The 56,284-nt window shown below is 47.4% G+C and carries 63 protein-coding genes and 2 tRNA genes (1 of these 65 only partly in view); 25 read left to right on the forward strand and 40 right to left on the reverse strand.

The genetic code is table 11. From position 1 onward, the window contains the following. Window positions 1-87: 87 nt before the first annotated feature. The gene (locus B3850_RS04820) at window positions 88-1,926 is read right to left on the reverse strand and encodes a methyl-accepting chemotaxis protein (RefSeq protein WP_286911457.1); all 1,839 of its coding nucleotides are present in this window, start codon (window positions 1,924-1,926) and stop codon (window positions 88-90) included. A gap of 205 nt (window positions 1,927-2,131) precedes the next feature. Between B3850_RS04820 and B3850_RS04825 the strand changes: the two genes are divergently transcribed. From B3850_RS04825 to B3850_RS04835, 3 genes are all read left to right on the forward strand, one after another. Further along, complete coding sequence (locus tag B3850_RS04825) at window positions 2,132-3,412, forward strand: acetyl-CoA hydrolase/transferase family protein (protein WP_129497373.1); 1,281 nt, start codon at window positions 2,132-2,134, stop codon at window positions 3,410-3,412. Between the two features lie 81 nt (window positions 3,413-3,493). Beyond that, a complete protein-coding gene (locus B3850_RS04830; RefSeq protein ID WP_286911458.1) occupies window positions 3,494-4,183 on the forward strand; it encodes an aspartate/glutamate racemase family protein in 690 nt (229 codons plus the stop codon). Between the two features lie 95 nt (window positions 4,184-4,278). Next, a complete protein-coding gene (locus tag B3850_RS04835) occupies window positions 4,279-4,500 on the forward strand; it encodes a TM2 domain-containing protein (RefSeq protein WP_126751698.1) in 222 nt (73 codons plus the stop codon). Window positions 4,501-4,544: 44 nt separating this feature from the next. Here the strand turns inward: B3850_RS04835 and B3850_RS04840 are convergent, their stop codons facing one another. After that, window positions 4,545-5,438, reverse strand: a complete 894-nt coding sequence (locus tag B3850_RS04840) for a LysR substrate-binding domain-containing protein (protein ID WP_286911459.1) — start codon at window positions 5,436-5,438, stop codon at window positions 4,545-4,547. A 102-nt stretch (window positions 5,439-5,540) separates the two neighbouring features. On the opposite strand from B3850_RS04840, the gene B3850_RS04845 reads away from it, so the two are divergent. Further along, window positions 5,541-6,404: a DMT family transporter gene (locus B3850_RS04845; protein WP_286873446.1), complete on the forward strand. Its 864-nt coding sequence runs from the start codon at window positions 5,541-5,543 to the stop codon at window positions 6,402-6,404. Here B3850_RS04845 and B3850_RS04850 read toward each other — a convergent pair. The 4 genes from B3850_RS04850 to B3850_RS04865 form a co-directional block, all read right to left on the reverse strand. Next, window positions 6,401-6,934, reverse strand: coding sequence for a DUF2919 family protein (locus B3850_RS04850; RefSeq protein ID WP_286873443.1), 534 nt, complete (start codon window positions 6,932-6,934; stop codon window positions 6,401-6,403). The genes B3850_RS04845 and B3850_RS04850 overlap by 4 nt on opposite strands. Beyond that, window positions 6,864-7,082 (reverse strand): DUF2061 domain-containing protein, encoded by a 219-nt coding sequence (locus B3850_RS04855; RefSeq protein ID WP_100691741.1) that lies wholly within the window; start codon window positions 7,080-7,082, stop codon window positions 6,864-6,866. Before B3850_RS04855 ends, B3850_RS04850 begins: the two co-directional genes overlap by 71 nt. Window positions 7,083-7,190: 108 nt before the next feature. Beyond that, a complete protein-coding gene (uvrB, locus tag B3850_RS04860; RefSeq protein WP_058578769.1) occupies window positions 7,191-9,224 on the reverse strand; it encodes an excinuclease ABC subunit UvrB in 2,034 nt (677 codons plus the stop codon). After that, entirely contained in the window at window positions 9,217-10,575 is a 1,359-nt protein-coding gene (locus tag B3850_RS04865; protein WP_286911460.1) for an MATE family efflux transporter, read from the reverse strand. Before B3850_RS04865 ends, uvrB begins: the two co-directional genes overlap by 8 nt. Before the next feature lie 135 nt (window positions 10,576-10,710). On the opposite strand from B3850_RS04865, the gene B3850_RS04870 reads away from it, so the two are divergent. The 3 genes from B3850_RS04870 (at window position 10,711) to B3850_RS04880 (ending at window position 12,796) form a co-directional block, all read left to right on the forward strand. After that, window positions 10,711-11,898 carry a pyridoxal phosphate-dependent aminotransferase gene (locus tag B3850_RS04870; protein WP_286873439.1) on the forward strand — a complete coding sequence of 396 codons (1,188 nt, stop codon included), beginning with the start codon at window positions 10,711-10,713 and terminating at the stop codon, window positions 11,896-11,898. Between the two features lie 718 nt (window positions 11,899-12,616). Beyond that, window positions 12,617-12,693, forward strand: a tRNA-Asn gene (locus B3850_RS04875). A 26-nt stretch (window positions 12,694-12,719) separates the two neighbouring features. Further along, window positions 12,720-12,796 (forward strand) — tRNA-Asn (locus B3850_RS04880). 13 nt (window positions 12,797-12,809) lie between these two features. Here B3850_RS04880 and B3850_RS04885 read toward each other — a convergent pair. Further along, on the reverse strand, window positions 12,810-13,826 hold the full coding sequence (locus tag B3850_RS04885) for a glycosyltransferase family protein (protein WP_286873436.1): 1,017 nt from the start codon (window positions 13,824-13,826) through the stop codon (window positions 12,810-12,812). Next, the gene (locus B3850_RS04890) at window positions 13,823-14,332 is read right to left on the reverse strand and encodes a phosphatase PAP2 family protein (protein ID WP_286873434.1); all 510 of its coding nucleotides are present in this window, start codon (window positions 14,330-14,332) and stop codon (window positions 13,823-13,825) included. Before B3850_RS04890 ends, B3850_RS04885 begins: the two co-directional genes overlap by 4 nt. A 192-nt stretch (window positions 14,333-14,524) precedes the next feature. Here B3850_RS04890 and rsxA point away from each other — a divergent pair, with 192 nt between their 5' ends. The 7 genes from rsxA to nth are packed head-to-tail and all read left to right on the forward strand — an operon-like array spanning window position 14,525 to window position 20,346. Beyond that, the gene (gene rsxA, locus B3850_RS04895) at window positions 14,525-15,106 is read left to right on the forward strand and encodes an electron transport complex subunit RsxA (protein WP_053952646.1); all 582 of its coding nucleotides are present in this window, start codon (window positions 14,525-14,527) and stop codon (window positions 15,104-15,106) included. Further along, window positions 15,107-15,688, forward strand: a complete 582-nt coding sequence (gene rsxB, locus B3850_RS04900; RefSeq protein WP_058578764.1) for an electron transport complex subunit RsxB — start codon at window positions 15,107-15,109, stop codon at window positions 15,686-15,688. It abuts the gene before it with no gap. After that, on the forward strand, window positions 15,685-17,325 hold the full coding sequence (gene rsxC, locus B3850_RS04905) for an electron transport complex subunit RsxC (RefSeq protein ID WP_286911462.1): 1,641 nt from the start codon (window positions 15,685-15,687) through the stop codon (window positions 17,323-17,325). The genes rsxB and rsxC overlap by 4 nt, the downstream gene beginning before the upstream one ends. Next, on the forward strand, window positions 17,322-18,380 hold the full coding sequence (gene rsxD / locus B3850_RS04910; RefSeq protein WP_286873423.1) for an electron transport complex subunit RsxD: 1,059 nt from the start codon (window positions 17,322-17,324) through the stop codon (window positions 18,378-18,380). Before rsxC ends, rsxD begins: the two co-directional genes overlap by 4 nt. Beyond that, window positions 18,377-19,018 carry an electron transport complex subunit RsxG gene (gene rsxG, locus B3850_RS04915; RefSeq protein ID WP_053952559.1) on the forward strand — a complete coding sequence of 214 codons (642 nt, stop codon included), beginning with the start codon at window positions 18,377-18,379 and terminating at the stop codon, window positions 19,016-19,018. Before rsxD ends, rsxG begins: the two co-directional genes overlap by 4 nt. After that, on the forward strand, window positions 19,015-19,701 hold the full coding sequence (locus B3850_RS04920; RefSeq protein ID WP_286873418.1) for an electron transport complex subunit E: 687 nt from the start codon (window positions 19,015-19,017) through the stop codon (window positions 19,699-19,701). Before rsxG ends, B3850_RS04920 begins: the two co-directional genes overlap by 4 nt. A 9-nt stretch (window positions 19,702-19,710) precedes the next feature. Further along, the gene (nth, locus tag B3850_RS04925; protein ID WP_286911464.1) at window positions 19,711-20,346 is read left to right on the forward strand and encodes an endonuclease III; all 636 of its coding nucleotides are present in this window, start codon (window positions 19,711-19,713) and stop codon (window positions 20,344-20,346) included. A 4-nt stretch (window positions 20,347-20,350) separates the two neighbouring features. Here the strand turns inward: nth and B3850_RS04930 are convergent, their stop codons facing one another. After that, the gene (locus B3850_RS04930) at window positions 20,351-21,247 is read right to left on the reverse strand and encodes a flagellar protein MotY (RefSeq protein WP_286911465.1); all 897 of its coding nucleotides are present in this window, start codon (window positions 21,245-21,247) and stop codon (window positions 20,351-20,353) included. Window positions 21,248-21,387: 140 nt separating this feature from the next. On the opposite strand from B3850_RS04930, the gene rnt reads away from it, so the two are divergent. Continuing rightward, window positions 21,388-22,026 carry a ribonuclease T gene (gene rnt / locus B3850_RS04935; RefSeq protein ID WP_286873406.1) on the forward strand — a complete coding sequence of 213 codons (639 nt, stop codon included), beginning with the start codon at window positions 21,388-21,390 and terminating at the stop codon, window positions 22,024-22,026. 67 nt (window positions 22,027-22,093) lie between these two features. Here rnt and B3850_RS04940 read toward each other — a convergent pair whose 3' ends face one another. Together B3850_RS04940 and B3850_RS04945 are read right to left on the reverse strand one after the other, a co-directional pair. After that, the gene (locus tag B3850_RS04940) at window positions 22,094-22,699 is read right to left on the reverse strand and encodes a peroxiredoxin (protein ID WP_286873403.1); all 606 of its coding nucleotides are present in this window, start codon (window positions 22,697-22,699) and stop codon (window positions 22,094-22,096) included. Window positions 22,700-22,823: 124 nt separating this feature from the next. Beyond that, the gene (locus B3850_RS04945) at window positions 22,824-23,162 is read right to left on the reverse strand and encodes a Grx4 family monothiol glutaredoxin (protein ID WP_053952565.1); all 339 of its coding nucleotides are present in this window, start codon (window positions 23,160-23,162) and stop codon (window positions 22,824-22,826) included. Window positions 23,163-23,372: 210 nt separating this feature from the next. On the opposite strand from B3850_RS04945, the gene B3850_RS04950 reads away from it, so the two are divergent. After that, the gene (locus B3850_RS04950) at window positions 23,373-23,954 is read left to right on the forward strand and encodes a superoxide dismutase (RefSeq protein WP_053952566.1); all 582 of its coding nucleotides are present in this window, start codon (window positions 23,373-23,375) and stop codon (window positions 23,952-23,954) included. Window positions 23,955-24,013: 59 nt separating this feature from the next. Here the strand turns inward: B3850_RS04950 and B3850_RS04955 are convergent, their stop codons facing one another. After that, a complete protein-coding gene (locus B3850_RS04955) occupies window positions 24,014-24,463 on the reverse strand; it encodes a TM2 domain-containing protein (protein WP_053952567.1) in 450 nt (149 codons plus the stop codon). Window positions 24,464-24,575: 112 nt separating this feature from the next. Continuing rightward, on the reverse strand, window positions 24,576-25,286 hold the full coding sequence (gene fadR, locus B3850_RS04960) for a fatty acid metabolism transcriptional regulator FadR (protein ID WP_053952568.1): 711 nt from the start codon (window positions 25,284-25,286) through the stop codon (window positions 24,576-24,578). A 143-nt stretch (window positions 25,287-25,429) separates the two neighbouring features. Between fadR and dsbB the strand changes: the two genes are divergently transcribed. Continuing rightward, complete coding sequence (gene dsbB / locus B3850_RS04965; protein ID WP_286873476.1) at window positions 25,430-25,975, forward strand: disulfide bond formation protein DsbB; 546 nt, start codon at window positions 25,430-25,432, stop codon at window positions 25,973-25,975. A 3-nt stretch (window positions 25,976-25,978) separates the two neighbouring features. On the opposite strand, the gene B3850_RS04970 is transcribed toward dsbB, so the two are convergent. From B3850_RS04970 to B3850_RS05020, 11 genes are all read right to left on the reverse strand, one after another. Then, on the reverse strand, window positions 25,979-26,422 hold the full coding sequence (locus tag B3850_RS04970; protein WP_286873396.1) for a YcgN family cysteine cluster protein: 444 nt from the start codon (window positions 26,420-26,422) through the stop codon (window positions 25,979-25,981). A 15-nt stretch (window positions 26,423-26,437) separates the two neighbouring features. Then, complete coding sequence (locus B3850_RS04975; protein ID WP_286911466.1) at window positions 26,438-27,430, reverse strand: lytic murein transglycosylase; 993 nt, start codon at window positions 27,428-27,430, stop codon at window positions 26,438-26,440. Further along, on the reverse strand, window positions 27,424-27,672 hold the full coding sequence (locus B3850_RS04980; protein WP_053952570.1) for a YcgL domain-containing protein: 249 nt from the start codon (window positions 27,670-27,672) through the stop codon (window positions 27,424-27,426). The genes B3850_RS04975 and B3850_RS04980 overlap by 7 nt, the downstream gene beginning before the upstream one ends. A gap of 14 nt (window positions 27,673-27,686) precedes the next feature. Next, window positions 27,687-28,856: a ribonuclease D gene (rnd, locus tag B3850_RS04985; protein WP_286873388.1), complete on the reverse strand. Its 1,170-nt coding sequence runs from the start codon at window positions 28,854-28,856 to the stop codon at window positions 27,687-27,689. After that, window positions 28,853-30,520 carry a long-chain-fatty-acid--CoA ligase FadD gene (gene fadD / locus B3850_RS04990; RefSeq protein ID WP_286911467.1) on the reverse strand — a complete coding sequence of 556 codons (1,668 nt, stop codon included), beginning with the start codon at window positions 30,518-30,520 and terminating at the stop codon, window positions 28,853-28,855. The genes rnd and fadD overlap by 4 nt, the downstream gene beginning before the upstream one ends. An 89-nt stretch (window positions 30,521-30,609) precedes the next feature. Further along, window positions 30,610-31,479, reverse strand: a complete 870-nt coding sequence (locus B3850_RS04995; RefSeq protein ID WP_286911468.1) for an alpha/beta fold hydrolase — start codon at window positions 31,477-31,479, stop codon at window positions 30,610-30,612. A 5-nt stretch (window positions 31,480-31,484) separates the two neighbouring features. Beyond that, window positions 31,485-32,063 (reverse strand): Slp family lipoprotein, encoded by a 579-nt coding sequence (locus B3850_RS05000; protein ID WP_286911469.1) that lies wholly within the window; start codon window positions 32,061-32,063, stop codon window positions 31,485-31,487. Window positions 32,064-32,076: 13 nt separating this feature from the next. Beyond that, window positions 32,077-32,379 (reverse strand): hypothetical protein, encoded by a 303-nt coding sequence (locus B3850_RS05005; protein WP_286873375.1) that lies wholly within the window; start codon window positions 32,377-32,379, stop codon window positions 32,077-32,079. Between the two features lie 67 nt (window positions 32,380-32,446). Continuing rightward, window positions 32,447-33,130, reverse strand: a complete 684-nt coding sequence (gene tsaB / locus B3850_RS05010) for a tRNA (adenosine(37)-N6)-threonylcarbamoyltransferase complex dimerization subunit type 1 TsaB (protein WP_286873373.1) — start codon at window positions 33,128-33,130, stop codon at window positions 32,447-32,449. Beyond that, complete coding sequence (locus tag B3850_RS05015) at window positions 33,127-35,061, reverse strand: ATP-dependent DNA helicase (protein WP_286911470.1); 1,935 nt, start codon at window positions 35,059-35,061, stop codon at window positions 33,127-33,129. The genes tsaB and B3850_RS05015 overlap by 4 nt, the downstream gene beginning before the upstream one ends. Window positions 35,062-35,112: 51 nt before the next feature. After that, window positions 35,113-35,394, reverse strand: coding sequence for a hypothetical protein (locus B3850_RS05020; protein ID WP_286873365.1), 282 nt, complete (start codon window positions 35,392-35,394; stop codon window positions 35,113-35,115). 341 nt (window positions 35,395-35,735) lie between these two features. Here B3850_RS05020 and hisG point away from each other — a divergent pair, with 341 nt between their 5' ends. Genes hisG through hisIE form a run of 8 tightly spaced genes read left to right on the forward strand, consistent with a single transcriptional unit; the run spans window position 35,736 to window position 42,797 of the window. Continuing rightward, window positions 35,736-36,629, forward strand: a complete 894-nt coding sequence (gene hisG / locus B3850_RS05025) for an ATP phosphoribosyltransferase (RefSeq protein ID WP_286873363.1) — start codon at window positions 35,736-35,738, stop codon at window positions 36,627-36,629. Between the two features lie 2 nt (window positions 36,630-36,631). Beyond that, window positions 36,632-37,942 (forward strand): histidinol dehydrogenase, encoded by a 1,311-nt coding sequence (gene hisD / locus B3850_RS05030; RefSeq protein WP_286873360.1) that lies wholly within the window; start codon window positions 36,632-36,634, stop codon window positions 37,940-37,942. After that, complete coding sequence (hisC, locus tag B3850_RS05035; RefSeq protein ID WP_286873358.1) at window positions 37,942-39,024, forward strand: histidinol-phosphate transaminase; 1,083 nt, start codon at window positions 37,942-37,944, stop codon at window positions 39,022-39,024. Before hisD ends, hisC begins: the two co-directional genes overlap by 1 nt. Then, window positions 39,021-40,097, forward strand: coding sequence for a bifunctional histidinol-phosphatase/imidazoleglycerol-phosphate dehydratase HisB (gene hisB / locus B3850_RS05040; RefSeq protein WP_286873356.1), 1,077 nt, complete (start codon window positions 39,021-39,023; stop codon window positions 40,095-40,097). The genes hisC and hisB overlap by 4 nt, the downstream gene beginning before the upstream one ends. Beyond that, window positions 40,094-40,684, forward strand: coding sequence for an imidazole glycerol phosphate synthase subunit HisH (gene hisH, locus B3850_RS05045; RefSeq protein WP_286911471.1), 591 nt, complete (start codon window positions 40,094-40,096; stop codon window positions 40,682-40,684). The genes hisB and hisH overlap by 4 nt, the downstream gene beginning before the upstream one ends. Beyond that, window positions 40,678-41,415, forward strand: a complete 738-nt coding sequence (gene hisA / locus B3850_RS05050; RefSeq protein ID WP_286873350.1) for a 1-(5-phosphoribosyl)-5-[(5-phosphoribosylamino)methylideneamino]imidazole-4-carboxamide isomerase — start codon at window positions 40,678-40,680, stop codon at window positions 41,413-41,415. The genes hisH and hisA overlap by 7 nt, the downstream gene beginning before the upstream one ends. Then, on the forward strand, window positions 41,397-42,179 hold the full coding sequence (gene hisF, locus B3850_RS05055; protein WP_286911472.1) for an imidazole glycerol phosphate synthase subunit HisF: 783 nt from the start codon (window positions 41,397-41,399) through the stop codon (window positions 42,177-42,179). The genes hisA and hisF overlap by 19 nt, the downstream gene beginning before the upstream one ends. A gap of 9 nt (window positions 42,180-42,188) precedes the next feature. After that, complete coding sequence (gene hisIE / locus B3850_RS05060; RefSeq protein WP_286911473.1) at window positions 42,189-42,797, forward strand: bifunctional phosphoribosyl-AMP cyclohydrolase/phosphoribosyl-ATP diphosphatase HisIE; 609 nt, start codon at window positions 42,189-42,191, stop codon at window positions 42,795-42,797. Window positions 42,798-42,808: 11 nt separating this feature from the next. Here the strand turns inward: hisIE and B3850_RS05065 are convergent, their stop codons facing one another. The 16 genes from B3850_RS05065 to B3850_RS05140 all read right to left on the reverse strand — a co-directional run. Further along, a complete protein-coding gene (locus B3850_RS05065) occupies window positions 42,809-44,194 on the reverse strand; it encodes an MATE family efflux transporter (protein ID WP_286873341.1) in 1,386 nt (461 codons plus the stop codon). 43 nt (window positions 44,195-44,237) lie between these two features. Next, window positions 44,238-45,020 carry an alpha/beta fold hydrolase gene (locus B3850_RS05070; protein ID WP_286911475.1) on the reverse strand — a complete coding sequence of 261 codons (783 nt, stop codon included), beginning with the start codon at window positions 45,018-45,020 and terminating at the stop codon, window positions 44,238-44,240. A 9-nt stretch (window positions 45,021-45,029) separates the two neighbouring features. After that, window positions 45,030-45,431, reverse strand: a complete 402-nt coding sequence (locus B3850_RS05075) for an MAPEG family protein (protein ID WP_286873335.1) — start codon at window positions 45,429-45,431, stop codon at window positions 45,030-45,032. 48 nt (window positions 45,432-45,479) lie between these two features. Further along, window positions 45,480-46,127, reverse strand: coding sequence for an adenylate kinase (adk, locus tag B3850_RS05080; RefSeq protein ID WP_273267142.1), 648 nt, complete (start codon window positions 46,125-46,127; stop codon window positions 45,480-45,482). A gap of 112 nt (window positions 46,128-46,239) precedes the next feature. Beyond that, on the reverse strand, window positions 46,240-48,153 hold the full coding sequence (gene htpG, locus B3850_RS05085; RefSeq protein WP_286873332.1) for a molecular chaperone HtpG: 1,914 nt from the start codon (window positions 48,151-48,153) through the stop codon (window positions 46,240-46,242). Between the two features lie 76 nt (window positions 48,154-48,229). Beyond that, window positions 48,230-48,835 (reverse strand): recombination mediator RecR, encoded by a 606-nt coding sequence (gene recR, locus B3850_RS05090; RefSeq protein WP_273267140.1) that lies wholly within the window; start codon window positions 48,833-48,835, stop codon window positions 48,230-48,232. A gap of 15 nt (window positions 48,836-48,850) precedes the next feature. Continuing rightward, window positions 48,851-49,177 carry a YbaB/EbfC family nucleoid-associated protein gene (locus B3850_RS05095; RefSeq protein ID WP_053952593.1) on the reverse strand — a complete coding sequence of 109 codons (327 nt, stop codon included), beginning with the start codon at window positions 49,175-49,177 and terminating at the stop codon, window positions 48,851-48,853. 29 nt (window positions 49,178-49,206) lie between these two features. Further along, a complete protein-coding gene (gene dnaX, locus B3850_RS05100; protein ID WP_286873325.1) occupies window positions 49,207-51,270 on the reverse strand; it encodes a DNA polymerase III subunit gamma/tau in 2,064 nt (687 codons plus the stop codon). Between the two features lie 21 nt (window positions 51,271-51,291). After that, entirely contained in the window at window positions 51,292-51,825 is a 534-nt protein-coding gene (locus B3850_RS05105; protein WP_286911477.1) for an adenine phosphoribosyltransferase, read from the reverse strand. Between the two features lie 17 nt (window positions 51,826-51,842). After that, a complete protein-coding gene (locus tag B3850_RS05110; protein ID WP_286873320.1) occupies window positions 51,843-52,220 on the reverse strand; it encodes a response regulator in 378 nt (125 codons plus the stop codon). A 39-nt stretch (window positions 52,221-52,259) separates the two neighbouring features. Further along, window positions 52,260-52,382, reverse strand: a complete 123-nt coding sequence (locus tag B3850_RS05115) for a hypothetical protein (RefSeq protein ID WP_286873318.1) — start codon at window positions 52,380-52,382, stop codon at window positions 52,260-52,262. A gap of 133 nt (window positions 52,383-52,515) precedes the next feature. Beyond that, window positions 52,516-53,808 carry a hypothetical protein gene (locus tag B3850_RS05120; protein WP_286911478.1) on the reverse strand — a complete coding sequence of 431 codons (1,293 nt, stop codon included), beginning with the start codon at window positions 53,806-53,808 and terminating at the stop codon, window positions 52,516-52,518. A gap of 3 nt (window positions 53,809-53,811) precedes the next feature. Then, window positions 53,812-54,423, reverse strand: coding sequence for an energy transducer TonB (locus B3850_RS05125; protein ID WP_286873312.1), 612 nt, complete (start codon window positions 54,421-54,423; stop codon window positions 53,812-53,814). A gap of 1 nt (window position 54,424) precedes the next feature. Next, on the reverse strand, window positions 54,425-54,826 hold the full coding sequence (locus tag B3850_RS05130; RefSeq protein WP_053952599.1) for an ExbD/TolR family protein: 402 nt from the start codon (window positions 54,824-54,826) through the stop codon (window positions 54,425-54,427). Window positions 54,827-54,838: 12 nt separating this feature from the next. After that, window positions 54,839-55,363, reverse strand: coding sequence for a MotA/TolQ/ExbB proton channel family protein (locus B3850_RS05135; RefSeq protein ID WP_053952600.1), 525 nt, complete (start codon window positions 55,361-55,363; stop codon window positions 54,839-54,841). Between the two features lie 3 nt (window positions 55,364-55,366). Continuing rightward, a protein-coding gene (locus tag B3850_RS05140) for a MotA/TolQ/ExbB proton channel family protein (protein ID WP_286911479.1) crosses the window boundary here: on the reverse strand, window positions 55,367-56,284 show its 3' portion. It continues 450 nt past the right edge of the window; 918 of the gene's 1,368 nt are visible here — the last part of the coding sequence; the start codon falls outside the window, past its right edge; the stop codon is at window positions 55,367-55,369.

Raw genomic sequence — 56,284 nt, forward strand, 5'->3', positions numbered from 1 at the left:
TATGACCACAGCTATTACTTCATCTCGTCATTTATCGAAGCTCAGCTTCGCTTCCATGCGAAGTATCTGACCGCGTGATACGTCATATCATACGGTGAACTTTATAACCGCCTGGCGCAGCTGCTCAGTTTGTTGACGAACCTGAGTGACTGCGTCAGCATTTGACTGTGCATCATTTACCGCTTCCACGCCAGCGTCGCGTACTCGGGTAATATTTCTTGCCGTTTCATCCACAACCGCAGACTGCTCCTCAACCGCGGTAGCAATAGAGGCCGAGCGGTCGTTAATTTTAACTAGCTCAGTATGAATGCGGTTGAATAGTTCATCGGATTCAGTCGAGTGTTGCGCGCTTTCTTCACCCAGCTCATTACACTCTTGCAGGGTCTTCACAATAACCTGCGTTTGCTGGTTCAGTTGACTAGTAATTGACTCTATCTCACCAATAGACTGCTGCGTGCGGGAGGCCAGTGTACGAACTTCATCTGCCACTACGGCAAAGCCACGCCCCTGCTCTCCAGCCCTTGCCGCTTCAATTGCCGCATTCAGCGCCAACAAATTCGTCTGTTCAGCAATGCCGTTAATCACCGTCACAATTTGTGTAATAGAGCCACTGCGCTCTGCCAAGGTATTCGCTTCGGTTACGCTACTGTTCAATCGTTCTGCCAGGTAACGCACTTTCTCAACACCAGCCTGCACCGAGGTACTACCATGTTTCGCCTGTTCAGACAGACTGTTTACCTGCTCGGCGGTATCTTCTGCGTCATTAGCAATAGTGTGAGCCGTGCTGCCCATCTCATTAATAGCAGCAGCAACCTGATCAACCTCATGCGACTGCATATCCAGGTTTTGTGAGGTATGAGTCACTGTATTAGATACTTGCTGTGTGAGACTATTTACCGTTTCGACAGACTGATTTATTTGTTGGATAACACCACGGAAGTACGTGAGCAACTCATTAAAGCTATCAACTAAATCACCGAGTTCGTCATCACGGAACTTCTCCGAGGACAGCGTTAAGTCATTGCTTCGCTGAACTTTGTGCATATCTTTACGTAATTGATTCAGCGGCTTATTAATAGAACGTATCACCCAGACCAACATAGCAATAACAATGAGTGCGATAACAGCAAATACAACGACAGGTACCCACTTCATGGTTGCCTGACGTGACTGCAGCAAGTCACTTAGCTGTTTATCTAACTGATCAAGCGAGGCTTCCATATTGCTCGCAACATCTCTCACTTCGCCTTTAATTCCTGACTCTTCATCAAGTCCTATCTCTTTTGAGCGCGTTGCATAACGATCAAAATCACGGCGATACGCATCAACCTTTGACGCGAGCTCAGGTGTTGCAGACAACTCCTTTTTCAGTTCATCCAGCAATCCCTCTACCCTGCCGAGATACTTGTCGTCAAAGCGCAACATAAAGTCCTTTTCACTGCGACGAACCTGCAGCAAAGTAACCAAAAGCTCAGTACGTCCGGCGGTATCAATCGCTTCTTCTAACTCATGAGTTGCTGAGCGCAGCGCGCCATAAGCACCACTATTTTCATTTAACCCACGCTGCTCAAATGCGTTGACTAAGCGCTCAAAGTTTTTGCTATAACCTTCTACCTGGCTTTCTAACTGTGCAATAAGTTGAGAGGAAGTTTTATCATCAACCAGAGCGTTAAGCTGCTCAAGCCGATTGTCAGTTTCGGTAGCTTGTTGAGCTAACTTGTCTGCGTAGCTCTTATCCATTCGTAACAGAAAATCTTTTTCCGCACGGCGCAATTGCAGCAAGCTATTGTGTACGGACTCTCGAAGCTCACTCGCACGATGTAAGTCACTCACTTGTGACTGAAATACCATCATCAGAACCAGCAGTAAAATAAAAGCGCCAGTAGCGACCAACCCGACAGAAAGGAGCTTATTACGAATTGACATAGCGAACACCTAACAGTAAAAAATGGCGGAATAATAGACAGTGGTCAACAGTTCCGCAATGATCAATTTTGTTAATGATATGAACCTTTTATTACCATCGCATGACTTGCAAAATAAGTATCACTTACTGGGTAAATACCCTCACACGTAAAGCGGTTATACTTCTGATCTCGCTCAATACTTCTCGCTTAAAAAGGAAGCAGTAATGAAAGTTAATTCAGCTGCAGAGGCGCTCTCTATTATTAACGATGGTGATGTTATTTGGTGTCAGTCAATGGCGGCAACGCCATACAAACTGCTGGAAGGCCTGAAAGAGGTCGCAAAGCAACGAAAAGACCTGACATTACTGCAGCTGCACACAGAATACAGTGAAATACTCTGTGACCCTGAGCTTAAAGGACATCTTCGCCAACGTGCTTTCTTTGTCGGCGCCTCAACCCGGCAGGCCGTTAATCAAGGACTCGCCGACTATGTGCCCATTTTTCTCTCTGAAATTCCCAAGTTATTTCGCTCAGGCGAGCAACCTCTGGATGCGGCTATCGTTCAAGTATCACCGCCGGATAAACACGGTAATTGCAGTTTAGGTATCTCGGTTGAAGCAACCCGGGCCGCACTACAAGTTGCGAAAAAAGTGGTTGCCTGGATAAACCCCAACATGCCACGGACGCACGGCGACGCGCTAGTTTCCTTAAAACGATTTGATCGCTACTTTGAAGAAGCTGCCCCTATTCCATTGCACCAGCAACCAGCACAAAACCCCATTACACAAAAAATTGGAGAGCGTGTTGCGGGTCTTATTGATGACGGTGACTGTTTGCAAATGGGTATTGGCGCAATACCAGATGCAACATTGGCTTGCCTGCATCACCACAAAGACTTAGGCATTCACACCGAAATGTTCTCTGACGGCGTATTACCGCTGGTTGAGCGTGGCGTCATAAATAACAGCCGCAAACGTAAGCACCGTGGCCGCATTGTCACCACTTTTGCCATGGGCTCTCAGGCACTTTATGACTTTGTTGATGACAACCAGGAAGTTTTCTTCCTTGATGTTGAGTACACCAATGACACCTCGGTTATTCGCCAGAATAAACAGGTTATGTCGATAAATAGCGCCCTTCAGGTCGACCTGAGCGGTCAGGTTTGCGCAGACTCTATTGGCACTAAAATATACTCGGGCGTTGGCGGTCAAATGGACTTTGTGCGCGGTGCCAGTTTGTCGGAAGGTGGTCGTTCGGTTATTGCTCTGCCTTCAACGGCCTGTGGCGGAACAGTGTCGCGCATTAGCTCTCTGCTTGCTCCTGGCGCTGGCGTAGTCACAACTCGCGCCCATGTGCATTACATTGTCACCGAACACGGCGTCGCTAACTTACGCGCTAAAAGTATGAGCGAACGAGCGCGCGAGCTGATTCATATTGCCGACCCGAAATTCCGAGAGGAGCTTGCAAAAGCGGCTTATGACGACTGGGGATTGAATATAACCTAGATAAATTCTGTCTAAATCGCGCATTAACTTCACACCTTAGCTACTGTAAGCTACTTTTAATGCACATTAGCGGAGGCGGTGATGAAAACAGTCGGCATTATTGGCGGTATGAGCTGGGAGTCCACCAGTACTTATTATCGGCGTTTAAATCAATTGATTAATGAGCGCTTAGGCGGCCTACACAGCGCTGAGCTCATACTTGCCAGTGTCGACTTTGCGCCTATTGAAGAAATGCAGAGCAGGGGCGACTGGAATACCGCCGCAAGTGCCCTTGTGACTAAAGCCAGACAACTGGACAAGGCCGGGGCCGAATGTATTGTTATCGCAACCAATACAATGCATAAAGTCGCCTCTGAAATTGAGGCCGCCGTTTCCATTCCGCTTATCCATATTGTTGATGCTCTGGCCAACCATCTTAAAAAGAACGGGGTTGAACGTGCAGGGCTTTTAGGCACTCGTTTCACTATGCAACAACCTTTTTATAAAGAGCGCCTTGAGCAGCAAGGTATTCAAGTCCTGATACCCAATGAAAGTGACAGCAAAGCAATAGACAGCATCATTTTTAAAGAACTCTGCCGTGGCAAATTTTCTGCCGAGGCTCGTGAGCAATATCTTTCGATTATTAAAAGTTTAGCTAACATCGGCGCACAAGGCGTTATTTTGGGCTGCACAGAAATCGGCTTGCTCGTACAGCAAGAGCACTCTGAACTGCCACTGTTTGACACCACTGAAGTTCACTGCCAAGCCATAGCTGATTGGATGCTAAATTAAAGACCTTGAATCAAAGAGCCCTTACCTGCATATTATTAAGGTGTTAATTCCTCGTTAATTAACACCTTAGGATATAACAACAATTGGAGCTTTTTATGGATCCTGCAGAAGTCAGTCCGCATAGTCGCGTTGTTTTGGCGATTGTTTGCTTTTTCCTGGGTAGTTTAGGTATTCACCGCTTTGTCGTTGGCAAGGTAGGCACTGGCATTTTAATGCTTCTAACCCTGGGTTTCCTTGGTCTTTGGACGCTTATCGATTTTATCGTTATTCTGGTTGGTGGCTTCCGCGATAAGCAAGGTCGCTTGGTTAAACAATAAGCCATAAAGCCGACATAAAGCGTGCCCCGCGCACGCTTCTCTTCTTACCGGTTTCTGCACAGCGTCACTAACCAGTCGCCCAATGCCTCTAAACCCGGACTTTTTGCGGTTGATGACGGATAAACAAAATAGAAGCTGTCGTCTGTACGAATACTGTGAAAAGGCAATTCAAAGAGACTATTCTTCCGTTCTTCTTCGGTGGTCATAAATTCATTTAAAAGCGCAATGCCCTGACCGTATTTAGCCGCCTCTGCCGCTAACAATAAATGACTGAAGTGATGCACTTTCGCATTTTTAGGGAGTCGTAATGACACCTTTTCGAACCAACGTTGCCAGTCGGTACCCGGCTTTCCGTTTGCGAAAGCAGAAATTGCTGAAAGCAAAGGAAAACGAGCCAACTCAGCAGGGTCAGTAATGCGATGCGCTTCCGCCCAAACCGCTTTTGAACAATAAGGCTTCAATGTTTCATCATACAAATGATAGCGCTGATACCCAGTACCCGGCGGTTGTGTCGTAATGAAACAGTCCGCCCACTGACTGTCAAACTGACCGTCCTGAGTCAGCATTTGCAAGGTTAAATCAATATTTGGATACCGCTCTCTGAAGTCATCAAGTGCAGGGATTAACCACTTAACTGCCAATGAGCCGTGAATGGCCAAACGTACCTGACGCGTGTCATTTTCTTTAACATTGCGCGTTGCGCTTTCAACCAGCTCTAACGCTCCAACCACTTCCTGAAAATAGCTCTGCCCAACCGCGGTAAGCATGACTGTGCGGCCTTTGCGGACAAATAGTGGTTTATCTAGATAAGACTCTAATAATTTAACCTGATGACTGACCGCACTTTGAGAGACATGTAACTGCTCGGCCGCACGAGAAAAGCTCTGCAAGCGGGCCACTTCCACAAAGTAATGTATCGCTCGGAACGGAACACTCATTATCTATATTTCTCATGAATTGATTATTTAATATCATTATATTTTATAAAAGGCTTTTCGTACAATACTCACACTTTCAAACAGTTTAACGGAGGTGTTGGTATGGATCGTTCCCTAATATTAGCGGTATTGTTGTTGGTTCTTGGCAATAACGTGGTCATTCTGTCTGACTCTCTGATTAAGCTGCTTGACGGTTTTGAAGCGCCATTTCAATTTGTGCTGTTCCGTCAGCTCAGCGCAACGCTTCTGTTATTGCCGGTCATTCTTTACTTCCGCAGACCCCTATTGCCTAAAAACCTGCGCTGGCACGCAACCCGAGCGCACATATTTTTAATTGGTACAGTCTTTATGGTGGTATCTTTAACGACGCTGCCGCTGGCAACCGCTAACGCTATTTTCTATGCAGCACCATTAATTACGGTCGTTTTTGCACGCCTGCTATTTAAAGAAAGAGTAACCATTATCTCATTAGTCACAGCGGCGTTAGGCATGGTGGGTGTTATGGTTATCTTGAACCCGACCGGCGCCAATATCTTTGCGTTAGCGGCGCTGGTGGTAGCGACGACGCTGGCTCTTAACAACCTGCTTATTAAGAAGCTACCAACGCAACACGGCATTATTGACACCTTATACCTGACAAACTTGCTGGGTATTCCAACCGCCCTCATACTGGCGCTGATTGAGTTTGCCCCGTTCGACTGGAATGTTCTGCTCATTGCGGTGGGCTCGAGTTTATTCTCAATGATTTATGCAGCAACCTGCGTTTATGCCTACCGCGCAGCGGACAGTAACCAGGTAACCAGCGCGGAATATACAGGGCTACTTGGAGCGGTATTCTTCGGCGTTGTTTTCTTTGCGGAGCAACCCGATATGCGCTTTTACATCGGCTCGATGTTGATTGTGGTGCCATTAACAGTACTAACCACAATGAACTCTCGTTCGAAAACACCGAGTCAGAAAGTCTAACTCTTTTCTGCTGTTGGGTCAGCTGGCTCTCTGTTGGCCAAATGCATACGGTAAAAGCGCCAGCGGCGAGAGTTTAATAAATACCAAATACAAATAAACCAACCAAAGACAATGGCGGCACGTCCAAACGAGAACGCCCCATAGCTCTCGACAAAAAGCCAGCCTATGAGTACCGCATCAACCAGTAAAGAAAGCATCAATAACGGCTGGGCAAATCGCATGACAGCATTTGCCCAGTTGCGGTCATCTTCAGCCGCAAAAGCGGTTGCTAAAAGCACAACTAAAGCGGGTAAGCCCACCAATAACATGACACCAAACTGCTCGGTGTTGGTATAGAAGAGTTTGAGAAGTCGAGTGCGGTCTTCCGTGAAAGTGATGGAAATAATGCCAGCCACATAACCGCGCATTTGAAACAAAATGACAAGCAGGAGCGAGAGCGGAAAGCTCGCTCTGCCCTCTTTATCCAAGTAACGTGCTTTCTCGTACAGTTGTTGTCCGGCGCTTGTCTGTGCGCTGCCAGATTTTTTCATGGAAATAATAACCTACTGTATTTACTAACGGTTCTATCAGCGCCACTGCGCCCCCAAGAACCACGTCACCTGTCATTAACCATACAACGCTAAACGCGATGGTAAAATGCATAATACCAAATGAAACGGTTTTCGCTGCGTCTTTCATAGATTCCTCCCGCATGACCTTTATTTTATTCTGATCGATTGGGAGGTTTATATCTAACAGATAAAACCGATAAAGCTGTTCGCTACCATCAATGCGCTTACGGGCAAATTATACGGCGCGTTTTAGCTGTTCTCGCAACTGTGCAATGTCATCTCGCAACTGACCGGCTTTCTCAAACTCGAGATCCTGCGCTGCTTGATACATTTGCTTCTCTTTGTTCTCAATTTCTTTTAATAACGACTTAGTGTCTTTAATCACCACCGTGCGGGCATCATAGCCTGAGGCGACTTCCGCCAGAGCTTTGTCCGCTTTACTCTTACGAGCAGGCGCACTGCCCTGCCCCAAATCCATGACATCGGTAATTTTCTTATTCAAGCCTTTCGGCGTTATGCCATGCTCTTTGTTAAACGCAATCTGCTTTTCACGGCGGCGCTCGGTCTCTTCAATAGCACGTTGCATAGATCCGGTAATGCGATCGCCATATAAAATGGCCTTACCATTCACGTTACGCGCCGCCCGGCCTATGGTTTGAATTAATGAGCGATCTGAACGCAAGAAACCTTCTTTGTCTGCGTCTAAAATAGCCACCAACGACACTTCCGGCATATCCAAACCTTCACGCAACAAGTTAATGCCGACCAGAACATCAAACTCGCCTAATCGTAAGTCACGAATAATTTCCATGCGCTCAACAGTATCGATATCCGAGTGTAAATAACGAACCTTGATTCCATGCTCATCCAAGTAATCGGATAAATCTTCCGCCATTTTTTTGGTTAAGGTTGTCGCTAATACGCGCTCGCCCTGCTCTGTGCGCAAACGAATTTCCGACATCAAGTCGTCAACCTGCGTCGCGACCGGGCGCACTTCAATGGTTGGATCGATCAAACCAGTCGGTCTAACAACCTGCTCAACCACCTCGTTACTGCTTCGCTCGAGCTCGTATTTACCGGGCGTTGCGGATACGTAGATGGTCTGAGGCGCTATGGCCTCAAACTCGTCAAACTTTAACGGACGGTTATCCAGCGCAGACGGTAACCGGAACCCATATTCCACCAGATTTTCTTTACGTGAACGGTCGCCTTTGTACATAGCGCCAACTTGCGACACTGTTACGTGAGACTCGTCAATAATAAGTAAGGCATTGTCCGGCAGATAATCCATCAATGTCGGGGGTGGCTCGCCCGGCGCGCGCCCGGACAAGTAACGGGAGTAGTTTTCAATGCCCGAGCAGTAACCAAGCTCTAACATCATTTCAATATCGAACTGAGTGCGTTGGTTGATGCGCTGCTCTTCTATCAGCTTATTTTGCTTCAGTAATATATCGCGACGGTCTTTCAGCTCGTCTTTAATTTTATCAATGGCTTTGACCAATACTTCCCGAGGCGTCACATAGTGCGTTTTCGGGTAAATCGTTGCGCGGGCAACGTCTTTTTCTGTGACCTGGCCTGTCAGTGGCTCGAAGAAACTGATTCTATCAACTTCGTTGTCAAACAACTCAACGCGTACCGCCATTTCCTCCGACTCTGCCGGAAAAATATCAATGACCTCACCACGAACGCGATACGTGCCACGCTCAAAAGCGGCGTCGTTACGTTTGTATTGCAGTTGGGCTAAACGACGCAAAATATCGCGCTGGTCAATAATGTCACCGCGACGTAAATGCAGCATCATTTTCATGTACGACTCAGGGTCACCCAAACCGTAAATCGCCGACACCGACGCCACCAGGACAACATCCCGACGTTCCATCAACGCTTTCGTTGCCGACAGACGCATTTGTTCTATATGGTCATTAATGGAAGCATCTTTCTCAATAAAGGTATCGGTCGTCGGCACATAAGCTTCTGGCTGATAATAGTCATAGTAAGAAACAAAATACTCCACCGCGTTGTTCGGGAAGTACTCTTTCATTTCTCCATAAAGCTGTGCGGCAAGCGTCTTGTTATGTGCGAGTATTAAAGTCGGGCGCTGAGAACGTTCAATTACATTGGCCATAGTGAAGGTTTTACCTGAGCCAGTAACCCCCAGTAAGACTTGATGAGCTAAGCCTGCATCCAAATTGTCGAGCAAACTTTCAATGGCTTTCGGCTGGTCGCCGGCTGGCTTGTATTTTGAAACCAACTGAAATGACTTAGCCATGCTCCCTCCTGAGTTCTTTTGAAAACCACACGTAGGCAATGGTCGCCGTTAGCAGGTTTGCCACAACACCGCCAATAAAGAGACCAGTTAAATCCGCCAGTAAGCTGCCTAAGTACGACAAGGGCACAAATAAGATAAATAAGCGGACAATGCTAAGCCATAATGCGTTCATCGGTTTATGCACCGCATTAAAACTAGAGTTTGTCAGAATAATTACGCCCTGTAGTCCATAACCCAACGGCATAATATAAATAAAGAGTTTAATAATGTCGGCCACCGTCTTTTCTTCGGCAAAAGCCATCGCTATCCAATGCGCTGTAACCAACATCAGCAAGTAAATAACAGCCTGAATAATCAGCACCAATTTTAATGCAGTACGATACGCCTGCTGCACACGATCAATTCTGTCGGCACCATAGTTTTGGCTGATTAACGGCGGCAGTGACATCGATAAAGCCAATATAATAACGCTTGCCAATGACTCTAAACGCGACCCAACTCCAAACGCAGCAACGGCAGGGGCGCCATAAGCCGCAACTATGGCGGTCATTACTGACATTGCTAAGGGCGTTAACATATTCGCACCGGCTGCGGGCATACCAATTTTTAAAACCTCTCTTGCGGATTTCACCCAAGCCGCCAAAAAGTTCAGACCGTTGGCTGGCGTAAAAGACACCAGCTTATTTCGACTGAGTAGCCAAAACACCAGTAACACACCACTAAACCATGAAATAACGCTAGCTAAGGCCGCGCCTTCAACACCCATGGCGGGTATAGGTCCCCAGCCGAAGATTAAAATAGGGTCAAAAATAGCATTCGCAAGGCCGCCGGACGCCATTATTAATGAGGGTGTCCGGGTATCTCCTGCCGCCCGTAAAACCGCGTTTCCCACCATTGGTGTCACCAGCATGACACAGCCAAAGAACCACAAGCTCATATATTCACGAATTATAGGCATCAGCCTCGGCTGGGCTTGCAATAGGCTAAAAATAGGTTCCATGAGGACATAACCTATAACCGCTAGTGCAGCAACTAATAAAGCCGATACAGAAAGTGCAGAGAAACCGTCAAAGTGGGCTTCATCGGGTCTGTCAGAGCCGTACTTTCTGGCAATGACAGCGGAAGTGCCTATCCCCAGGCCAATGGCCAGGCTGACGACTGTAAAGGTAACGGGAAAGGTAAAACTAACAGCCGCTAAAGGGTCTGTGCCCAATAAACTGATAAAGAAGGTGTCGACAACATTGAAGCTGATAAGGGTGGCCACACCGAAAATAACAGGCCAGGTCATTTCCCAAAGCTTCTGTCCTACCGGCGCGCTGATAAGACTTCGTGATGCGTCGGCAGCTGCCATTCTATTCCTCCTCAGTTAAGTAGCCCAGTAGTGTAACTCAGACCGCTGTTTGTGGCTACGGAGAATAGACTTTAACCGCCCTAATCCGTATAGTATTGGGCAATTCTCCTCTATCTAAAAAAACAGGATCTGAACGTGGATTATCAACTCTCCGACCGTATTAATTCGATTCAACCATCACCCACATTAGCGGTGACTCAGAAAGCCAATGAGCTTCGTCAACAGGGCAAAGACGTTATTGGTTTGGGTGTGGGAGAACCTGATTTTGATACGCCAGAATTTGTTAAAGACGCCGCCATTCAAGCCATTAAAGAAGGTAAGACAAAATATACCGCGGTCGATGGTATTGTTGAGCTAAAAGATGCCGTTATTAGAAAGTTAGAGCGAGACAATCAGTTAAGCTACCAACGTAACGAAATTATTGTTTCATCGGGTGGTAAGCACAGCATCTATAACTTACTTAGTGCTTGGCTAAACCCAGGCGACGAAGTCGTTATTCCTGCGCCTTACTGGGTATCGTATCCAGATATGACAAAACTGGTAGGTGCCACCCCGGTTATCGTACAAGCCGGTATTGATCAACGTTTTAAAATTACCGCAGAGCAGCTGCGTGGTGCATTAACCGATAAAACTCGCTTAATGTTCATTAATAGTCCGTCAAACCCGGCGGGGACTGCCTACACTGCGGAAGAATTGAAAGCGTTAGCAGACGTATTAAGAGACTATCCGAATGTGCTAATTGCCACAGACGATATGTACGAGCACATTTTATGGTCCGATTCGCCATTTGCTAACCTGCCTATGGTTGCTCCCGATCTAAAAGATCGCACGGTTATTCTTACCGGCGTTTCCAAAGCCTATGCGATGACAGGCTGGCGAATTGGATATGCTGCTGGTCCTGCACCTATTATTGCCGCCATGAAAAAAATGCAGTCGCAAAGCACATCTAACCCGGCCAGTATCAGCCAATATGCTGCCGCTGCGGCTCTCGATGGCGATCAAAGCTGTATAAAGACAATGGTAACGGCATTCAAAGAACGTCACGATTATTTAGTCGACGCCTTAAATGCAATTGATGGCATAAACTGTGTGCCCGGAGATGGTACTTTCTATGCGTTTGCACACATTGAAAAACTGATGGAAAAAGCAGGAACGAAGGACGACGTCTCGTTTTGTGAGAAATTACTCTCTGATGCTAATGTCGCGTTAGTGCCAGGCTCGGCCTTTGGCGCTGAAGGCTATTGCCGTCTGTCTTTTGCAACTGACCTCAACACGCTAAAAGAAGCGGTCAAACGCATTAAATCTTTTGCAGAAAACTTATAAAAAATAGGGTTTTGGTGCTAAACAGCAATGTAAGCGCCAAAACCCTTTTGCTTTTTCCGCCCAGTAATACGTATCTCCTCAATTTCCTACTTCTTTTCGTTTGACGCTTTTATTACAAATTAACAAAATTTACTGCGATCCTTTGCGTGCCTTTTAGTTAAATGACTTACAAGAAGTCAAGAGAAAAAACGCAGAAATTTGATGTTAAACGGGACCAAATTTCAATCAATTTAACCAAGAAATACACAAGTTGCTGATTCTGCAAGCATTGCCTGATGAACAAACCACCAAACTGAACAGTTGTTCACCGAATTTATATAAGCCATTAATTTTAAAGGATATATATTTATCTAGGTAATTTTTAACCATCGCTTAAATTGCGCTCGACACCGCATAAACCGTATTATTTAACAGAGTTAAGCACAGGGTTATCCACAGATTCCGTGGATAAGATCCTGTAGCCGTTATCTACTGGGCAACTCAGTGATCTGTGGATAATCACTTCAGCGATCAACTTATCACTTATGTTATAGCAGAGATTATGACCAAAGCTTGACATTGTTTTCCGTGAGGTATAGACGATATTTTCACAAAAAGTACCCTGTTTTCCTAAATTGTTGAGTTTTTCAGCAGACAGTCATATTTCCCTAAAAAACCTTAATGGAACAGTTGACAGTCTCAGGCAGTAGCTTTAATATTCGCAGCCGTTGAACGTTGTTCCCCAGTAGCTCAGTTGGTTAGAGCGGTGGACTGTTAATCCATGTGTCGTTGGTTCGAATCCAACCTGGGGAGCCAATACAACGTTAACGAAACTTATCTATTCCCCAGTAGCTCAGTTGGTTAGAGCGGTGGACTGTTAATCCATGTGTCGTTGGTTCGAATCCAACCTGGGGAGCCAAGTTCCAAGCCCTTTAAAGCCCCCAAAGTCTTTTACTCAAATCCCGAACTGACTCTTTTGCGCCATCAGCAATCCAATTCGCTAAGTGTTTTGCAACGTTAGGCCATTGCATATAAGCGCTTTGTCGTTCCTGCAGAGCCCGTTCAATAGAGGCACAACTCACATTTTTCATTACTGTTGCAAGCCCCTTACGCTCTAGTATTTCCGCATTTTTCTGTTGTTCAAACTGGCCTGTCAAAGGCTTTATGATCAGTGACTTCCCTTCTCTCAATGCCTCACAACTGGTTTCAAAGCCCGCATTAGAAATTACCGCTGACGCTCTACTAAACTGCTCTGAAAACTGTTTTCTTGACGGTGCGAAGCATTCAATGTGCCCATAGCTGCACCGCGTTAATTTGGGATGAAAGACCGAGAATTCATAATCATCAATAGGGTAAAGCGCGTTAATAATAACTTTAGGATCCTCAAACGGCAGGTAAACGATCACTCGTTGGGCTAAGCCGCCCTTACAGCCATTATCAGGCTCTCTAACAACCGGAGGTATGGCATTACCACACTCTAACCAGTGCATGCCAACAGGCGTTGAACAGGGAGCAAATTGCTTAATCATTTGACGCTGCCAGAGGCTCAGCGTTTTATAAAGCTCGGGCTCCCAGAATGCGTATTGCCGCCCCAAACCAATAGAACGCACTCCAGCTCGTTTAGCTGCCCAGGCACTCACTGGCTCGTAGTCGGTAATGACCAGATCATATTGCGTTACATCTAACGCTTTTACGTCGTTGTAAAACTGTCTCCAGTTATTTGAGGTGAGCGTTTTTCGGCGTTTCAAGGCGCCATTTTCAGTGACAAAAGACAGTCCCTCGCGGCTTTGATAGGCACCAAAAACGTTCATATCAAACAAGCCATAGTTCCTGCGTCCGGAAATCAGATAGTCAACGTGAATCGGCTGCGGACTTAAGTAAGTAGCCAAAGTGTGGCTTCTGGAAAGGTGACCATTTCCGGTGCCCTGAATACCATATAGAACTCTCATAGCATAAGCTCCCAAATAAGTACTGCTAACAATACACCGGCTAATATGTCTGACGGGAAGTGCACACCAACAATAACTCGAGAAGCCCCAATGGCGGACGCCCACAGGTAGCAAACAAAACCAAGTTCGGGAAAGTGGACGTGGGTTATCCCTGCAAATATAAAAGCCGCTGCAGTGTGTCCGGAGGGAAAACTGAACTTGTCAGACGCGACAATCAGCGCTGCCAGCGACAACCCTAAGTCACTGGGGCGTCGGCGTTTGAAGCTGCTTTTTAAGAGCCAGTAAATGGGCAGTTCAATTAGGAAGGCAAGTAATAGATGCTTAAAGTAGGCGGTACCAGAGTCATTCAACAGGACACTCGCTAGTGCAATCGCAAAGTAGGCGTAACCGTCTCCGGAACGGGAAACCCAAACCGCTAACCGCCCGGCAACCGGACGAGCTCGTATCCCTGAGCACAGGCAGTAACAGTAGGTATCAAAACGCTGTAAATAACTGAGCAGTACCATGGCTTTTATACCGTTTTAGCACCAGTTGCAGCCACTTTGCCTACCACTTATGACAGTTTTAATGCGCTAGCATGACAATAAAGTGACAATTTGCCGGATTTCGCCGAGAAACCCTACCCAAAGGCGGTTGTTTATAAGCCTCAAAACACCGATAATATGCGCTCTTTATTTTTCACTGTTGCGGAATGCTCAATGACCGACTATTTGCTGCTATTAATTGGCACAGTATTGGTAAATAACTTTGTGCTCGTTAAGTTTCTTGGCTTGTGCCCATTTATGGGGGTATCCAATAAACTCGACACAGCTATTGGTATGTCCGCAGCAACGACCTTCGTACTGACATTAGCGTCTGTTTGCAGCTATTTAGTGAATGAATACTTACTCGAGCCGTTAGGACTTATGTCGCTGCAAACACTGAGCTTTATTCTGGTTATTGCGGTGGTTGTTCAGTTCACCGAAATGGTCGTGCATAAAACCAGCCCTACCTTATATCGCTTACTGGGCATATTTTTACCGCTAATTACAACCAATTGTGCGGTACTGGGTGTGGCTTTATTGAACATTAATGAGCAGCACAACTTCGTTCAGTCTATTGTTTATGGACTTGGCGCTGCCATTGGTTTCTCGCTGGTTCTTATTCTTTTCTCAGCGTTACGCGAACGTCTGGCTGCCGCCGATGTGCCAGTAACCTTTAAAGGTTCAGCGGTAGCAATGATAACAGCCGGTCTTATGTCTCTTGCCTTTATGGGCTTCAGCGGATTAGTGAGCAGTTAAATGAGTGTATTAGGAGCAGTTATTACACTTGGCATTTTAGCGCTGATATTCGGCGTTATTCTAGGCTTTGCTGCGGTTAAGTTTAAAGTTGAAAGCGACCCTATTGTTGACCAAATCGATGAAATTCTGCCACAAACCCAGTGTGGGCAATGCGGCTATCCAGGCTGTCGTCCTTATGCCGAAGCCATCGCAAACGGTGACGATATCAATAAGTGTCCTCCAGGCGGCGAAGCAACTATCAAGCAATTGGCCGACTTAATGGGTGTTGAGGCAAAACCTTTAGACTCCGCGCACGGTGAAGAAGACGTCAAAAAAGTCGCCGTTATTCGGGAAGACGAATGCATAGGCTGTACTAAATGTATTCAGGCCTGCCCTGTCGACGCTATTTTAGGCGCGGCCAAGCAAATGCACACCGTTATTGAACACGAATGTACCGGTTGCGACTTATGTGTTGAGCCTTGCCCGGTCGACTGCATCGATATGGTCTCTGTCAAAGCAAGCCCTGAAACCTGGCAGTGGGATCTCGATACGGTTAAAGAAAACATCAAAAAGAACAGCATTCCGGTGAAGGTGGTTGAATGAGCCGTCCAGATAACAACACCATTTATGTGTCGAGCAATGTATCGGGGCATTTCCCTGGTGGTATACATCCGCCAGAGAGAAAAGCACCTGCGTGCAACAAACCAATACGCTCGCTACCTTTACCTGACGAATTAATTTTGCCGGTACGTCAGCATATTGGCCCATCGGGCAATATGTTAGTTGAGCCGGGTCAGACGGTTGATAAAGGTCAGCAACTCACCGAGGCCAGTTTGAGTCTGGGGCTGCCACTACACGCCCCGACGTCCGGTGTTATTCACGCTATTGAAGAACGCCCAACGGCACATGCGTCAGGTTTGCCCGAACTAGCCATTGTAATAAGACCCGACGGCGAAGATCGCTGGGGCAATAAGCACGCCATTCCGGATTATCGGGAAGTTGAAGTCTCCCGCTTGCTTGAGTTGATACAACAAGCTGGTATTGCCGGTTTAGGTGGAGCGGGCTTCCCAACTGCGCAAAAGCTGGCCCAGCAAAAGCCTTTACGTCATCTAATTATTAATGGCGTTGAGTGCGAACCTTATATTGCCGCAGACGATGGCTTAATGCAGGAGTACGCTGAAGACATAATCGCGGGTGTGAAAATTCTTCAGTACATTACTCATTGTGACTCCGTGCTGTTCGCCATAGAAAACAATAAGCCTAAGGCTATTGAAGCTATTCGCACCGCCATTGGGGACGACTCGCAAATAGCACTAAAGGTCGTACCAACAAAATACCCTTCCGGCGGCGAGAAGCAACTCATTGAGCTACTGACCGGTGAGCAGGTCCCCAGCGGCAAACTGCCAATGGATATTGGTTTCTTAATGCAAAATGTCGGAACCGCATACGCCATTAAGCGCGCTATTATTCATGGTGAGCCACTACTTGAACGTGTTGTGACAGTCACCGGCGATGCCATAAAAGAAAAGCGTAACCTTTGGGCGCTGTTGGGAACCCCTATTGAACATTTGCTAAAGGAATCTGGGTTTACTCCTGAAAATAAACAACGCGTCATTATGGGTGGCCCTATGATGGGCTTTACGCTACCTAGCATTGATGTTCCGGTCATAAAAACCACCAACTGTATTTTGGCTCCGACAGAAGCAGAGCTGCCGGCACCGGGGCCTGAATTAGCCTGTATACGTTGCGGTGCCTGCGCCGACGCCTGTCCGGCCAGCTTGCAGCCACAGCAACTGCAATTACTGGCTAAAGCCAAAGACTATGACGCGCTGGACGAGCAAAACCTGTTTGACTGCATAGAGTGCGGCGCGTGCGCCTATGTCTGCCCTAGCGAAATTCCCTTAGTGCACTATTATCGGAAAGCGAAAGCAGAGATTCGCAACATTGCTCGTGAAAAAGCTAAAGCGGAACATGCGCGCCAGCGCTTTGAAGCTCGACAAGAGCGTTTAGAGCGTGAGAAGCAGGAGCGCTTAGAGCGCCATAGAAAAGCAGCCGAAGCCCGCAAGAAAGCCCAGGCTGAAAAAGCGGAAACCGCAACGACAGACAACAAAGAAAAAACCGAGTCAGGCGGCAAGTCTGCTGCCGTTGCTGCTGCAATTGCGCGTGCAAAAGCCAAAAAAGCCGCCCAGGCGCAAAAAGCCGATGAAGAAAATAACTCAGCGAAAGGAAATGAGTCATGAGTTTTAAAATAGCGTCGTCACCTCATGGGCACAGCCAACACAGTACCAGCAGCATGATGCGCTGGGTTTGCTACGCGCTGGTGCCCGGTGTGTTGATACAAAGCTATTTCTTCGGCTTCGGTGTTTGGTTTCAAATAATCCTGGCTGTAATTACCGCTTTAATTGCTGAGTCAGCCTGTATTATTGCTCGTGATCGCCCCGCTATGTCGGCCCTGCGAGACAATACAGCCTTGGTCACTGCCATTTTGTTGGCCATTAGTATTCCGCCTTTATCCCCCTGGTGGATCATTGTTATTGGTACGTTGTTTGCCATTGTCGTCGTTAAGCATGTTTACGGTGGCATGGGACAAAACCTGTTTAATCCTGCGATGGCGGGTTACGTTTTATTACTAATATCTTTTCCGGTACAAATGACCAACTGGCTACCACCATCAACAATAGGTGAGCATTCACTCACGCTTTGGCAGACGCTACACACCATACTGTTTGAATATACACCGGCCGGTTACAGCGTCGAACAGCTACGTGCCGGTATTGACGGTGTCACTATGGCAACCCCATTAGATGCCATAAAAACAGGTTTAACACAGGGTTTCACATTGACCGAAGTGTATGCCAAGCCCCAGTTTAGCTTTTTAGCGGGCGCTGGCTGGCAATGGGTTAACCTCGGCTTTCTCATTGGTGGTTTGTTACTCATACAACAGCGTATTATCAGTTGGCACATTCCTGTCGGACTCATCGCGGGATTGTGTGTTCCGGCCTTCTTTGCATATCTGTTCGCCCCCGATCTTATGACAGGGCCTGTGGTTCACGCACTGAGCGGCGCAACAATGCTTGGCGCATTCTTCATTGCGACCGACCCGGTCTCTGCGGCGACCTCGAACCGGGGCCGCTTTGTTTTTGGCGTGTTAATCGGTTTATTAGTGTTTATTATCCGTAGCTGGGGTGGGTATCCCGACGGGGTGGCGTTCGCGGTGCTGCTAGCCAATATGTGTGTTCCTATTATTGATCGTTATACAAGACCAACCGTTTATGGTCACGGAGAGCGCAAATGACCATTAATAGTATGCAGAAAAACGGCCTTATACTGGCCGCCTTTGCGGTTATTGCTACGGCTTTAGTGGTGGGCGTACAAGTGCTGACCAAAGATAAAATTGCACAACAACAGCAAGCTCAGGTACTGCGCACGCTGAACCAACTCATTCCTCCGGCAATGCACGACAATGACCTTTACCAGTCTTGTCGTTTGGTGACTCATAACGCACTGGGTAGCAACGAACCGCACCCAATGTATCGAGCCTGGGTTAACGATGAACCCACCGCGTTGGCTGCCGAAATTGTCGCTCCCGATGGCTACTCAGGTGCCATTCGTTTATTACTGGCGGTGAAACCTTCAGGTGAGTTACTGGGTGTCAGGACCTTGCGCCACCAGGAAACACCAGGCCTGGGTGATAAAATAGAAATAGAGAAAAACGACTGGATCACGTCGTTTTCAGGCAAGCGAGTTAAATCCGAAGACGATGACCGTTGGGCAGTAAAGCGCGACGGTGGCATGTTTGATCAATTCACAGGCGCAACCATTACACCGCGAGCGGTGGTTGGCGCAGTCAAACGAGCGACACTTTATCTAGAAGAAAACGCGGACACATTATTCAATGCTGAGCTTCAGCGCTGTGAGGAGGCCGCACAATGAACGAGTACAAAGAACTAACCTGGCAAGGACTCTGGGATAACAACCCAGCTTTAGTGCAGCTACTTGGCTTATGCCCTCTCTTGGCTGTCACGGCGTCTGTCACTAACGCTTTAGGACTCGGCTTGGCGACACTGTTTGTGCTTATCGGCTCTAATGTAACTGTGTCACTCGTGCGCAGTTTTGTGCCTCAGGAAATACGCATTCCGGTCTTTGTAATGGTCATTGCCACCTTTGTTACTGTTATTCAATTGCTCATGAATGCCTATGTGTTCGAGCTGTACCAATCGCTCGGCATTTTCATTCCATTAATAGTCACAAACTGCGCCATTATCGGCCGTGCCGAAGCTTATGCGTCTAAAAACCCGTGGCAGAAAGCGGCATTTGACGGCTTGATGATGGGCATAGGTTTTGCGTTGGTACTGATGCTGCTGGGCGCCATACGTGAAATTATTGGTAATGGTACTTTGTTCGACGGGGCCGAGCTCTTACTTGGCGACTGGGCCGCCCAATTAAGAATTGAGTTATTCACCGTTGACTATCCGCTTCTGCTTGCCATATTGCCGCCAGGCGCCTTTATTGGTATGGGCTTTATCATTGCCCTGAAAAACCGAATTGATGCTATAAAAGCCGAGCGCGCAGAGAAGAAAACCGTCACCCGCGCCCGTGTAACCGCACAACAGTAATAATTAATTATGAATAAAACTAAGCGCCACGAAATTTTAAGCCGTCTTCGCGACAATAACCCAAACCCAACCACGGAGCTTGAATACGACACCCCATTTCAGCTGCTTATTGCGGTGCTATTGTCGGCTCAGGCAACCGATGTCGGAGTTAATAAAGCGACACGCAAGTTATTCCCTGCAGCTCCAACCGCTGAAGAGATGTTCGCTTTAGGCGTGGATGGTATAAAAGAGTACATAAAAACCATTGGTTTGTTTAACTCGAAAGCCGAGAATGCCTACAAGACCTGTAAAATTCTGGTTGAGCAATATGGTGGTGAAGTCCCGGAAGACAGAGCCGCGTTGGAAGCACTGCCTGGGGTCGGACGTAAAACGGCTAATGTCGTTTTAAATACCGCATTCGGCTGGCCGACCATTGCTGTGGACACCCATATTTTCCGCGTATCTAACCGTACCAAGTTAGCGCCGGGAAAAAACGTTAAAGAAGTGGAAGAAAAACTGATAAAAGTGGTGCCGGCGGAGTTTAAAGTCGATGTGCACCATTGGCTTATTCTGCACGGTCGCTACACCTGTATTGCCCGAAAACCTCGCTGTGGCTCGTGCATTATTGAAGACTTGTGCGAATTTAAAGACAAAACCAGCGATTGAGCGATTAAAGCTCAATCCCTGACGGTTTTGCCAACTGTACAATGACCCGGCGGTTTAACCGACGATTAATTTCGTTGTCATTCGACTTAATCGGTCTGTCCTCGCCGTGCCCAACGGTTTTTATGCGATCAGCCGCTATGCCACGTTCAACAAAAAACGCCTGTATTTCTTTGGCTCGTTCTTCGGTTAGCTCTTGATTCGGCCCCCGGGCTCCGAGTGAGTCGGTGTAAGCATCGACAAGCACCAACTCAAGATCATTGTCGACTTTCAGGTAGTCGCTAATTTGCTTGAGCTTACGCTGTGACGATATGGTCAGCTTTTCACTGCCATCTTCATAATTCAATACCGTGTAAGCAATGTCTTCAAAGCTAAACGGCAACAGCGCATTGACACAACTTAAAAAGTCATCGTATTTATTTCGAAAATTCACTGACGACAATGACACCGCCACCTGATCACGATTGTTGTACCAGTCGTCGTAGAAAAACGTTGGATAGCGCCCTTTTTCCAATTCACTCAACAGTGTCCAGGCCAGTTGCTTTTGTAACTCGCCATTAAACTGCTTATAGAGCTGCATAGAGCCAATCTCGTAACTTGCTTCCCCTGGTCGCCAGCGAGGCGGCACAGATTCAATCGCAGAGACATCATAGCTGTCAGGCAGCTTTTTCATGTCCATTTTCATGCGTAAGTTCAGCTCTTTACTGGCTTCGCTTTGAAAACGAACTTTACCGTAGCGCGGAATTTCGTGCTCTAACGCACACTCCAACCGACTGGCCTCGCTAAGTTGCCACGACGAACTATCAAGGTCAGCACTGTAATGCCTAACTGCATTGGCGTTTGCCTGGCTCGTTGCCAGCAATACAGACGCTGCAGCTGCAGTTAACATCGGCCAGTTTTTCATAGGCACTCCGGTTTAAAATTCTAATACGCTTTTATCGGCATTTATTCGCTGTGCTTTAGAGTTTCTCTCAGCATTATCGATATATCTTTGGCATAATAGGCGCAAATTGAAATAACCAGCTTAATAACTAAAGGGTCTTTATGTCTGACACTTCTGAGTCGCTAATGAAGAAACGGTTTCGTGGCTATATGCCTGTCGTTGTGGACGTTGAAACCGCGGGTTTTAACGCAAAAACAGATGCCCTTTTAGAAATAGCCGCGGTACTGCTGGACTTTGACAGCGACGGCACTTTAAAGCCGGTTGATTCGGTGCATTATAACGTTGAACCTTTTGAAGGCGCTAACATAGAACAAGCGGCTATCGACTTTAATGGTATTGACCCAAATAACCCCCTGCGCGGTGCAGTCCCGGAGTCAGAAGCACTAAGAGAAATGTTTAAACCTATTAGAAAAGCGCAAAAAGCAGCGGGTTGTCAGCGCTCAGTTCTGGTCGGTCATAACTCGAACTTTGACCATAGTTTTGTCATGGCTGCGGCTGAGCGAGCCAATTTAAAACGTAATCCGTTTCACCCCTTTGTGAGCTTTGACACCACGTCTTTGGCTGCTCTGACATTAGGTCAAACAGTGCTTATAAAAGCTTGTCAGGCTGCCGGAATTGAGTTTGATGGGAAACAGGCACACTCCGCTCTTTATGACACTGAGCGCACAGCTGAATTATTCTGTTGGATGGTCAATCGCTGGAAAGATTTAGGTGGCTGGCCACTGGCTTCTAATGACTAGCTCAAAAACACAAAGGGAAAACAAAAAAGTCGCTCCGAAGAGCGACTTTTTTAATATCATTAAACGCTTATAGTTTGTCAGCGTTTTTAGACAAGTAAGAAGCAACACCTTCAGGGTTGTCTTTCATGCCTTCTTTACCTTCTTCCCAACCTGCTGGGCAAACTTCACCGTGCTTCTGGTGGAAGTTCAGTGCGTCAACCATACGCAGCATTTCGTCGATGTTACGACCTAATGGTAAGTCGTTAACAACCTGGTGACGAACCACACCGTCTTCGTCGATCAGGAATGAGCCACGGAACGCAACGCCTGCTTCTGGGTGTTCAACGTCATACGCTTTACAGATGCTGTGACGTACGTCAGCAACCAGTGGGTATTTCACCTGACCGATACCACCGTCGTCAGTTGACGTGTTACGCCATGCGTTGTGCGTAAATTGAGAATCGATAGAAACACCGATAACTTCTACGCCACGCTTGTTGAATTCTTCTAAACGCTTGTCAAAAGCGATTAGCTCAGAAGGACATACGAAAGTGAAGTCCAGTGGGTAGAAGAAAATAACTGCTTTTTTGCCTTTGATATGGTCAGACAGTTTGAAATCTTCAACAATTTCACCTGAGCCAAGTACCGCTGCTGCAGTAAAATCAGGTGCTTTACGACCTACTAATACAGACATTGATTCTCTCCATTTCAGTTAAAGTAAATGAAACCTTCACAATCGGTAATGGGGATACCCCAAGTCAAAAACAAGGGGCTCCGTCAAAACTTTTGACCGATTGCTTAATATTCGTTCAGCTATTTTACTCTGCTGAAGGTTCCGGATGGCGCTCTGCAACTTCTGTGATCAGTTGCTGCAACTCACCGTTTTGGAACATCTCAATGATAATATCACAACCACCGACTAATTCACCTTCAACCCAAAGCTGTGGGAAGGTTGGCCAGTTTGCGTACTTTGGCAGTTCCGCACGAATGTCTGGGTTCTGCAGAATATCAACATAAGCAAATGGCTGACCACAGCCCATTAATGCTTGTGATGCCTGTGACGAAAAGCCACAGCTTGGCAGTTTCGGCGAGCCTTTCATGTATAACAAAATAGGATTTTCTTCGATTTGCTGCTTAATTCTGTCAACCGTTTCCATAACACCTCTGCTCTAAATAATGGTTGATTAAAACACTCAAGTATTCTAGCACAGCAGAAAAGATTTGCCTAAATTGAAAGATTTCCTTGAAAAGCAATCTAACCAACCCTATATAACGTAGATACAAAGAACACAATTCGTCTTCTGGTGGCTGAATTTGATAGCGCCAGATATTAATTTGCCCTAAAAGAAAAACTACGGAGAGAGACTATGGCATTTGAACTACCCGCTCTTCCTTATGAGAAAAACGCTTTAGCGCCTCATATCTCAGAAGAGACTTTAGAATATCACTACGGCAAACACCACGCGACTTACGTCAACAAACTGAACGACGCGGTAAAAGGTACTGACCTTGAAAACAAGTCGTTAGAAGACATCATTAAGTCTGAAAAAGGCGGTTTGTTTAACAACGCAGCTCAAGTCTGGAACCATACGTTTTACTGGAATTGCTTAAGCCCTAACGGTGGCGGCGCTCCAACAGGTGCAGTTGCTGACGCTATCAACGACAAATGGGGCTCTTTCGAGAAGTTCCAGGAAGAGTTCAACGCAAGCGCTGCAGGCAACTTCGGCTCAGGCTGGACTTGGTTAGTGAAAAAATCTGACGGCTCTGTTGATATCCTGAATACGGATGACGCAGATACTCCAGTTGCACACGACGGTGTTGAAGCACTGTTAACTGTCGACGTATGGGAACACGCCTACTACATCGACTATCGCAATTCTCGTCCTAACTACTTAGAAGCGTTCTGGAAGTTAGTGAACTGGGACTTTGTGAACAAAAACTTAGGCTAATAGTACTGAGTTTTAATCATAAAAAAGGCGCCAATGGCGCCTTTTTTATTGCCTAGCTCTTAAAACCAAGGACGATGCCCCTGAACATAGGTTTCCTCGAATTCATCGTCGGGCTTAACGATATAAATAATGAATTCAATAAACGCGATAATACCAATGATGAATGATGGGATTCCCAGTAGGATAAAACCAAACAAGAACACCAACAGCATAATAACGCCTTCTTTGGTGTATCCCAGATAGAATTTATGGGCACCAAAAGCGCCTAAGAAAAAGGCCAAGACAGCGGCGGCAATTTTCTTCGACGATGTGCTGGTATTTGAAGCCGCAGAGTCAGGGTAAACCCCTTCTGCTTTATCACCAGTGACTGCAAAATCAACTTTTGCACCCGCTTTCGGCAGCTGGTTTCCTTTCCATTCTGAAATATCGAGAGTATAACGATTACCGTCTTCACCAGAGATAATGCCGCTACGGTTGCCTTCGTCAAAATCTAGTACTGATCCCTTCATTTTTTTATTTTCCTTTTCGCTATTAGGTAGGTATCAACTACTAGGTTATAGAATTGTAAATAGCTAAGCAACGCAAAATTTTTAGCGATAAATAAAGCGCCTTTCAGGCGCTTTATTCGACTAGGTTATTGGGCATGTCGCCGCGCAGACTGTGCCATATTTCCGCAGACTCATAACCATAGCGGCGTACAAGGTTTACCGACTCGTTATAGTCGCCTTCTTCGGCGCAGTTCACTAAGTTTTCATAATAGTCTCGAGCCAGCTGACGAGCCTCGGGTGAGGAGAAGTAGTACTGCCCAATACGAGAATACAGACCTTTGAATCCGTTTAAGACGAGTACATAAATAGGATTTCCAGACGCCATCGCTAAATCATGGTTTAACTGGTAATCAAATTCAGCAAAGCTCTTTTCGTCATCCTCAAGCTCTTTGGCCGCTTCTATCAGCTCAATAACACGGGCTGGGTTATGGCGGATCGCAGCTCGAATATAAATTGCGCTAATGTTTGTACGCGCAGACAACAGCTGATCCACTAGCTCAGGCATGCCATCTTCGTCAAGACGAGCTAAGGTTTCCAGTATATTTAACCCGGAGGTTTCCCAGAAGTTATTCACCTTAGTCGGTTTGCCATGTTGAATGGTCAACCAACCATCACGAGCTAAGCGTTGCAGAACTTCGCGTAACGTCGTTCTAGTAACGCCAATTAGCTCCGATAATTCACGTTCTGCGGGTAAAATGGTTCCTGGCGCAAAGTGCCCGTTCCAAATAGACTTAACGATATACTCTTCGGCAAATCCCGCCGGACTTTTGGCTTTTATAATCATTTTCCCGCCCAAATGCTGAATGATAGAGTGATTCTAGCAGCCTTATACGAGGTCGGACAAGATAACTTCAGCCTTTATATCGACATTCCCAAAGCATTTGGGTATGGTTTCATCGTTTTTACACTTTCTTAAGGAATAGAGTGATGCTGTCTATAGGTCAATGGCCGACCAAACCGTTTGCCTGGCTTCTTCTTTTTCTGGGGGGCGCTGCACTGTTAGGGGCTGCCTTGTACTTTCAGGCTGTATTAGGTCTTGAGCCTTGCGTTAAATGTGTTTATCAGCGCATGGCTGTTGTTGGCATTGCGCTATCTGCCATTGTGGGACTCATAGGATCGGGTTTCGCCTTACTGCGCTGGGCCGGCCTGTTGGGATGGCTTTACAGCAGTTTTGAAGGCCTCCGTATTGCCTATGATCACTGGGACTTACAAACTTCTAAAAACGCTTTTTTCGCCGTCTGCGAAAGCGCTCCTGACTTTCCGGAGTGGGCACCTCTGCACGAGTGGCTTCCGGGCCTTTTCGCCGCACCGGGGTTATGCGGTGATATCGACTGGCAGTGGCTTGGAATGGGTATGCCTGGCTGGATGACATTTATATTCGGCGGGTTACTCGTTATCGCGGTTATTGTCACTATCGCCCACTTTATTAGCTTATTTAAAAAACGTGACGGTTTAGTTCTGTACCATAAATAACCCTTAACTCAACGGCCAGGTCACTATCCTGTCCTCTAATTCCCCGTGGTACTCTGACTCGCTTATACAATGGCCGGCAACGCAATAGCCGGCCTTTTTCATTGCTTCTTTACTTCCGTCATGCCTTACCGGATGCCATTTGGGTAGTGGCTGTCCCTGTGCCCTTAGCCGATACGCACAGGTCGCCGGCATGAAGTAAACATCTTCAATGTTGTTCGGTGTTAACGTCACACAAGCAGGAACTCGGCGGCTGCGGTTTGCATAGTCGCTGCAACGAGCGGTCTCGGTATCGAGTAATTTACAGGCTACATCGGTCGAGTATAGGTTATCTTCTTCGTCGAGCAGCTGGTTGACACAACACTGCCCACAGCCGTCGCAAAGAGCCTCCCACTCGGCAGCGGTCAGCTCTTGCAAAGGCTTTTCATACCAGGACATCAAACTCCCCATACCCGACTCCGGCGATTACCGGGGGAAGCGAATACGGTCAGACAAATAACCAACAGCTGCCACAAAGTAATGTGAGCGGTTCCAGTGCATCAGTGCGTCGTAGTTCGCGTAAGCCAGATAAACACGGCCTTCTTTATCATCAGGAATGACGACTGACGCTTCAATATCGTCTCGTTGAGGCAGTTCCGAGCCATCATATCGAGTGACACCTAAGTTACCCCATTCGCTGAGCTTTTTCTTCGTGTCCAGCCCAGACAAAGAGGTATCAAACCCTTCTGGTAGCTGCACCTGACGTCCCCAGGTGACGTCGTCACGCCAGCCGACCGAGCTCAAATAGTTAGCGGCAGAAGCAAACACGTCCGGGTAGCTGCCCCAAATATCCTTACGTCCATCGCCGTCATAATCCACCGCGTAATTCATAAAGGAGCTGGGCATAAACTGAGTTTGGCCCATAGCCCCCGCCCAGGAGCCTTGCATTTTTTCTGGCGCAATATGCCCGTCCTGAATGATGGTTAATGCGTGCCAAAGCTGCTTCTTAAAGAAAGCTTCACGACGACCGTCAAATGCCAGTGTGGTCAATGCTGAAACAACATCGAAGCCACCCGTATAAGAACCGAAGTTTGTTTCGATTCCCCATAAAGCGACGATAAAGCGCGGCTGAACACCGAACTCTTTACCCACTTTTTCGAGCAACTCTTTATGCTCTTCGTATTTCTCTAATGCCTTTTCTGCTTTCCATTCAGGCACAGCACGAGGCAAATAAGTATCCAGCGTCAGTTTAAATTCCGGCTGGTTCTTATCAAGTTCAACGGCTCGCTCGTAATACTTTACTTTCGCAAAGGCCTTTTCCAGTGTTTCCTCGCTGTAATCATTGCCTCTGGCTTCGTCTTTTAACGCTTCCACATAGTCAGAAAACTTTTCTTCAACACTCTTCTCTTGTGCAGAGGCACTCACACTGACAAGTGCCAACGCCCCAATTAACGCACTGCTCACGAATTTGATTAACATGAAATGTCCTCTTGCTTAGGTGGAAGCTGTAAATAAAAACCGTCACTGGCCAAGTGCTCAGTTAATTCTTTGACGCTCAAACGAGCCAGTTGTTCACGGGTTGTTAAATTTATGGTCAGTATTTTCTCTGCTTTACCGAAACTTTGCACAAGGGCATCCGGTAATTCACTGAAGTCTTCACCATGAGGAAGGTAAACATAGGTATCCGCTTTGCGGGAACTGCGATACACATCGCACAACATAAGTGTCTCCGACGCTATGACGTTACAATAGCTCTTAATTCTGCCCCAATTGCTGCATTTCGCCAACCCGTCAGTAAGTCTGGTTGCGGCAGACGTTCCTGTTGCTGCGGCGAGTACTGCCAGAAGAAATTAATCAGCTCGTTTATTTGCTTGCGTGATGCCACTAATGAGGCTGGGACATCAAGTGACTCAGCGAGCTCAGTGACTTTTTGCTTTACCGCTTTAAACGTTTCCTTGTAGCCAGGCATATCGTCCAATCGGCTTAAGGGCTTCAGCGACTTAGAAGTCGCCTGCTCTTCGGCTTTTTTAATGACAGTAATCATTTCATTGCCGGAATACTTTTTTGATAACGGCGGTAAGTCACGAATATGATTTAAATCGCTTTGTGATTTGGGTTTGCGTCTGGCCAGCTCTAACAATGCGCCGTCTTTAGCGATAAAACCTAACGGAATGTTTTTCTTTCTAGCCTTGTTCAATCGCCAACTCGCCAGCTCTTGTAAAATCGCTAACTGCTCATCATTGAGTTGCCAGGCATTACCAACTTGCAAATATAAGAGGTCGTCTGGAATACGAGTTGTTCGCTTACGAACCTGAAGTACAGACTCTTCGTAAACGATATCCAAACAGCCCTTTTCTTCGCAAAGCCCTTTCAAATAAGGATACATAACTGCCAGATAGCTGGCGTCAGCGGCAGCGTAATCCAGTTGTTCAGGGCTTAAAGGTCGTTTTAACCAGTTGGTCCGGGACAGGCTTTTGTCGAGCTCCACATTATCAAAGAGCTCACTGACTAAGCGTGCGTAGCCCATGGACTCACCAATGCCACAAAACCCAGCTGCTATTTGGCTATCAAACACACGGCTTGGTTGAGCACCGCCACTTTCATAGAAAAACAGCTCAATGTCTTCACCTCCGGCGTGCAGAACGGTTTCAATGCTATCCGAAGAAATGAGCGACCATACTGGCTCCAAATTAATATCAGCCAGCGGATCCACGATAACCGTGTCACCGCCCGCATGCATCTGTAACAGCCCAAGGTTCGCATAAAAAGTCCGCTCTCGCACGAACTCAGAGTCAATTGCAAACCAACCCGTCTGACGAGCTTTAGAGCAGAAATCGGCTAATTCATCGGTAGAAGAGATGAGTCGGTACTGACGCACCGACTCCGGAAGTTCAAGCTGCGTCAAGAGTTTTCCTCGTCACGCAGCTCTTTACGTAGAATTTTGCCGACATTCGATTTAGGCAGTTCGTCCCGGAACTCGACCAGTTTTGGCACTTTATAAGCAGTCATGTTCTCCCGTGAAAAGTCGATAACTTCACGCTCCGACAGAGACTTATCTTTAGCCACAATAAAGACTTTAACAACCTCTCCTGAGGACTCATGCGGCACACCAATAGCCGCTGACTCAAGTATCTTCGGATGATCCGCCAGTACATCTTCAATTTCATTCGGATATACGTTAAAGCCAGACACCAGAATCATGTCTTTTTTACGATCTACAATTTTAAAGTAGCCGCGGTCGTCAACCGTCGCCATATCGCCAGTTGCAAACCAACCGTCTTTAATGGACTCGGCCGTATCTTCAGGGCGGTTCAAATACCCGACCATAACCTGAGGACCTTTTACTTCCAGCTCACCTGGCTCGCCCATCGGCACTTCTTCACGCGTTTCCGGATCAACAATACGGACGTCGGTACTAGGCACAGGTAAGCCGATGCTTCCCGTGTAGTGCTCGATATCATACGGATTCACCGTCACAACCGGCGCGCACTCAGTAAGGCCATAGCCTTCCAGAAGGCGAGATTTCGTGACTCGTTCCCATTCTTCTGCGACCGCTTTTTGAACAGCCATACCGCCGCCAAGGGCCACTTTCAGGTTAGAGAAGTTAACGTCCTTAAACCCTTTGGTGTTGAGCAGGCCGTTAAATAACGTGTTAACTCCTGAAATCATTGAGAATGGGTACTTATTTAACTCTTTAACAAAGTTCGGCATGTCGCGCGGGTTTGTAATGAGTATATTCTTACCACCATGCTTAATGAACGTCAGGCAGTTCGCCGTTAACGCAAAGATATGATAAAGCGGCAATGCCGTAATAATCACTTCCTTGCCGTCGTTCATAATTGGCGTAATACAGGCCGACACTTGTTCTAAATTGGCGACCATATTGCGATGAGACAACATAGCACCTTTAGCAACGCCGGTGGTTCCACCGGTGTATTGTAAAAATGCGATGTCCTCACCTGTGATTTGAGGACGCTTATATTCTGCCTGAGCCCCCTTCGCCATTGCCTGGTTCAGGCTTACAGTGTTTTTAACACCGTGAGATGGCACCATACGTTTAATATACTTAACAACAAAGTTGACAATAAAGCGTTTAGGTACTGGCAACTGGTCACCTATTTGTGTGGTAACCACTAAGTCGAGCGGTGTTTCATCTTTAATTTTGTCGTAGGTATGCGCAAAGTTTTCTAAGATAACCAACGCTTTTGCCTGAGAGTCCGTCAGCTGATGCTTTAATTCGCGGGGCGTGTATAGCGGGTTTACGTTCACCACCGACATTCCCGCTCGCAAAATACCAAATAAAGCAATAGGGTACTGCAACAAGTTTGGCATCATCACCGCAACCGCATCACCTTTTTTCAACCCCTGACTTTGCAGGTAAGCGGCGAACTCGCGAGATTTTAGTCCCAACTCTTTAAAACTCATCTCTGAGTCCATATTCACGAATGCGGTCTTCTCTCCGTATTTCTCAATGGACTGCTCGAGAATATCTACCAGCGACGAGAAATGATCCGGATCGATAGTTTCAGGAACACCAGCCGGGTAGTTTTTTAGCCAAATCTTTTCCATAAAAGGCTCTGCCTCTCACTATTAAATTTTGTTTTGTTAACACTTTATCTTCGCATATCCGACCAGTTAATCCTAGTCATACAGCGCTGCTAACCGCTCGATTTTAACAACTCAGCTATTTTTTCTGGTTGCTCCATATGAACATGGTGTCCACCATTCAGTGTTATTAAGTTTAGATCAGTGACCTGATGCTGCCATTTTTCAATGGCGCGTGACAGGTTTTCATGGCCTTTGTCTCCCCTGACGACTTTCACCGGCATAGTCAGTCCCTGGAGCAGTTCATCGACAGCGGTTGAATGCAAGCGATAAGGCGATACCGACTTAACTCTTGGGTCAGCGCGCCAGGAAAATGAATGGTCGGACGCTTTATTCAAGCCTCGCTCAACCAGCAGCGCTACTAAGTCTCTGGAAAAGTCAGCCTGAGCAGCGCGCGCATCAATCGCTGTGTCAAGCGTTGAATAGCCGCGCCAGCGACCGCTTCGTTTTTTATAACGACTCGAAAAGCCCTTTGCTAACTGCTCTCTGGCATTCATTTCATCAGAAACCAGTAACCCGAAGGCTTCGACCAAAATAAGTTTATCGACTTTTTCAGGGCAAATGGAGGCAACCACGTTACTGACAAAACCACCCATAGAGTGACCCAGTAAGGTCACAGGCGAATTAATATGATGCGTGAGGATTTGCCAGAGGTCGTAGGCGTAATCAATAAAGTGGTAGTGAGTTCCTCGCGGGCGGTGGTCACTGTGTCCGTGCCCTGCCCAATCGAGAGCGATTAAACCACCATGGTCAGAGTTCCAGTGCTCTGCTAACGGAAGGAAGCTATGGCAATTGTCTAACCAGCCATGGGTTGCAATAACCGTGACGTTGTTGGGATCGCCCCAGCACAGTCCCCGAACAACGCCCCACTCTAATTCATAGCTGACTGGTGTTGCTTGCGCAGCCGTTGTCCGGAAACTCATTAAAATCAGTTACGTTCTTTTGCCGGTGTACCCGAATTGTCCTCTACTCGCACACGCACGGGTACCGGATAGCGGTAGGGATAGTACGGTGAATAGAAGTTATGGCGGAACCACAGCGGTGAGTAGTCAATTTCTACGTGGTTCTTTTGTGCTTTAGGCTTCCACAAATAGTGGTTATCCGCTTCGAGAACCGGATAAATGTATGTGTACTCATCAATTTTGCCCTGCTGAGTTTCACCAATCGTACCAACGAAGCTTATCGCACGACCTTTTTTATAGACTTCAGGGTCAATAAAACCATCAATAACCGCTAAGAAACGGCCATCACTGTCGTCACTCACTTCGGGCCGTCCCCAACGTTGCAGCGGGAAGCTCACTACTTCAAAGACCGTTTTATCTTCTGTATTGCGAACGTCAGCAATAACTCCACCCCAGCGGGCCGGTTGACCAACCACTTTATCCTGCTGAGCTTTTGCCTGCTTGTAAGCGACCAGCGCATCTTCATTGCTGGTTTCCAACTCTGTCGGAACAGACGCACAGCCAGCTAAACCTATAGCGAACAACGAACATGTCAGTAATCTCATAACAGACCTCTCTTTAGGCATAAACGTCGACACCAAACATTGACGCAACTTCTTCACGTTTTTCATTCAAAGCTACCGTTTGATAAGCACTTAACGCCTTTTGTGAGCGTTGAGGTGGTTCGTCATACATGGTGTTTAATGACTGCCAACGCTCTGCCTGACGGCGGCTTTGCTTCGCATCAGGAACGACCTGCGGTAACTCCACAGCATTAGACACGGCGGCATTTTTCTGCTGCTCGTTGTCACGCGGCACCGTCTGTTGCGATGCCTGCTGCTGGTTACTTAACGGCTGTACCGTTTGCGGATTTATCTGCACGTCAATATTGGCTCATCTGTTATGTAAGATAGGATCTATTATGGCGAGTTCCTGAGCGTTCAGCAAGTTAACGCCCCGGTAACTTTTGCCAGGTCACTTCATTACGCACATAGAGTGGCTCAAGCAATTCGGCCTGAACCGGGTCAACACCAGCACTATTCACTACTATCAGCATATCCTCCGCCAACGGTAGCCGGCTATTATCGCTATGTTTTAGCTCATGATTTTCATCAAGAATATCTGCATAGACGTCCCAACCTGTACCAGCAGTACCCCAGCCCTTCAAGCGCCCTGTATCAATAAGGTTCGTGTCTGGTTTTGCTACAGCCGGCTCTGACTGAGCCACAGCAACTCCGTTCTCATTCGCATACAAAGCGTAATAAACCTCGCCCATGCGTGCATCAATACAAGCCACCACACCAGCAACATCGTTTTTGCGGATGGCTTGCTGTGCCAGCGCCTGTAAACTGCACACGGGATAAACGGGTAAATCAGCGCTAAATGCAAGTCCCTGCGCCATAGACACGCCAATGCGCACGCCTGTAAAACTACCTGGGCCAGCGCCAACCACAAGCCCGTCCAGCTCGGCTAAAGACACGCCGGCTCTGTCGAGAACCTCCTCCACAAAAGGCAGAAGCTTTTGTGAGTGCTCTCGGGGGCTTTCAATGTCACGGGTTGTCAGCTTGCCATCATGAACAAGCGCGACAGAACAATTTTCAGTTGATGTATCTATAGCTAATAACGACTTCATACATTTTGCTCTTCTGTAGAACTTTTATGCGCCAGAAATTCAAGCGCGGTATCTAAGCTACGGGTGCGACTCATAGCCGGTAAACTTGCCAAAAACTGCTTACCGTACTGACGTGTTACCAGCCGATTATCGCAAACCACCAGAATACCCGAGTCGTACTTATCCCGAATAAGCCGCCCTGCGCCCTGCTTTAAGGCAATAACGGCTTGCGGAAGCTGAATGGTGCCAAAGGCATCCACACCTCGCAGGCGTGCGTCTTCCACTCGCGCATTCAATAAAGGGTCATCCGGCGATGCAAACGGTAGTTTATCAATAATCACACAACGCAGCGCATTACCTCTGACATCCACACCTTCCCAGAACGACGAGGTGCCTAACAGTACGGCGTTGCCGGCTCTGGTAAAGCGCTCTAACAACTCACCTTTATTCGACTCGCCCTGCACCAAAATTTCATTGTCGACGTGCTCTCTTAGAATTCCGGCCATTTGTTGCAGCATTCGATGGCTGGTAAACAATAAAAACGTCCCGCCGTCATTATGCGTAATACATTGCTTGGCAATATCCGTCAGCATTTCATGGCGGTTACGATCATTAGCGTCCGGTAAATAACGGGGCAAGCATAAGGTGGCCTGCTTTTTAAAGTCAAAGGGGCTTTCCAGAACCAGGGTGTCCGCTTGCTCAATCCCCAGTCGGCGTGTGAAAAACTCAAAGTTGCCATTAACCGCTAATGTCGCCGAAGTGAATATCCAGCTCATGTTATTGCGCTTAATATAGCCACCAAAGGTCTTCGCCACACTTAGTGGCGTTTGATGCAAGCTGATTTGTCTTGGCGTGGTTTCAAACCAAAAGCTGTAACCAGTACGTTCAACGTCCATTAACTGACGCCAAATAACCCTGTAATCCTCTGCTCGTTCTAACAAATTATCGAGATCTTTATTCCGGCCCTGCGCGGTTTTTAGCACATCAATAAGCAGGGTTAAGCGCTCGTCGAGACGATCCGTCACTTCGACAATGTCTTCTTTATTGCGCCATTCGCGCCAATTGCCGCGCATGGGGTCATGAGGAAAGAGTAACCGAAAATCGCGCAGCGATTGTAATAACGTTCGCGCCATCGCACTGGCCTGTGACAAGTCTTTCAGCTCCGTCAGACATAAGCGCTGAATTTCCTCACACATTTCACTCAATTGACGCGTCGACACCGTTTCACCAAAGTACTGACTGGCAATATCAGGGATTTGGTGGGCCTCATCAAATACCACGGTATCTACAGCAGGAATAAGCTCGCCAAACCCCGTATCTTTTAGTGCCATGTCCGCAAAAAACAAGTGATGGTTAACCACCACAACATCGGCTTCTAAAGCTTGCTTCCGCGCTTGTACTAAATGACAGTCATCATAAACCGGGCAGTCACGCCCCAGGCAGTTATCCTGAGTGCTGGTCACCTGAGGTAAAACCGCCGCTCCTTCAGGAAGCACATTCAGCTCACCCATATCACCGCTGTGGGTTGTCGTTGACCAACGCGTCACGGTAATAAGCTGATCCTGAATCTCTTTAGGGAGCTGCCCCGCCTGCTGCTTTGCTTGTTCAAGTCGATGCAGACAGAGGTAATTCGAGCGCCCTTTCAGCAAGGCGACCACTTTTTGCGGCGCCAGCTTTTTGCGTAATACGGGTAAGTCCCGGTGAAACAGCTGCTCTTGTAGGTTTTTCGTGCCGGTAGAGACAATAGCCTTACCTTTGGAAAGCAGAATGGGCGCAAGGTAAGCAAAGGTTTTGCCGGTGCCGGTCTCAGCTTCAACCACGAGTTGGCTTTTCTTTTTCAGCGTTTTTTCAATGGCTTGTGCCATTGTCGTTTGCGACGGACGAGGCTGGAAGTTGTCTATTGTTGAGGCCAGCTCACCATCGGGCTGAAAAATGGAAGAAACGGTCGGCATAATTCGCGCTAGTTAATGGTAATTAGCGCGCATTATGACATAGAAAAAGAGTCAGGCGTAGGTGTCTATATGACCAGAATTGCTATCCGAACTGTCCTCTGTTGACTCTTCCTCAGTCACCTCGGGTTCAGACTGCTGCTGTTCAGAAGACTGCTGTTGCCGTTGTTTCTCGCGGTTAGGATCATTATCAATAGTGGTGCTTTCCTCATCGCTAATCGCTTGAAGCTCTTTGGTTTTCTCAATTTGATTGACTCTCATTTGATCCTGAGAGTGGTCAACCGGTACCCGGGTATCCTTTGGTATTAATGGCACCATTGCATCAAAGTTAGCCATGAGTTTGCTCCGCTGTATCCTTGCTTTTTTGCCACCGACGTTACCGTCTTGATTATACAACCACTGGTTAAATATTAACCTAATATCGGCCCATAAAGGAATAAATTTACGCTTGCATTACAAAATCAACCTGTTAAGGTATTATACAACTTTGCGAAATACAGCGTACATTATTGGAGTCAACAAAATGAAATTCGTTCATCACCATCATGCACATCATTGGATTTTATGGGCTAGCTGAGAGCGAGTTTCTGGCTAGCCGCATAAGCGCTAGCCTTTCGATTGACTATACAACCTCCGAAAGGCAACTTTCGGAGGTTTTTTAATTTTTAGGAGTAATTATGACTAACCGTTTAACGATAGCGATACAAAAATCTGGCCGCCTGAGTAAAGAGTCAATGGCTTTATTAAATGCCTGCGGGGTAAAATTCAGCATTAATGAAGCCCGCCTCATTGCCCACAGCACCAGTCATCCTATCGATTTACTCCGGGTGCGTGATGATGACATTCCCGGCTTAGTCATGGACGGTGTTGTCGACTTAGGCCTGGTCGGCGAAAACGTGCTGGAAGAAGCTAGACTTGAGCGCATAGCCAGCGATACAGCAGCCGTATTTCAGCCACTCAGAGCGCTGGAGTTCGGTCAGTGCCGTTTGTCCATTGCAGTACCTCGTGAGCTCTCTTACCAGTCACAAGCTGACTTAGGCGGAATGCGAATTGCCACCACCTATCCGCAACTCTTAAAGCGTTACCTTAAGGACAATGGTATCAATGCCCGCATTGTCATGCTGACAGGCTCCGTCGAAGTAGCCCCGAGAGCGGGCTTAGCCGATGCGATTTGTGACCTGGTCTCAACAGGGGCAACACTTGAAGCTAACGGCCTGGTCGAGAAAGAAGTGATATTCCGTTCACAGGCACAGCTTATTCAAAACTCAGAAACATTGTCTGATGAAAAACAAGCAATGATCAACCAGTTACTGCCGCGTATCGATGGCGTACAAATGGCGAAGGAAAGTAAATACATTATGCTCCACGCGCCCAAAGATAAGCTTGAAGAAGTGGTTGAATTGTTGCCGGGTGCAGAAACCCCGACCATTTTGCCGCTCAGTCACACTGACAAACAAGTGGCTGTGCACATGGTCAGTACAGAAAAGCTGTTCTGGGAAACCATGGAAGATTTAAAGGCGAAAGGTTGCAGCTCTATTCTTGTTCTGCCAATTGAAAAAATGATGGGGTAACTATGCAAGGCTTAAACATCAAGGTTGAGCGCTGGGCAGACTTGTCTGCCGACGAAAAGGAACAGCGGCTTTCGCGTCCCCGTCAGGCAACAGCAATAAACACGCAACAAACGGTTCAGAAGATTATTGCCGATATTCGTGACAACGGTGACAGTGCACTGCTGAATTACACTCGGCAGTTTGACTATTCTGAAGCGACCTCGCTGCGCGTATCGCAACAGCGTATAGAGCAAGCAGTGAATCGCCTCGACAAAAAAGTGGCAGAGGCGATTGATACAGCTTACGGCACTATTCGTCGTTTTCACCAGGCACAAGTCCCTGAAAACCTTGCTGTTGAAACCATAAAAGGTGTTCAGTGTGAACTTCGCTATGCGCCATTAGATGCCGTTGGGCTTTATATACCTGGGGGTAGCGCGACCTTGCCATCTACAGCACTCATGCTCGGCGTGCCCGCTCAGCTAGCCAACTGTCAACGTGTTGTATTGGTCAGTCCGCCGGATAAAAGCGGTGACTTACCAAATGCGCTATTGTACGCCGCAAACCGTTGTGGCATTACAGAAATATACACCTGCGGCGGTGCTCAAGCCATTGCCGCCCTGGCTTATGGTACAGATTCCATCGCCCCGGTCGATAAAGTATTTGGCCCAGGCAACAGTTTTGTCACCGAAGCTAAGCAACAAGTGAGCAATGACGCCAGTGGCTGTACTATCGACTTACCCGCCGGTCCTTCTGAATTACTGGTTATTGGCGATGACACTGCTAACCCGGCGTATATTGCAGCCGACTTGTTGTCTCAAGCGGAGCACGGCCCTGATTCACAAGTTATTCTGGTCACACCGTCAAGCACACTGGCAGACAAAGTAAGACAAGCACTCATTGAGCAGTGTCAGCAGTTACAACGGGCTGATATTGCAGCCCAGGCGTTAGCCGAAAGCCGTTTACTGGTTGTCGAGACTATTGATGAAGCAATAACCATTAGCGAGCAATATGCGCCTGAGCACTTATCCATACAAACAGACAATGCGCGCTCATTACTGCCGAAATTGACCCGGGCGGGCTCTGTTTTTGTGGGTCATTATACACCGGAGTCTGGTGGTGACTACGCAACAGGCACTAACCATGTACTGCCTACCTACGGCTACGCGCGCAATTACAGTAGTTTGGGACTATTGGACTTTTATCGCCGTTACACCGTACAAGAAGTGTCCTACGAAGGCTTAGCGACTTTGTCAGAGGCGATTACAACCCTGGCGAATGTTGAGGGACTCGATGCACACGCTAAAGCTGTCACCATTCGCATGGAGGACCAATAATGTCATTAGTGGAAAAGTCTCAGCGCCAGCATCTGAAAACACTGACGCCCTATGCGTCGGCCAGACGCAGTATGAGCGGTGGTAATGTGTGGCTGAACGCCAATGAGTCACCTTTTGATAACGGTTACCGCTTTGACGATGGCGCTCTGAACCGGTATCCACAGTTTCAGTCAGAGGCGCTGAATACCACTTATGCCGACTATGCTGGTGTACAACCCAACCAGGTGTTAAGTACTCGCGGCTCTGATGAGGGTATCGAATTGTTGATTCGGGCGTTTTGCGAGCCGGGACAGGACAATATTCTCATTTGCCCGCCGACTTATGGTATGTATGCGATATCGGCTAAAACTTATGCCGTCAATACTACTGAGGTGCCGCTAATAGACTCAGGGCAGCGAAAAGGCCAACTGAACGTTGAGCAGGTGATCTCGCAGGCCAGGAATTGTAAGGTCGCGTTTCTGTGTTCACCGTCCAACCCCCTGGGTAACACGCTAAATGCAGCAGACATTAAGCAAGTACTGGACGCCTGTCCCGACACAGTTATTGTGGTTGACGAAGCCTATATTGAATTCTGTTATGACGACAGCAAAGCATCTTGGCTGACGACCTACCCTAACCTGGTGGTATTGAGGACATTATCAAAAGCCTTTGCGCTTGCCGGCATTCGCTGCGGCTTTTTACTCGCCAATGATGACATTATTGAGCTGATGAAAAAGATACTGGCGCCCTATCCGCTGCCGGAGCCTACCATTAATATAGCAACGCAGGCACTGAGCCCGGACAATATTGAGCGTATGCAGCAGCAGGTCGATACACTTATCGGCGAGCGCGAACGGCTTGTGGAGTTTCTCAGTGACTTACCACTAACGCTGGAGTTTGACAGCGTAACGAATTTTTTACTGTATCGTTCTGATACCACCCAAACCAATGCGGCCGACATTGTCACTACACTGCAACAACAAGGTGTGTTGATTCGGGACCAATCTAAACAACTCGGGTTAGACGGTTGTATTAGAATAACGGTAGGTAGCCGCGAAGAAAATGACGAGCTGGCACAACGATTAAAAGGGTATTTTTCATGACACAGCAATCCATACTTTTTATTGATCGCGACGGCACCTTGGTTGAAGAGCCCCCCGTCGATAAGCAGCTCGACAGTGTCGACAAGCTCGTTTTTGAGCCAAATGTCATACCGGCACTGTTAAAGCTTCAAAATGCCGGGTACCGACTGGTCATGGTGTCTAACCAAGACGGGCTAGGTACCGAGAGCTTCCCGACGGACACTTTTGAGGCTCCGCACAATTTAATGATGTCGGTATTTAAGTCGCAAGGGGTTCGTTTTGATGACGTATTAATTTGCCCACATTTTGACGAAGACAACTGCGCCTGTCGTAAGCCTAAACTGGGGCTTGTGCAACCCTATCTAACGGAAGGCAAAGTCGACTTTGCTAACTCTTTCGTTATTGGCGACAGAGAAACTGACTTACAACTGGCACAAGGCATGGGTATTCGCGGCATTCGCTACAACCGGGAAGAATACAGCTGGGATGACATTGTCCACGAAATTGTTGACCGGCCCCGTACCGCCAAAGTGTCTCGTAAAACTCATGAAACTGACATTAATATCGCCATTGATCTAGACAGCTCTGCACGCGGCACATTCAGCACCGGCATTGGCTTTTTTGACCACATGCTGGAGCAGATAGCTACGCACGCAGGTATTAATATGAGCGTAGTGGTCGAAGGTGACTTGCACATTGATGATCACCACACCATTGAGGATACAGCTTTAGCACTGGGTCAGGCCTTGCGTTCGGCGCTTGGCGACAAACGTGGTATTGGTCGCTTTGGCTTCGCGCTGCCGATGGACGAATGTAAAGCAGAGTGCCTGATTGACTTATCCGGCCGCCCATACTTGAAGTGGCAAGCGGACTTTAGTCGCGACAAAGTCGGTGAATTGTCGACAGAAATGGTTGAACATTTCTTTCGCTCGCTGACCGATGCTATGGCCATTAGCCTGCACCTCTCAACAACCGAGGGCAACAGTCATCACCAGGTAGAAAGCCTGTTTAAAGTCTTTGGTCGCGCGTTACGTCAGGCGGTTGCTAAAACCGGAGACCAACAACTGCCATCGAGTAAAGGAATGCTGGCATGAAGGTAGTGATAGTCGATACCGAGTGCGCAAACCTGACATCGGTTCGCTTTGCGATTGAACGACTCGGATACTCATGCACTGTGACAGACGACGCAGACGCTATTCGCGCTGCTGATCGTGTCATTTTGCCCGGCGTTGGCACTGCTGCAGCAGCGATGCGTAACCTACAGAGAAAACAGTTGGTTGACGTGCTGAAGTCGCTCGAACAGCCAGTGCTCGGCATTTGTTTGGGTATGCAGCTGATGACCTCTCATTCTGAAGAGGGGGATGTCGAGTGCCTGGGATTAATTCCGTCATTGACTAAACGGCTTGAGGTTGGCGAACTGCCGCTGCCACACATGGGCTGGAACACCTCTATGCCGACCAATAGTAATCCGCTGCTGAAGACTGCCGAACAATACTGTTACTTTGTTCACAGCTATGCGGTTGCCGTTGACGAATATACCATTGCCGAAGCGGAATACGGCCAACGCTTTGCATCAATGATTCGCCACAACAACTATTTCGGCGCGCAATTTCACCCTGAGCGCTCAGGCAAAGTGGGTGAATCAATTTTACGTGAGTTTCTGGAGGCTAAGCTGTGCTAATACCTGCGTTAGACTTAATTAAAGGTGCCGTTGTACGACTGTACCAAGGCGACTTTTCTCAAAAAACCGAATATCAGTTTTCACCGGTTGAACAAGCTCAGAGCTACGCTAAAGCTGGCGCAAAATGGCTTCATTTAGTCGATTTAGACGGTGCCAAGGACCCTAAGCAGCGTCAAACAAAGCTGCTGGAAAAGCTGATTAAAGAGTCAGGTATGAGTTGTCAGGTGGGTGGTGGTATTCGCACGACTGAAGATATCGACGCTCTTCTGGCTGTTGGTGTTAAGCGAGTAGTGATAGGCTCAACCGCCGTCAGCTCACCAGAAAAAGTACTCGAATGGTTTAAAACCTACGGTCCTGAAAAAATCGTACTGGCGCTGGATGTCAACATTCAACCCAACGGTCAGGCGTTAGTTGCAACGCATGGCTGGCAAGAGTCTTCAGGCAAGGCTTTGGAAGATGTTTTAGACCAATACCTTGAAGTAGGCTGCCAGCACGTATTATGCACCGACATTAGCAAGGACGGTACTCTCGGCGGAAGCAACGTCGAGTTGTACCAAAAATACAAAAGCAAATACCCCAGCGTACAGTGGCAAGCATCGGGTGGCGTGAGCAGCCTAGACGATATAAAAGCGCTGAAAGCTATTAACTGCGATTCTGTGATTCTGGGTAAATCGCTGCTAACCAACCAATTCACTCTGGAGGATGCACTGGCATGTTGGCAAAGCGAGTAATTCCCTGCCTGGACGTTCGTGACGGACAGGTCGTTAAAGGCGTTAAGTTTCGTAACCACGAAGTCATTGGTGACATTATTCCGTTGGCTCGCCATTACGCCGAAAGCGGTGCCGACGAGCTGGTTTTCTATGACATTACCGCTTCGTCCGATGGCCGTACGGTGGATAAATCGTGGGTAGAGCGGGTTGCCAAAGAAATTAATATCCCGTTTACGGTCGCCGGCGGTATTCGCTCTGTAGCTCAGGCTCAAGAGTTACTGTCAAAAGGCGCAGATAAGCTGTCTATTAACTCTCCTGCGTTACTGGATCCGTCACTTATCGACACGTTGGTGGCAGAGTTCGGTCAACAGTGCATTGTTATCGGTATTGACAGTTTCTTCAATGAAGAGACCGGTACCTATGAGGTACACCAGTTTACCGGCGATGAAAAGAAGTCACGCAAATCGGCATGGCAAACTAAAGACTGGTTGCAGGAAGTGATTAAACGAGGCGCCGGCGAAATTGTCTTGAACTGCATGAATCAGGACGGCGTGCGCAAAGGATACGATATTGAACAACTGACCGCTTTACGTGACTACTGTTCAGTACCCATAATAGCCTCTGGTGGCGCCGGCGAAATACAGCACTTTGTCGATGTCTTTAATGACGCCAAAGTTGATGGTGCCCTGGCGGCTTCGGTCTTTCATAAAAACGTATTTTCAATTGCCGATGTGAAAAGCGCGATGCACAACAATGGCATTGCCGTGCGTCCCATTGAATCCTAAGGAGTAACAGTGAGAGTCGACAAGCAAAATTTAAACAGCCTTGACTGGGCAAAAATGGACAACCTGGTCCCCTGTGTTGTCCAGCACGTTCTGACCGGCGAGGTTCTGATGCTGGGTTACATGAACGACAAGGCACTTGAGAAGACATTAGAGTCAGGTCAGGTCACTTTTTACAGCCGCAGCAAAGAGCGTTTATGGACCAAAGGTGAAAGCTCTGGTCATGTTCTTGAGTTGGAAGAGGTTCATACCGACTGCGACAGTGACGCACTACTGATTAAAGCAACCCCGAATGGGCCAACCTGTCACTTAGGCACTCAAAGCTGCTTTGCTGACACATCAGGCTCTTTTTTACACCACTTAGAAGGGGTTATTAACTCCAGAAAAGGTGCCGATGCCGGTGAAAGTTACACTGCCAGCCTCTTCCAGAAAGGCATTAAACGATGCGCTCAGAAAGTCGGTGAAGAAGGTGTCGAAGTGGCACTTGCAGCGGCAACCAACGACAAAGACGAACTGCTCAATGAAAGTGCTGATCTGCTGTACCACTTATTGGTGGTGCTGAGCGCCAGTGAGTTATCGATGAGTGATGTCCTTAAGGTACTGAAACAGCGCCATAATTAGTGTAATGCTTGTTAAGCGCTATTCAACTGCTCCTGAAAGTGGCGGCGTTTGTAGGCTTTTGATACTTTCTTCAGCCTGACAGACAGCAGTACAGCCGCCACACTCAGGCCACTAATAAAGCCTATCCAGAACCCAGCAGCGCCCATGGCTGGCACCACTAAGTTGGTTCGTCCTAGCACATACCCCACAGTTAAGCCGAAAGGCCAATAGGATATAAAAGCCAGTACCATAGGGTAAGTCGTGTCTTTGTAGCCTCTCAGTGTTCCCATTGCCACTACCTGGAAGGTGTCGGACAAGGTGAAAATAGCAGCCAGCCCCATTAATGTTGCGGCTAAATTAATGACTTCTGCGTTCGGTGTGTAGAGACTAGCCAGGAAACTGCCTCCCAGATACATAATAAGCCCGTTTACAGCCGCAAACACACCACCAAACCAAAGTGCAATTCTGAAGTTACGCATTGCGTTATCCGGGTTTCCGGCACCAAGCGCAAAGCCCACACGCAACGTCACCGCCATAGAAATACTGAGAGGGACCATATAGACCAACGAGCTTATGTTCAGGGCTATTTGGTGAGCTGAAACCACTGTCGCTCCTAACGGCGCTATTAACAGGGCAACCGCTGCGAATAAGCTCACCTCGAAAAACAGCGACATTGAAATAGGAAACCCCAGACGAATGACATAAGTCACGTCATCCCAGTTAGGTTTGTACCAACTGCGCAGTAAGCGGAGGCTCTTATAGCGCTTGGCGCCAAAGGTATAAATAGCCATTGAAATAGCCATTCCCCAAAGCACGAGAGCCGTTGCTACACCACAGCCAGCGCCGCCAAGTGCCGGCATTCCAAACTCGCCATACACGAAAATATAGTTCGCCGGAATATTGATGATAAGCCCGATAAAACCAATAATCAGCGATGGCATTGTGTTCGACATGCCCTCACAGAAGTTTCTCAGAACGGCATAAATGACAAAGCCGGGAATGCCCCAGGCAATGTAAAACAGATAGTCGAGCGTAACCTGCCGGAACTTGTCTTCTACTTCCATTAAGTCCAGCAACCACGGAGCGGAAGACATACCTACTAAGGTTATCGCGCCAACAATGGCACAGGCATAGAAGCCCTGTTGCAACATATTCGCCATTTTACGATGGCCACCAGAGCCGTCGAAATGGGAAATAATAGGCGCAAGTGCCAACGCCAAACCAAATACCAGCAAGGTTGCCGGCACAAAAATACTGCCACCGACAGATACGGCCGCAAGGTCAATCGCACTTTTTCGCCCCGCCATTACCGTATCGACAACACTCATGAGCATTTGCGTCAGCTGCGCGATAAGTATAGGGCCCGTCAGTCGAGCAAGTTTTACCACTTCGCTTTTATTGTCTTGCCAGGATTTCACGTTGGAGTGTCTCGCTCGTTTTGACCTATCTTGGATAGTCGCTTTATGCGTTTATAAACTGAACCAGTTTGCCATTGACTTCTGACGGGTGGGTCAATGGTCCCATGTGCCCCGCTGTTATCGACTCTCGTTTTAAGTCACTAATAACCGTCGATAAAGCATCTGCCACAGCCTTAGCACTACGACGCGTATGCTCTCCCTGAACAAGCAGTACCGGTTGCTCAATTGCCGCATAATCATTCAGTCGTTTAGGCTCGTTGAGCAAGGCATCAAAGTCCAATGCGACCTTAGCGGCCTGCTTCACCATCAACGCCTGTATTTTGGACGGCAAAGCGTCGAAATAGCCCGGACTGTTCCAGTAATCGACAAAGGTGCGGGTACACTCTTCAGCGTCTTTACCATGCATCGCCTGGCTAATTTCTTGTATTTCAATCATCCCGGGGGAATCGTCAGCTAACACATGGAAAGCCACAGGTTCATACACCGCCAGTTTTGAGATTGCGAAAGGTTGCTCTAAGGCGAGTTTAAGCGCCAAAGCCCCTCCATAAGAATGACCAATAACATCAATTGCTGTATCAACTTTTAACGCTGAAATAGCCTCCACCACTCGCGGGACTTCGTCGGCTAAGCGAAAGTTTGCCACCGCTTCAGGCTCTGGCGCTTTGCCATAACCGAGCAGATCGACAGCAATGACAAAGCGAGAGTGGCTTAAGCGTTGAATTAAATCTCGCCACTGAGAACTTGCACTTTGTGAGCTATGCAACAACAGCACTGGAGGGTTGTGCTTCTCACCGAAAACGTATACTCCGGAACCTAATTCTGACATGTCACTTCTCTACAGCAGACTAAAGCCGACAAATTGACCCACGCAGATTCCGGCGCTGAATAGCAGAACAGCGAAGGTACCCAACACACCAATGGTGCGGAAAATGCTTGGACCAATTGTTTTGGTTAAGCCAATAGCATGGCTTATACGAGCAATTAATGTAGCAATTCCAATGCCGTGGACAAGCCCAGCCGCACCACCCTGAACTTCAATAATGCCTAATAATATAAGAATAAAAGGAACATATTCGATAAAGTTGCCATGCACTCGCACAGCCACTTTCAGTTCGTCCTCACCACCCGTTCCAATACCAACACGGTATTTCCAGCGTAAGCGTATGATTCTGGCTGCCAGAATTAAATAAAGTAACGCAAGCAGTCCTGCATAAAACCCTGTAATACGAATGTCCATGACAACGTCCTTTTATTCAAAAAAGGCTCACCAAGTGAGCCTTTTCATTTACTTTTTCAGTAGCTCGCCAAGTTGGTCGCTAACCTTCTCAACCGGCTGTGTACCATCTATTTTGTAGTATTCAGTTTTGCCTTCTTCGGAAAGCTTCTGATAATACTCAACCAATGGCTCTGTTTGTTCATGATAAACCGCCAGGCGCTTACGAACTGTTTGCTCCTGATCGTCAGGGCGAATAACCAGCTCTTCACCGGTTTCGTCGTCCTTACCATCTTCTTTAGGCGGGTTATGCTCAACATGATACACACGTCCTGAGCCAGGGTGTACGCGACGACCACTCATACGCTCAACAATGACTTCATCAGGAACATCAAATTCCAGTACGTAGTCAATTTCTATACCGTTTTCACGCATAGCATCGGCTTGCGGAATTGTGCGAGGAAAGCCGTCTAACAAAAAGCCGTTTTGGCAGTCTGGCTCGGCAATGCGTTCTTTAACCAGTTCAATAATGATGTCGTCAGAAACGAGTTGCCCGGCATCCATTACCTGCTTGGCTTTTTTTCCTAATTCCGAACCCGACTTAATTGCTGAACGCAACATATCGCCTGTTGAAATTTGAGGAATACCAAATGTGTTCATCAGGAACTGGGCTTGCGTGCCCTTACCTGCTCCCGGAGCGCCCAATAAAATAATGCGCATAAGAAAACCTCTTTGCGTGATTCAAAAGTCTGCCACGAACTTTACCCTGACAGGCAAGCTATTACAAGCTTAGAGAAGCGCTGCGGCCAATGGTATGACCGCAGCAGGAAGGTTATGCGTTAAGCATTAACTTGTTCAGTTTAGCGACAAATGACGCTGGATCTTTTAAGTTTCCACGCTCTGCGAGTGTGGCTTGATCGAGCAAGACTTCAGCCCATTCCTTGAAAGTGTCATCGTCTTTTTCCAACATACGCTGAACTAAGGCGTGCTCTGGATTTACCTCAAAGATATACTTGGTTTCAGGAACAGCCTGACCCGCAGCTTCCATCAACTTAGCCATTTGCGTACTCATGTCGTGCTCGTCGGTAATGATACACGCCGGTGAGTCTGTCAAACGGTGAGTCACGCGCACTTTCTTCACTTTGTCACCCAAGGCTTTTTCGAAACGCTCAAGGTTCTCTTTAAAGGCTTCTTCCGTTTTTTCTTGCTCAGCCTTATTTTCTTCGTCGTCCAGTTCACCAAGGTCCAGGTCGCCACGAGTAACCGACTGTAACTGCTTCTCTTTGAACTCGGTTAAATGGCTCATAAGCCATTCATCGATTCGGTCAGACAACAGCAGAACTTCTATGCCTTTCTTACGGAATATTTCTAGTGCAGGATTATTCTTCGCAGCTTCATAACTGTCTGCCACAATGTAGAAGATCTTATCCTGACCATCTTTCATGCGCTCAATGTAGTCGTCAAGACTAACGGACTGAACAGCACTGTCGTTATGAGTCGATGCAAAGCGTAGTAACTCAGCGATGCGCTCACGATTACTGTGATCTTCCGCAGGGCCTTCTTTTAAGACATTACCGAAGGTATCCCAGAACTGCTGGTACTCTTCTTTATTGTCCTTCGCCAGTTTCTTCAGAATTTGTAGCACTTTTTTGGTGCTACCGTTGCGCATGGAGCGGGTGATTTTATTGTCCTGAAGAATTTCGCGAGACACATTCAACGGCAAGTCGTTTGAGTCCACCAAACCGCGTACAAAGCGCAGATAAGTCGGCATTAACTGCTCTGCGTCATCCATAATGAAGACACGCTTAACATACAGCTTCACGCCATGCTGCTGTTCACGGTTCCATAAGTCCCAGGGCGCTCTTTTCGGAATGTACAGCAAATTCGTGTATTCTGTAGTGCCTTCCACCTTATTGTGCGTCCAAAGCAGTGGCTCATCAAAGTCGTGCGCAACGGTTTTATAGAACTCTTTGTATTCATCGTCAGTAATGTCTGACTTGTCACGCGTCCACAGCGCTTTACCAGAGTTTACTGTTTCCCACTCGCCAGGCTGTGCTTCTACCTTGTTACCCTCACTATCTTCAGACTCAGGTACTGGCTCTTTCCACATTTGTACAGGAATACTCAGGTGCTCTGAATATTTGTTAATAATGCCGCGCAGACGATACTCGTCTAAGAACTCTTCAGCGTCATCTTTTAAGTGCAAGATGATATCAGTGCCGCGACGGGCCTTTTCAATGTCGGCAATTTCGAATTCGCCTTCGCCACGCGAGCGCCATTCAACACCGGCAGTGTTATTGTCGAGCGCGGAACGAGTGCGCACAGTGACCTCGTCGGCAACAATAAACGCTGAATAAAAACCAACACCAAACTGACCAATAAGTTGACTGTCTTTTGCCTGGTCACCTGACAGCTGCCCAAAAAACTCAGCTGTGCCCGACTTAGCGATAGTCCCCAAATTATTCATGACATCGTCTCGGGTCATGCCGATACCGTTATCGCTTATGGTGATAGTTTTAGCGTCTTTATCGACCGAAATACGGACGAACAACTCATTGTCGTCGCCGTATAAAGAGTTGTCACTCAGCGCTTTAAAGCGCAGCTTATCCGCCGCGTCAGACGCGTTGGAAACCAATTCGCGTAAGAAAATTTCTTTATTGGAATACAAAGAATGGATCATCAAGTGAAGTAACTGTTTTACTTCTGTCTGAAATCCGTGTTTTTCCATTTGACCGGCTTCCGCCATAGTGTTTTCTCCTACTGTTTAAAACGTACAGTGATACCTATCGTTTTAAAATGGGGATGACACCAGGCTTTTCAAGTCAGCGAGTGAATTGTTTTCGGCCACTAAAAGCGTGACCCAAAGTTGTTTGGTCAACGTAACCCAGTTCACCGCCTACAGGAACACCGTGAGCGATGCGAGTCGTGTTAATGTTGTACTGATCCGCCATGTCCGCAATGTAATGCGCTGTCGCATCACCTTCTACGGTGGGGTTAGTGGCAAGTATGATTTCTTCGATAGTGTCCGACTGAAGCTGTTGCTCGAGTTTATCTAAGCCAATATCGGAAGGCCCAACACCATCAAGCGGCGATAAATGGCCCATTAGAACAAAGTAGCGCCCCTTAAACTGGGACGTTTGCTCGATGGCTAAAACATCGGCCGGCGTTTCCACAACGCAAAGCACGCCACTGTCGCGACGTCTTTCATCGAGGCATATTGGGCAAAGGTCATTTTCCGTTAATGTTCGACAACTATTACAGTGTCCTACGGTTTCAACGGCATGTTTTAAAGAGTCAGATAACCGTGAAGCACCCGGCTTGTCCCGTTCCAGTAAATGGAAAGCCATACGCTGTGCGCTTTTCTGCCCAACACCAGGCAAACGCTTCAAGCTTTCCACCAGTTGTTCGATAGCCGGGCTTAACTTCATTAAACTGACTCCGAATTAAAACGGCATTTTAAAGCCTGGAGGCAAACCCATACCGCCAGTAATTTCAGACATACGCTCTTTGCTGGTCTCTTCAACGCGGCGTACTGCATCGTTTGTCGCTGCCGCAACTAAGTCTTCCAGCATTTCCTGGTCGTCGTCCATCAGGCTTGGGTCAATGCTAACGCGTTTCACGTTGTGATTGCCCAGCATAGTCACTTTCACCATGCCTGCACCAGCTTCGCCGGTGACTTCCATATTTGCGATTTCATCCTGGGCTTGCTGCATGCGCTCTTGCATTTGCTGCGCCTGCTTCATCATATTTCCCATTCCGCCTTTAAACATGTTTACTTCCTCATCATTAATTAAATACGTTAAAGCGCTTGCACCGATTCTTCATCAATTTGTGCGCCGAAGCGTTTTTTCAACTCCATAACGCCATTATCTTTTTCCAAACGTTCTAAAGCACGCTTATGTCGATATTCATTGATACGCTGCTGCAACATAAGGGGCGTGGGGTTTGCCGGTGTACCCACGGCAAATGATACCACCGCGCGGCTTCCCAGGAGTCCCTGTAAAGACTCTCTCACCGCGTGCTCTGTCGCATTATTTAGAAGGGACTGTTGATCGCTCTTGACTAAAATAGTCCAGTTATCCCCTTCGTTGTCCTGTAATTCGGAGTTCAGCAACACCTGTCGAGCCAAACCGGAAATATCCATGCCCGCTATCATGGCGCTCCAGCGGTCAATGTCAGCAGCATCCTTAATTTCATCGGTAATTTCAGGGTAGTCGTAGCTGCTCGGGGCTGCATCGGAAGAATGCGGCTGCCCAGAGGTGTCAGCACTTCCTTGCGGGATTTCAGCAGACACGACCGACTCATGCTCAGACTCTTCAAGCTTAGTTGCCTCTGGTGCCTGTGCCCGAGGTGCTTGTTTCTGCGAGGTTTCGCGAAAGTCCTTAGAAGCTATTTCATCTGGCTTTTTTTTTTGCATTAAGTCTTGCCGCATTTGCAGCAAGTCATCAAGACCCGATGCATAAGGCTGATCTTGTGGTGCTTCTTCTGGCTCAGGCACATTGTCGTTCGATTGCTGCGCCACCTGGTTATGTGGCTCCGATTTCTCCACCATGTCAGGAGTTGGTTCGTATGAATCTGCAAATTCATCGGTATTACCAAAGCTCACTGGCTCTTCATTGATTTCAGGAGGCTGTTCCGGCGTAGGCCGGTCGTCATGGTACTCTGGTTTTAGTTCTGGCTCTGGCGCGCCTGAAGGCTCATTTGGTTTCGACAATTCAGCGGCTAAAGGTGTTTCTTCGCCGTTTGTCTCTTCGCCATCTGTTTCGTCAGTTAAAGGGCCTGCCTTAGGTCGAAATGCCAATAAACGAAGCAAAGTCATTTCCAGACCACTTCTGGCATCCACTGCATAAGGCTGCTCTCGCCGCCCTTCCAACACTATGCGATAAAATACTTGTATAAGTTCCGCCGGCATTTGGCGCAACAGCGGCTTTATTATTTCTGCGTCATCAAATGCCTGTTGTGCATCAGGTAGCTGCTGCATGAGAGCCAGCTGATGCAGCATATTCTGCATTTCGACAAGCACGGAGCTTAAATCAGGAACAACAGCAACCATGGTATCAACACGTTGCATTAACGACGCCGCATCGTTATTTAATACATCTTTTAACAGGCTAGCTATGTCAGCGGTGGGTACATTACCCAGCATTTGCCGAACACTGTCTAACAGCACTTCTCCATGGCCCTGAGCAATAGCTTGGTCAGTCAGGCTCAGTGCATCTCGCATACTGCCTTTTGCGGCCCTCGCAAGTAAAGAAAGTGAAGTAGAGTCCGCAGAAATACCTTCCTGCTGCAAAACATGCTGCAGCTGACCGGCAATATCTTCTTTTGAAAGCGCTTTTAAATTAAATTGTAAGCAACGGGAAAGTACGGTCACCGGTAGTTTTTGCGGATCGGTTGTGGCCAGCAAGAACTTAACATGCTCCGGTGGCTCTTCCAGGGTTTTAAGAAGTGCATTGAAGCTATGACGCGACAGCATGTGTACCTCATCAATAAGGTACACTTTGTAACGCCCCCGAGTTGGACGGTACTGGACGTTATCGAGGAGCTCTCGCGTATCTTCTACTTTTGTTCGCGACGCCGCATCAATTTCTAACAAGTCGACAAAGCGTCCCTGATCAATTTCCTGGCAAGAAGAACATTGCCCGCATGGAGTTGAAGTCACTCCCGTATCGCAATTCAGAGCCTTAGCCAGAATTCGAGCTATTGTGGTTTTGCCAACGCCGCGCGTTCCGGAAAAGAGGTAAGCATGGTGAAGCCTTTGCTTAAGCAACGCATGTTCTAATGGTTTCAATACATGCTGCTGCCCAACCACCTCAGAGAACTGAGACGGTCGCCACTTTCTTGCCAGAACTTGATAACTCATAAGAAACTCAGGTTATAGTTTTTAGAATTGACACAAGGTATAGCACGCAACACCCGCTTGCCGCAATTTATCTTCGCCACCGAGTTCCGGCAAAGAGACAACGAAAGCGGCTTCCTCAACCGTTGCCCCAGTCGAACGAATTAGCTTGTCCGCCGCTAAAACTGTTCCGCCGGTAGCCAATAAGTCATCGATAATGAGAACCTTATCGTTGCTCGTTAAAGCGTTCTCGTGCATTTGTAGCTCATCAGTACCATATTCTAGTGCGTAAGTTTGACTGACGATATTACCTGGAAGCTTTCCGGGCTTTCTCAGTAAAGTAACACCACACCCCATTGCATAGGCAAGAGCAGATCCAAACAGGAAGCCGCGAGCCTCTATAGCAGCTATCTGGGTAACTCCGGCCATTTCATAACGTAGTTTGAATGCATCGATGCAGCTTTTAGAAGCATCATGGTTTTGCAATAGTGGAGTAATATCTCGAAAAATAATTCCCGGTTTCGGGTAGTTGTGAATAGCGCCAATAGAGTCTTTCACTTCCTTTAGACGTTCTTCCATAAGTCCTTGCTCTTTAGTTAAGCAACCGCTTTAGCTGACCAATTCTGAACAGAGTCCACTAAATACTCTGCGTCCAACGGCTTAGATAAACATTGCGTCGCACCGGCAGCCAGAGCTTTAGGTTCTACCTCAACTAGTGAGTCAGTCGACATAAAGAGTAACGGTGCATTTCTATAATTCTCGAGTTCTCTCAAGTTTTTCAACAATAAGAGGCCGTCCATGACCGGCATCTTGTGATCAATGAGAATAATATCGTAGTAATCTTTTTTGGCCTTACTAAGACCATCCAGCCCATCTTGGGCGGTTTGAATGTCGAGCTTTAACGGCTCTAACATTCTACGAATTGCCTGAAGAGTGTTGTCTTTATCTTCGACAATAAGCATTGAAATGGACATAACTGTCACTTACACCTTAAGCCTTTTAAAGCTTGACTATTAGGCAGATAACACTTGTATTAGGCGCAGTACTAATGGCAAACAGCCTGCGACAACAAACAAGACAATAGCGAACAACAAATAACCGAACCCTGCAGGTTCTTTAAACGACTCTGATGACATATCATCTACCTCCTAAATAAGTCGAGGCAGATCATACTTGATCCTTACAGCTGATAAAAGCAGAACAGCCAATAAAAAACCCGACCTGATTAGGTCGGGTTTTTTCAGATAACTAAGAAGCTATCAGGTTAGATTATAATTCAATGCCTTTGCGTTTCGCTGTCGATTGAATATAACCTTTCCAGCTACGAGCACTGCGACGTTGACCGTCGAATTTAGCTGCTTCGTTAACGTATCTCATTGCCTGGCGGTAGTCACCACCATAGAAATACGCTTCAGCTAAAGACATATAAACACGACCCTCGTCACGACCGTCTAAATAGTCCAATGCTTTTTTCAAAGGCTCTGCTGCCGCAATGTACTGTTCGTTTAGCAACATAATGTTACCGCGCTTACGATAGTACTCACCTTTGTCATCAGCATCTTCCGCAGCTTCCGCTGCGCGAAGGTACCACTCAACCGCTTTGTCTAGCGTTTTCGCACGGTGATAGCTGTTTGCTATGGTTGCGAAATTCTTAGCCGTTTGCTCGATATCGCCGGCTTCTACATGTTTTTCCATAGTAGTAGCTGCTTTATATGGAATACCTTCGTTATCATAAAGTTGAACCAACATTTTAAATTGGCTTTCTTTATCCAGGTATCCTGCTAAATAAGCAACTTCTATGGTTTGAAGAGCTTTCGCTAAGTTCTCTTCCAGCATATAGAACTGTGCTAACTGCGGCCACCATTGAGTCACTTCAGGAAGCTTATTCAAGCCTTCCTCAAGTACGCCAATTGCATCCGAGTACATTTTACGCTCGTAGTAAGACGCCATCATTAACGTGTAAACGTTTTTGTCCGGCTCTCCATACTCTAGCGCAGCTTCAGCAAATGGGATTATCTGAGCGAATTCCTTCTTCTGGTAATAGGCATTCGCCATGTACAAGAAGACTTTAGGATCTTTCTCGCCAGTAAACTGAACCCACTTACGAAGGTACTCGATAGACTGGTCATACTTTTCTTCCTGAAGGCTGATTTGGCCAACAAGTTTCATAGCTGCAGCTTGGTCACTCCAGCCTAAAACATCTTGGTCAACCGAGCTTTTCAAGACTCTCAAAGCATCCGCCATACGCTCGTCAGCAGCATAGAGGTTACCAAGGAAGCGACCTAAATACGCAGAGTCGTAGCCAGGATCTGGCTCCTGCTCTTCCAGTACCGCTATCGCTTCTTTAATTTGCTCTTCTTCGTAAAGCTCGAACGCATCCATAATAGCGCGACCAATACTTTGCGAAGCCGCTTTATTGTCGCGAGCTTTTTTCTGCGCCTCAACGGTCTCTTTGTCCGGAATGTTGAAGCCAAGGTCCTGGGCCGAAGCCTGGACCGTGGTCATCGACATAACCGAAACAAAAGCCAGGGCACTAACAAATGTTTTCGATAAATATTTCATTTCTTAGTTCCCATCCATTGTAAAGTCGAGCTGGACGGTCATACCTTCCTGACGAACAGGTTTGCCGTCAATGATTTTCGGCTTGTACTTCCAGCGCAACAATGCGCGACGAGCTTCACGGTCAAATACTCGACGAGGTTCAGAGTCAATGACTTCAACGTCAGTCACACCACCTTGTTGATCGATAGTGAACCGTAGTTGAACCCAACCTTCCGTACCATTACGAGCCGCTTGAGGTGGGTAGCGTGGTTCGATACGAACGATAGGCGTTGCATCACCATCGCTGCTCAGACCTCCGCCAGGACCGGAAAGACCGGTGTCAGCTCCACCGACATCCACATCAAAGCCCATGTTCATGTTTAGGCTTGAGTCTGAGGTATCAGGCTCAGACTGTGGTGTTTCTGGCGGCTGCTCTGGTGGCGGCGGTGGCGGCGGCGGAGTACGCCGACGCTCTTGTACGTCAGACTCAGGTGGCGACGTTACGATGTCAATGACCGGTGTTGGGGGCGGAGCTTCATTACTTTTCGCCCCCCCACCGATTAAGTAAGCCATAAAAGCAAACAAAGCAAACGTAACGGCCGCACCTAGTAGTAAAGATACTAAAAAGCGCACCATATTAGTTAGTCTCCGCTGCTATGGATATCTTATCGATACCCGCTTCCTTAATTTGGTCCATGACTTCAACGACGCGACCATGTTCAGCTTCTTTATCTGCCTGAATAACCACTAAGTCGGTAGGTTGCTCTGCTAGCATACGTTCTAAGTTTGCAGCAACGCGTTTAACGTCGACTTGGCGTTTATCCATCCAGATTTCACCAGTATCACGAATTGCGATAAAGATGTTAGCTGAAGGCTCCTTGTTCGCCTGATTAGCTTCAGGTTTATTAACCTGAATACCAGCTTCTTTAACGAATGAAGTCGTTACGATAAAGAAGATCAACATGATGAAGACGATGTCGAGCATCGGCGTCATATCGATAGACGCATCTTCTTCTTCTCGATTACGATTACGTGCCATAGTTTTACTCTCTTAGTGATGTGGCAAACTGTCAACCAGGCCTTCTTTCGCGCGACGAACCTTACTTTCAAGTCGAGTTGCGAAAAACATGCCGGATAAAGCTGCAACCATACCCGCCATCGTTGGGATAGTTGCCATCGAAATACCCGATGCCATTAGACGAGGATTACCCGTCCCTTGCACTGCCATGATTTCGAAAACCGTAATCATACCGGTTACAGTCCCCAACAGTCCGACTAACGGACACAAGGCAACACAAGTTTTAATTAACAGAATACGAGCATTCAGTTTATCGTTCGCTTCGGAAATCCATGCTTCACGGATTCTATGGGCGTACCATGAGGTGGTGTCCTTACGGGCATCCCACTTCGCAATAATTTCGTTGCGAAGCTTAGGGAATGCGCCGGTAAGGTACCAATAACGCTCAATCATCAGTACCCACATTAGAAAGAGCACCCCCATGACGATGAACAATACATCGCCACCGGTAGCCAGAAAATCCCTGATAGATTCCCAAAGTTCCATCAGGTAAAGCATGGGTTACTCCTTCTCCGAGTGCGCAGCTACGATTCCCGCTGCCTGTTCGTCCAGAATGTGAACGATAGACTTAGCGCGAGATGCCACAATACTGTGAGCCAAAATCAATGGAATAGCCGCGATAAGACCCATAGCTGTTGTTACCAACGCCATTGAGATATCGCCTGCCATGATCTTCGGATCACCGGTACCGAACAGTGTGATTGACTGGAACGTACCAATCATACCAACAACTGTACCTAATAGACCAAGCAATGGTGCGATAGCTGCGAAGATCTTGATGACGTTTATGCCACTGTCGATTTTCGGAGTTTCGCGCAAAATAGCTTCGTCCAGTTTTAGTTCTAAGTTTTCAGGATCGGCATTCTTGTTCTCTTGATACACTTTCAGGATACGCCCTAAAGCGTTGCTGTCTTTCGGGCTGCCAGGATTTTTCAACTGCGAACGGATTTTGCCAGCAGCGCCTGTCAGCGTAATCAGCTTGAACAGAGAAATTAATAGACCGATGATTAATACAGCGGTAATAACATAACCCACTGTACCACCTTGGTGATAACGCTCAATTAAAGTTTTCTTCTGAGTTAACAGACCAAGAATCTGACCTTTAGATGGGTCAAGGAAAACACCTTCGTAACCACTTTCAGTGTTCACAAAGTCTTGCGCTTGTCCTGTAGCACCACCTTCTGGTTGACGACCTAACGGCTGAACTTGTTCAGTCGTGTCGTTATAAACCAGATATTGGTCACCAGAAAGAAGGTTGAAAGTACCTAAACGAACCACTTCGCGCGTTTCAGTACCGCCATCAAGCAAAGTTACGTCAGTTTCAAACTTAACCACTTTACCTGACTGAACCATTTCTGTAAGAAGTGCTTGCCAAAGCTCTTCTAACTCTTCCAGAGTTGGAAGCTCTTTTGCTTCAGA

Origin of the sequence: Idiomarina sp. UBA4520, from assembly GCF_002388365.1 — a bacterium.
In the GTDB taxonomy this organism is placed as follows: domain Bacteria; phylum Pseudomonadota; class Gammaproteobacteria; order Enterobacterales; family Alteromonadaceae; genus Idiomarina; species Idiomarina zobellii.

Coding starts and splice junctions, on each gene's coding strand:
- B3850_RS05115 (WP_286873318.1), bottom strand. CDS start 52,382: ATGTCATCAGAGTCGTTTAAAGAACCTGCAGGGTTCGGTTATTTGTTG.
- B3850_RS04950 (WP_053952566.1), top strand. CDS start 23,373: ATGGCATTTGAACTACCCGCTCTTCCTTATGAGAAAAACGCTTTAGCG.
- uvrB (WP_058578769.1), bottom strand. CDS start 9,224: ATGGCTAAGTCATTTCAGTTGGTTTCAAAATACAAGCCAGCCGGCGAC.
- hisG (WP_286873363.1), top strand. CDS start 35,736: ATGACTAACCGTTTAACGATAGCGATACAAAAATCTGGCCGCCTGAGT.
- B3850_RS04920 (WP_286873418.1), top strand. CDS start 19,015: ATGAACGAGTACAAAGAACTAACCTGGCAAGGACTCTGGGATAACAAC.
- B3850_RS05095 (WP_053952593.1), bottom strand. CDS start 49,177: ATGTTTAAAGGCGGAATGGGAAATATGATGAAGCAGGCGCAGCAAATG.
- B3850_RS04945 (WP_053952565.1), bottom strand. CDS start 23,162: ATGGAAACGGTTGACAGAATTAAGCAGCAAATCGAAGAAAATCCTATT.
- B3850_RS04850 (WP_286873443.1), bottom strand. CDS start 6,934: ATGAAAAAATCTGGCAGCGCACAGACAAGCGCCGGACAACAACTGTAC.
- B3850_RS04830 (WP_286911458.1), top strand. CDS start 3,494: ATGAAAACAGTCGGCATTATTGGCGGTATGAGCTGGGAGTCCACCAGT.
- B3850_RS04885 (WP_286873436.1), bottom strand. CDS start 13,826: ATGAGAGTTCTATATGGTATTCAGGGCACCGGAAATGGTCACCTTTCC.
- B3850_RS05120 (WP_286911478.1), bottom strand. CDS start 53,808: ATGAAATATTTATCGAAAACATTTGTTAGTGCCCTGGCTTTTGTTTCG.
- dsbB (WP_286873476.1), top strand. CDS start 25,430: ATGCTGTCTATAGGTCAATGGCCGACCAAACCGTTTGCCTGGCTTCTT.
- B3850_RS04825 (WP_129497373.1), top strand. CDS start 2,132: ATGAAAGTTAATTCAGCTGCAGAGGCGCTCTCTATTATTAACGATGGT.
- B3850_RS04835 (WP_126751698.1), top strand. CDS start 4,279: ATGGATCCTGCAGAAGTCAGTCCGCATAGTCGCGTTGTTTTGGCGATT.
- B3850_RS04840 (WP_286911459.1), bottom strand. CDS start 5,438: ATGAGTGTTCCGTTCCGAGCGATACATTACTTTGTGGAAGTGGCCCGC.
- B3850_RS04890 (WP_286873434.1), bottom strand. CDS start 14,332: ATGGTACTGCTCAGTTATTTACAGCGTTTTGATACCTACTGTTACTGC.
- hisF (WP_286911472.1), top strand. CDS start 41,397: ATGTTGGCAAAGCGAGTAATTCCCTGCCTGGACGTTCGTGACGGACAG.
- B3850_RS05015 (WP_286911470.1), bottom strand. CDS start 35,061: ATGCCGACCGTTTCTTCCATTTTTCAGCCCGATGGTGAGCTGGCCTCA.
- B3850_RS04980 (WP_053952570.1), bottom strand. CDS start 27,672: ATGTTGTGCGATGTGTATCGCAGTTCCCGCAAAGCGGATACCTATGTT.
- B3850_RS04845 (WP_286873446.1), top strand. CDS start 5,541: ATGGATCGTTCCCTAATATTAGCGGTATTGTTGTTGGTTCTTGGCAAT.
- htpG (WP_286873332.1), bottom strand. CDS start 48,153: ATGGCGGAAGCCGGTCAAATGGAAAAACACGGATTTCAGACAGAAGTA.
- hisH (WP_286911471.1), top strand. CDS start 40,094: ATGAAGGTAGTGATAGTCGATACCGAGTGCGCAAACCTGACATCGGTT.
- recR (WP_273267140.1), bottom strand. CDS start 48,835: ATGAAGTTAAGCCCGGCTATCGAACAACTGGTGGAAAGCTTGAAGCGT.
- B3850_RS05075 (WP_286873335.1), bottom strand. CDS start 45,431: ATGGACATTCGTATTACAGGGTTTTATGCAGGACTGCTTGCGTTACTT.
- B3850_RS05070 (WP_286911475.1), bottom strand. CDS start 45,020: ATGTCAGAATTAGGTTCCGGAGTATACGTTTTCGGTGAGAAGCACAAC.
- B3850_RS04970 (WP_286873396.1), bottom strand. CDS start 26,422: ATGGGGAGTTTGATGTCCTGGTATGAAAAGCCTTTGCAAGAGCTGACC.
- B3850_RS04995 (WP_286911468.1), bottom strand. CDS start 31,479: ATGAGTTTCCGGACAACGGCTGCGCAAGCAACACCAGTCAGCTATGAA.
- B3850_RS04820 (WP_286911457.1), bottom strand. CDS start 1,926: ATGTCAATTCGTAATAAGCTCCTTTCTGTCGGGTTGGTCGCTACTGGC.
- B3850_RS04955 (WP_053952567.1), bottom strand. CDS start 24,463: ATGAAGGGATCAGTACTAGATTTTGACGAAGGCAACCGTAGCGGCATT.
- B3850_RS05125 (WP_286873312.1), bottom strand. CDS start 54,423: ATGGTGCGCTTTTTAGTATCTTTACTACTAGGTGCGGCCGTTACGTTT.
- adk (WP_273267142.1), bottom strand. CDS start 46,127: ATGCGCATTATTTTATTGGGCGCTCCGGGAGCAGGTAAGGGCACGCAA.
- B3850_RS05020 (WP_286873365.1), bottom strand. CDS start 35,394: ATGGCTAACTTTGATGCAATGGTGCCATTAATACCAAAGGATACCCGG.
- B3850_RS04855 (WP_100691741.1), bottom strand. CDS start 7,082: ATGAAAGACGCAGCGAAAACCGTTTCATTTGGTATTATGCATTTTACC.
- rsxA (WP_053952646.1), top strand. CDS start 14,525: ATGACCGACTATTTGCTGCTATTAATTGGCACAGTATTGGTAAATAAC.
- hisD (WP_286873360.1), top strand. CDS start 36,632: ATGCAAGGCTTAAACATCAAGGTTGAGCGCTGGGCAGACTTGTCTGCC.
- B3850_RS04940 (WP_286873403.1), bottom strand. CDS start 22,699: ATGTCTGTATTAGTAGGTCGTAAAGCACCTGATTTTACTGCAGCAGCG.
- nth (WP_286911464.1), top strand. CDS start 19,711: ATGAATAAAACTAAGCGCCACGAAATTTTAAGCCGTCTTCGCGACAAT.
- B3850_RS05130 (WP_053952599.1), bottom strand. CDS start 54,826: ATGGCACGTAATCGTAATCGAGAAGAAGAAGATGCGTCTATCGATATG.
- B3850_RS05105 (WP_286911477.1), bottom strand. CDS start 51,825: ATGGAAGAACGTCTAAAGGAAGTGAAAGACTCTATTGGCGCTATTCAC.
- hisB (WP_286873356.1), top strand. CDS start 39,021: ATGACACAGCAATCCATACTTTTTATTGATCGCGACGGCACCTTGGTT.
- hisC (WP_286873358.1), top strand. CDS start 37,942: ATGTCATTAGTGGAAAAGTCTCAGCGCCAGCATCTGAAAACACTGACG.
- rsxG (WP_053952559.1), top strand. CDS start 18,377: ATGACCATTAATAGTATGCAGAAAAACGGCCTTATACTGGCCGCCTTT.
- B3850_RS04865 (WP_286911460.1), bottom strand. CDS start 10,575: ATGGCAGCTGCCGACGCATCACGAAGTCTTATCAGCGCGCCGGTAGGA.
- rsxB (WP_058578764.1), top strand. CDS start 15,107: ATGAGTGTATTAGGAGCAGTTATTACACTTGGCATTTTAGCGCTGATA.
- rsxD (WP_286873423.1), top strand. CDS start 17,322: ATGAGTTTTAAAATAGCGTCGTCACCTCATGGGCACAGCCAACACAGT.
- B3850_RS05110 (WP_286873320.1), bottom strand. CDS start 52,220: ATGTCCATTTCAATGCTTATTGTCGAAGATAAAGACAACACTCTTCAG.
- dnaX (WP_286873325.1), bottom strand. CDS start 51,270: ATGAGTTATCAAGTTCTGGCAAGAAAGTGGCGACCGTCTCAGTTCTCT.
- B3850_RS04930 (WP_286911465.1), bottom strand. CDS start 21,247: ATGAAAAACTGGCCGATGTTAACTGCAGCTGCAGCGTCTGTATTGCTG.
- B3850_RS04975 (WP_286911466.1), bottom strand. CDS start 27,430: ATGTTAATCAAATTCGTGAGCAGTGCGTTAATTGGGGCGTTGGCACTT.
- tsaB (WP_286873373.1), bottom strand. CDS start 33,130: ATGAAGTCGTTATTAGCTATAGATACATCAACTGAAAATTGTTCTGTC.
- B3850_RS05135 (WP_053952600.1), bottom strand. CDS start 55,363: ATGCTTTACCTGATGGAACTTTGGGAATCTATCAGGGATTTTCTGGCT.
- rnt (WP_286873406.1), top strand. CDS start 21,388: ATGTCTGACACTTCTGAGTCGCTAATGAAGAAACGGTTTCGTGGCTAT.
- fadD (WP_286911467.1), bottom strand. CDS start 30,520: ATGGAAAAGATTTGGCTAAAAAACTACCCGGCTGGTGTTCCTGAAACT.
- fadR (WP_053952568.1), bottom strand. CDS start 25,286: ATGATTATAAAAGCCAAAAGTCCGGCGGGATTTGCCGAAGAGTATATC.
- rsxC (WP_286911462.1), top strand. CDS start 15,685: ATGAGCCGTCCAGATAACAACACCATTTATGTGTCGAGCAATGTATCG.
- B3850_RS05000 (WP_286911469.1), bottom strand. CDS start 32,063: ATGAGATTACTGACATGTTCGTTGTTCGCTATAGGTTTAGCTGGCTGT.